The following is a 57,671-nucleotide window of genomic DNA, read 5'->3' as shown; positions in this document are numbered from 1 at the left end:
GGTCGGCGAAGCACAGCTGATCGTGAACTGGGAAGCATACCCGGAGGATGTCGCACAGCTCATCCACGCACACCCGACGCAGAACGAAGCACTCGGCGAGGCAGCCATGGCTCTGGCCGGCAAGCCTCTGCACGGTTAGTCACAATTGCTTCACGGGGCACGTATTCCACCGAGGAATTCGTGCCCCGTGCACTAAGCTCGGAGGCACTGACCTCCCACGGGAAAAGCGGGAAACCGCGGATCTCTCGCACATAGAAATTTAGTTTTAGGAGAACGGGAACAAGATGTCCGAAACCGTGAACTTGCCCGCCCTGGGTGAAAGCGTCACCGAAGGCACCGTTACGCGCTGGCTCAAGCAGGTCGGAGACCGCGTCGAGGTCGACGAGCCGTTGCTGGAAGTTTCAACCGACAAGGTTGACACCGAAATCCCTTCGCCCGTAGCTGGCGTCATCGAGGAAATCCTCGTCCCCGAGGACGAGACCGCCGAGGTCGGTGCCGCACTGGTTCGCATTGGCGATGGCTCTGGCTCAGCCTCCGAGGCACCTGCCAAAGAGGCGCCTGCCAAAGAGGCGCCTGCCAAAGAGGCGCCTGCCAAGGAAGAAGCTCCAGCGGAGGTCGAGGCTCCGGCCCCTGAATCCGCGCCGTCGGCTTCATCCGCAGCTGCACCGTCATCAGGTACCGAGATCACTCTCCCGGCCCTGGGCGAATCAGTCACCGAAGGCACTGTCACCCGCTGGCTCAAGGCCGTAGGCGAAGAAGTTGCCGTTGACGAGCCGCTGCTCGAGGTTTCCACCGACAAGGTCGACACCGAGGTGCCGTCCCCCGTTGCCGGCACCTTGCTGGAAATACGCGTTCCGGAAGACGAAACAGCCGAAGTCGGAGCAGTTTTGGCTGTTATTGGTTCAGCTGACGCCAAGGCACCCGAGGCACCCACGAAGGCAGCTGAGGAGCCCGCCAAGGCACCCGAGACACCCGCCAAGGCACCCGAGGCACCTGCGAAGGCACCCGAGGCACCTGCGAAGGCACCCGAAGCACCAGCCAAGGCACCTGAGTCACCGGCGGCAGCCCCGTCGGCCCCCTCCGTTCCGGCAGCAGAAAAAACCGCTCCGGCTCCAGCAGCAGGGAACGACGGATATGTCACCCCGCTGGTTCGCCGCTTAGCCAACCAGAGCAACGTCGACCTGTCCACCGTGACCGGTACCGGTGTTGGCGGTCGAATCCGCAAGCAGGACGTCGTCGATGCAGCTGCCGCAGCCAAGAGCACCCCGGCCGCCACACCCGCAGCGCCTTCGGCCGCACCAGCTGCCAAGGCCGCCGCCCCGGTGGTTGCCGCTTCCTCGCTTCGTGGCACCACAGAGAAGGCACCGCGCATCCGTCAGGTCATCGCCCGCCGCATGCGCGAGTCGCTGGAAATCTCCACCCAGCTGACCCAGGTGCACGAGGTCGACATGACCCGAATCTTCAAGCTGCGNAGTTGCCGAGGCGCTGAAGCAGCACCCGAAGCTTAACGCCGAGTACGACGAGTCCAAGCAGGAAATCACCTACCACAACGCCGAGCACCTGGCGATTGCGGTGGACACCGACAAGGGCCTGCTGGTTCCGGTCATCAACGACGCTGGCGACCTGAACCTTGCCGGCCTGGCCGGGAAGATCGCTGATGTCGCATCGCGTACCCGCAACAACAAGATCGGTCCGGACGAGCTGTCCGGCGGAACGTTCTCGATCACGAACATCGGTTCGGTCGGAGCGCTCTTTGACACCCCGATCATCAACCAGCCTCAGGTTGCCATCCTGGGCATCGGCGCCATCGTCAAGCGCGCAGTCGTCGTAGCCGACGCAGACGGCGATGACACCATCGCCATCCGTCACATGATGTATCTGTCGCTGACCTACGACCACCGATTGGTCGACGGCGCGGACGCTGGACGCTTCCTGCAGACGCTGAAGGTCCGCCTTGGAGAAGGCGCCTTCGAAGCCGACCTGGGTCTCTAGGAACCAGTAGCAAAAGGGGCGGTCACTGCTTTTAGCGGTGACCGCCCCTTTGTTATGTCCTCGGCCACCTTTGATCAACCAAATGCCAAGTGACGGGCACTTTCGATTATGGTTGAAGCATGACTTTCTTGCATGCGTTCCTCGTTTTCCTGCACGTTTTAGGCGCAGCGGCTATCTTCGGTGGATGGCTCGCCAACTTCAAGACCCCCACCGTGAACATCTGGCAGTGGTACGGTGCCATCGCCCAGCTGGTCACTGGCCTGCTATTGGTCGGCTTAGCCGAAATGGGCGACGGCGAGGTCAACAACATCAAGATCGGCGTCAAGCTTCTGCTGGCCATCGGAGTGTTTGTTGCGGCACTTTTAGGCCGCAAAAAGATCAAGAAAGGCCTGGAGGTTCCCAAGGGATTGGCCCACGGTACCGGTGGCACTGCCTTGATTGCCATCGCTGTTGCGGTTCTCTGGGTCTAATTCCCGGACGCATGTTCTCCGGCAGTTTCGGGTAATCGATGCGGTGGTCCACCAGTAGTCCTGGTGGACCACCGCATCTGGGTTTAACGTTATCTTCTTCGGTTCCTCCACTCGGCGTCCTAGGATGGGCAGTGAAGGCACCCGCCTTCATCCCGTTGCATGTTCAAGGAGTTGTCACCATGGCAGTAACACGAAACGCAAGCACCGTTTGGTCCGGAGACCTACCGTCCGGAAACGGCGAAACCACTTTCGAAACATCGGGGATCGGTACATTCCCCGTCACGTGGCGCGCAAGGGCCGAAGCAGCAGAGGGCAAGACTAGCCCGGAGGAATTGATCGCGGCAGCGCACTCCGCGTGTTTTTCGATGGCACTGAGCAACGTCTTGAAGGAAGCCGGTCACGTGGCTGAAAAGCTGGAGACCACGGCCGAAGTGGACTTCGATACCAGCGACGGCCCCAAGATCACTGAAATCAGGCTCCTCCTGAAGGCAACCGTCCCGGGGCTCGAGAATGAGGAATTCCAGAAGCATGCCCAGACCGCGAAGGAAGGATGCCCCGTGTCCGTTGCCTTGGCAGCGGTTCCATCCATCACCTTGGATGCCCGCCTGAGCTAAGTGTGCACCGCCGGTGTGTCCCACAACGGCATTGGGCGCACCGGCCGCCGCGGGACCTCAACGCGCTGCTGTCACTTCCCAGATCCGCCATTGGCCATCGTCGAATCGCAAGAGCATTCTGACATGTTGACTAGCGGACTCCTTGACGTTCACCACGGTCTTTCCCTCGGCATCGACGTATCGATAGCCGCTTTGGGTGCTGTCCGCTTCGAGTGCCGTCCGGATTTTCCCGTTACTTGGCATCACCTCCACGCCGCTGAGTTTCGTGGCCAGGCCTTCGAGGTGCAAGCCGAAGCGCTTCATCTTCTCCATGAAGTTTTCGTCTACAGCCAGGGCCGGCGAACCCGACGCATGGATGAGTTTCAGTTCGTCCGGATTTCCGCTCATCAAGCCGTCGTCGCGTAAAGCAACCAAACCGTCTGCTATGTGCGCGAGCTCCCTCTGTGATGGGCTGGTGACGGCTTGTGACGGTTTCGATTCTCCGCTCTGCTCCGTGGTTGCTGCGGCTTCTTGGCTTCCTTGCGTTTGCGCTGTGGCCGGTTCGTTGGTGGATCCACTCAGTGCCGCTGCCACTGCTGCTGTCCCAACCAGCAGCACCCCGGCAACCAGTCCTACCACTAGGCGCATGTTCCCCCACTTGAGGCCACGTATCCGGTGTTGCCTGGCTTCCCGTGGCTCTTCGGCCCGCTCTTGCGAATCCGTGTGTGTGCTTCCCCCTTCCTCGCAAGCAAGCCGGAGCCGTCGAGGGGCAGGTTTCTCCTGGGCCTTGATCTGGGCACGCCGTTGCTTCAATAGCTCTTTGTCCGCCGCAGTGGGATTCCCCCGACGTCGATATCCACCCCGGGACCGGCCCGCAGGAGTTGATTGCTGGGTGGTGAGCATGTGCTTGAGCGCATGATGTTCAATGGCCTCGCTGAGCTCCACAGGCACAGGCTCACCGGCGACGAAGATTCGTTGCCCGAACTGTTCGGCGCTCGGACGGTTCCCCGGATCGAGGTCCAGTGCCTGCTCAAGCAGCCTGGCGAATTCGTCGTTGACGTCCGGCACCATGGAGCCCAATGGCACCCTGTTGGCTGTGGCGTTGGGCGCACGTCCGGTGAGCAGATACCAGGTACATGCGGCCAAGGCATAGACATCCCTAGCGGGTTCCAGCGCCTCGGCCCCGGTGCCATGGCTGGTTTCCGGCGCGCAGAATCCTTGAGTGCCGTAGTTTCCCGGCAGTTGCCCCACCCTGCGGTGCATACCAAAGTCGCCGAGCTTTGGTTTTCCCACGGCAGTGAACAAGATGTTTCTCGGGCTCAGGTCACCGTGCGTCAATCCTTGGGCGTGCAGGAACGCCAAGGCTCCGGCAATCGGTGCGACCACCGTGATGGTCTCCCCCACGCTCAAGGGGCCTCGCCCAGCCACAATCTGTGCTGCCGAGCCGGCCGGGCAGTACTCCATCAGTATTCCCGGGCCCATCGAGGTTTCGAGCCGTCTGATCTCTTCAACTAGAAACTCGTGTCGGACCTGTAGTGATTCCGCTGCGCCGGTTTCCAGATCCGTGGTGTTCCCGAGAATCTTCACAACCAGCTCTTCATGTGTGGAAATATCTTCCACGACCCAGACGGAGCTGCCCGAGCCATCGTCGAGATGCCGTACTGCCCGGTATCCCTTTATCTGCGGGAACGGCAGCGGTTCTTCATATGATTCCATAAGTAATTTCTACGCTGAATAGAAGCTACGCGTTTAAGTTATCCACAAGCAACACTCCGCTACCCAATTCGGGCACCGCAAGACGACGGCGTACTGTTATCGCCATGACCATCAAATTCGAGCACATCGGCCGCGCCCCCAAGCTGGTCGATTACCGCATCGCATGGGAAATGCAGCGCCGCGTCCACGACGAAGTAGCCAAGGGAGTGACGGGTCCAACCGTCTTCCTGCTGGAGCACGCCGCTGTATACACCGCCGGGCGCACAACCGAGCCCGAGGACCTGCCTGTTGACGGCACCCCGGTGATCGATGTCGACCGCGGTGGGAAATTGACGTGGCATGGTCCTGGTCAACTCGTCGGGTACCCGATCGCACGCTTGCTTGATATGAAAGGCATCCGCGAGTATGTCGCGACCCTCGAGGAAGCACTGATCAATGTTGCATTGGGTTATGACATCCCCGCGATCCGGATCAAGGGTCGCAGTGGAGTGTGGGTTGCCGGAACCGAAGGAAGACAGGACCGCAAACTTGCCGCGATCGGTATCCGTGTCGACCACGGCGTAACCATGCATGGTTTCGCCTTGAACTGCTCCAACGACCTTGGACCATATTCGAGAATCATCCCCTGTGGAATCACCGACGCTGGAGTCACAAGCCTCAGCGAAGAAACCGGAATCACCGTCACTCCTACTGATGTTCTCAGCCGTGTCGAGCAAGAGCTCGATGCCCTGCTCAGCCCGATTGTGTCGATGACATCTACCATCCCCGAAGGAGTCCATTCATGAGTGCTGCCCCCGAAGGTCGCCGTTTGCTGCGTATCGAACAGCGAAATTCCACCACACCGGTCGAGCGCAAGCCGTCCTGGCTCAAGGCGAAGGTCGATATCGGCCCGGAGTATGTAAATCTCAAGAAGCTGGTCAAGTCCGAAGGCCTGAACACTGTCTGTGAGGAAGCAGGCTGCCCGAACATCTTCGAGTGCTGGGAGGACAAGGAAGCGACCTTCCTCATTGGCGGTTCGGAATGCACGCGCCGTTGCGACTTCTGCCAAATCGACACGGGCAAGCCGCAAGCCCTCGACCGCGCGGAGCCCTTCAAGGTCGCCATGAGCGTGAAGAAGATGGAACTGCGCTACGCAACCGTCACCGGTGTGGCCCGTGACGATCTCGAGGACGAGGGCACCTGGCTCTATGCAGAGACCGTGCGCCGCATCCACCAGTTGAACCCGGGCACCGGCGTCGAGTTGCTGATCCCGGACTTTTCCGGCAAATCGGAGTACCTTGACGAGATCTGCGCCTCGGCCCCGGAAGTCTATGCACACAATCTCGAAACCGTGCCCCGGCTCTTCAAGTCGATCCGCCCGGCATTTCGCTACGAGCGTTCCCTCGATGTCATTTCGCAGGGCCGCTCCAATGGCATGATCACCAAATCAAACCTGATCCTGGGCATGGGAGAAACCCGCGAGGAAATCACCGAGGCCATCAAGGACCTTGTTGAGGCCGGTTGCGACCTGTTGACCATGAACCAGTACCTGCGTCCGACCGAGCGCCACCTTCCGGTGGATCGTTGGGTCAAGCCGCAAGAATTCGTTGACCTGCAGCAGGAAGCCGAAGAGCTGGGAATCATCGGGGTCATGAGTGGTCCCTTGGTACGTTCTTCCTACCGTGCCGGACGCTTGTGGGCCGGCGCCATGCGCAAGAAGGGACTTCCGATTCCCGAAGCGCTTGCACACATTGCCAGCTCCGGCGATACGCGGCAGGAGGCTTCCTCGTTGGTGGGTGCCTAGACGGTGCCAAATCACGTAGAATTGAATCACTATGGCCAAAAACACCGATAATGCCTCGTCCGAGGCCGCAAGTTCTAAGCGCAGACTATTTTCGCGCAAGCCGAAGGCCGAAAAGGCCAACAAGGAACCGGGCCGGCTGAAACAGCTGGGCGAAGTTTTCCAGATGACTCGCAAGAACGACCCCATGGTCGTTTGGCTGATGCTTCTGGCTTTCCTTGGCATCCTTGTTGTGGGCCTCATCATTGGCCTGTTGATCAACAACTGGATCACTACGGTGCTGATCGCGATTCCTCTGGGATTGCTGGCGGCAACCCTGATCCTTTCCCGTCGTGCCGAGAAGGCTGCCTTCAAGCAGCTTGAAGGACGCCCCGGGGCCGCAGGCGCCGCCATGAGCGTGTTGCGCCGTGGCTGGATCCTGAAGGACGAACCGGTAGCGGTGAACCCACGCACCAAGGACCTTGTGTTCCTGGGCATCGGTCGCGCAGGCGTCGTTCTTGTGACTGAAGGCCCCAACAACCGTGTTCGCACGCTGGTTGATGCCGAGCGAAAACGAATGGGCAGGATTCTTCCCAACGTCCCGATCCACGTCATCAACGCAGGCAACGACGAGGGCCAGACACCGCTTGCCTCGGTCGGCAAGAAGATGAAGAGACTTCCGAAGTCGATCACCAAGTTGGAGATCAGTGTCGTGGACAAGCGCTTGAGCACCTTGGGCAGCGCACGGCTCCCGATTCCCAAGGGCATCGACCCAAACAAGGCGCGCCCGGATCGCAAGTCCATGCGCGGACGCTAAAGCCAGAGAAACCAGGCAAGAAGCAGGGTGGGTGTTGGAACCGTTTGGTTCCAACACCCACCCTGCTTTTTATCTTCGAAGTTTGACCAGGTTTCTGTCGTCGGTTGACCCAACCATCGAGTATCGTCTTTCTCCCTGGCCCGAAAGCCTAGACACGTACGAGGATCGTCTTGCCAAACCTGTCGTGGTATCCGCGTTGGTCCGAGTCGCTGAACAACACGGGAACAAGAAGGCACAACAGCACGGTGCGCATGATTCCGGTCAACGGTTTCACCGCGCTGCCGTCGAGACCCTGGACCTGCATGCCGAAAACTCGGTGGCCGATGGAGTGCCCTGTGATCCCCACGAACAGCATTTGCGTTGCGGCGAAGATCACGAGATTGGCCGTGGGCTCGGACTTGAAGAAGAAGAATGAGATCAGCATCGCGATTCCCCAGTCCAGCAACAGGGCCAAGACACGCCGGCCGATCCGGGCCACGGATCCGGGCCCATGTTCCGGGCGCCCCAAACGCTTGCCGGGCCACTCTTGGTTGCTTAGCTGCGGCGGGCCCTCGAGCCACGAGCCGAAATCTTCTCTATCCACCACTCCAGACTACCGGGGTTGGCAGGTGGTGAACCTGTCCTCGCACCCGTTCCATTCCCGGCGCAAGGTACTTCAGCCCATAAGGATGAAAATTGTGTGACTTATCTTACGCTGATTCGATGATATTCGCCGCCCGCGTAACGTAACTGAAACATTTGAGACACAGAAGAGTAATCGCTTGGGGCTAGGGTTGATGACACAGGAAAAAACGTTTGTAACCGTTTCCTTGCACGGCACCAAGGCCGGCATTGCAGAATCCCCACACAGGAGTCCCTGAGCATGTTCAAGAGTCCAGAAGAAGTCATCGCGTACATTGCTGAAGAAGAGGTCAAATTCGTTGACATCCGTTTCACCGACCTTCCCGGCATCCAACAGCACTTCAACGTCCCGGCGCGCACCGTAGACACGGATTTCTTCATCACCGGGCAGCTCTTCGACGCGTCCTCGATCCACGGCTTCTCCGGCATCGCGGATTCCGACATGCAGCTTATCCCCGATGTCACCTCCGGTTTCCTGGACCCGTTCCGTCTAGAAAAGACGTTGGCCTTCAACTTCTCCATCGTCAACGCACGTACCGGCGAGCCGTACCACCGCGACCCTCGCGGCGTGGCGGAGCGCGCGGAAGCATACTTGGGTTCCACGGGTATCGCAGACACCGCGTTCTTTGCCTCCGAGGCAGAGTTCTTCATCTTCGACAACGTGCAGTACGAATCCAAGCCCCAGGGCTCCTTCTACAAGGTCGATTCGATCGAAGCGCCCTGGAACACGGGCAAGAAGGAAGAGGGGGGCAACCAGGGATATAAGACCCCTTTCAAGGGCGGCTACTTCCCGGTCGCTCCAACCGACAAGCAAGCCGATTTGCGTGACGCCATCTGCCTCGAACTCGAAGCCGCGGGCCTCGAGGTCGAACGCAGCCACCACGAGGTTGGCGCGGCCGGCCAGGCCGAGATCAACTACAAGTTCAACACGCTGACCCATTCCGCCGATGATCTGCTGAAGTTCAAGTACATCGTGAAGAACGTCGCGGACGCCTGGGGCAAATCGGCAACCTTCATGCCCAAGCCGGTCTTCGGCGACAACGGTTCGGGCATGCACTGCCACCAGTCGTTGTGGGCAAACGGCACACCGTTGTTCTACGACGAGAAGGGCTATGCCGGCCTCTCAGACGTCGCCCGCTGGTACATCGGCGGCCTGCTCAAGCACGCATCCGCGGTTCTGGCCTTCACCAACCCGACGGTGAACTCATACCGCCGATTGGTCAAGGGCTACGAGGCCCCGATCAACATGGTCTATTCGCAGGGCAACCGTTCGGCTGCCATCCGCATCCCGGTCACCGGTTCGAACCCGAAGGCCAAGCGCCTCGAGTTCCGTGCCCCGGACGGCGCTTCCAACCCGTACTTGGCTTACGCCGCCCAGCTCATGGCAGGCCTCGACGGCATCAAGAACCGCATCGAACCAGCGGACCCGATCGACAAAGACCTCTACGAGCTCCCAGCCGAGGAGGCCAAGGATATTCAGAAGGCCCCGGCTTCACTTGACGAGGCATTGCTGGCCTTGGAGGCCGACTTCGATTTCCTGCTCGAGGGCGACGTGTTCACCGAGGACCTGATCCAGACCTGGATCCACTACAAGCGCGAGTACGAGATCAAGCCGCTGTCTCTGCGCCCGAACCCCTACGAGTTCGAGCTCTACTACGGCTGCTAGCAAACTCCAAGGGCGCGGACACCCGCCGCTCGCTGAAGGTCCGCACGTAGGCATCGTAACGTTGATCCCCGATGGTACGTGCGGACTTTCCTGTGTCCGCCCATAGGCGTTGAGCACTCACGGGGCAGCGATCACGGGCACGAATCTATGAACCCATCCCCACGACGTCCCGCGCAACGAACATACAAGCCTTGGTCCTCCATGCATGGCAGGATCCCGCACGCACCCCCTGCCGAAAGCACGATGCCCTGTCTCCGGATCCAGGACCCCACCGGCGTCCTTGCACCGAACCCGCATCCGCAACCTGCTGGACGAACACATCACAGGTGGACTTCTCCAGACGTTTTGGCGCTTCGGGTGGCGGTGCCAGGCAAGCAGGCAATGCAAGCGCTCCGCCATGACGGACATCGCCTTCTTCATCGTTCTTCTCGGCACCGTGTAGGGCCCGCACCCAATTGCGCGGGGCGCGGACAACGGATCTCTCTGCTTAATTGTTTTCGGGCGTCTCCCGGGGTCCCGCTCGAACGTCCGGCACGACGGATAGGATCGCGGGCCAATATCGAACCGATCATGGGCACGGTTCGCTTGTGGATGTGCTGAATCCGCCTATCCTGCCAGCGTGCTGAGCAGGAAAGCGCAGTCTTCGGTGGCCACCACGTTGTGCACGGCATCGGGAAGCACGAACAATCCGCCGTGCTCGATGGTCTTTGATTCGCCTTCCCAATTGACCACGATGGCCCCGCGCAGCACCTGGAGGGTGGCCGATGCGGGCTTGGAATGGTCGTTCATCTTGCAGCCCTTCAACAATGTGATCAAGGTATGGCGCAGGCGGCCGTCCTTGAGCACGGCAACGGCGCTACGGCCGTTCTCCGCAGCGGAGGCCTTCTGCCATTCCTTGGTGACCAATTCATCGAGTTCAGCGCTGGTGACGTGCATGGTGGTTCTCCTGCCCTTCAAAGACAACAACAAGGCCCTAGCTCGGGCCGGTTCCAACCAGCCTAGGCGTTTCAGTCCTCGAATCCGTAGAAGTAGCGCTCAAAGACCTGCCGGGCCCGCCGGGTGGCCTTGAGGTAGTCGTCCTCCATCACCGAGGCCTCCCCCGGCGCGTATCCGCACCAACGAGCCACGGCCTCCATGTCACGCCAGGATTTTGGCAGGACGTCACTGACCCGTCCGGTGCAAATTAGTCCACCACTCCTGATCTTGGTTGCCAGCGACCAAGCATCGTCGAGCAGCTTCACTTCCTCGGACGGAATGATTCCGGCCGCAGCGATGGCCGCCAACGCCGGACGGGTGGAGGTCGTGCGCAGGTCGGGGTGGTTCTTGGCATGCACCAGCTGCATCATCTGCACCAACCATTCGACATCGCTTAGCGAGCCACGGCCGAGCTTGAGGTGGCGTTCCGGCTCCGCCCCGCGGGGCAGCCGCTCCGCTTCCACACGCGCCTTGATCCGGCGGATCTCCAGGAGCTGATCCTCGCTCATCACCCTTTCGTAGCGTAATGGCCGCACCATCTCCATGAAGTCCTTGGCCAGTTCCGGTGCTCCTGCCATCGGGGCCGCGCGCAACAGCGCCTGGAACTCCCAGATCTGTGCCCAACGACTGTAGTACTCCTCAAAGGCAGCCAGCGAACGCACCAGGGACCCGCTTTTGCCTTCGGGGCGCAACGCCGTGTCAATTTCCAGCCGTGGTTCGGCCTGGATGGCAGGGACCATGGGTTTGCCAAGCAGCGAACCCAGCGCAGCGGCGATGCGCAGCGCCTGCTCCTGCACAGCTTGGGGATCCGCCCCCTCGAAGGCCCGCTGCACGAACATCACGTCGGCGTCGGAGCAGTAGCCGATTTCAGCCCCGCCCTGCCGGCCCATCGCCACGACCAGGAACTCACCCACCTGTGCCGTGGAGGCAAACTCGTTTCGCTGCGCCACTTCCAGGGCTCCGCGCACCGCAGCCCTGTCGTTGTCGCTCAGCGCCCGGCCCACCGCATCCTGGTCAATCACCCCAGCACCGTCGGCAAGGGCGGTACGCAAGATCTCACGGCGCCTGATCACCCTGATCAGCCGAATCGCCTGGTCCGGCCCCAGATTGCGTTGCAACTTCGAGGAAACCTCTCCCCACAGGGCCTCGTAGCCCGGAGGCTGGAGCAGCTTGTTGGATCCAAGCCACGCCGTGGACTCCGGGGAGACTTCCAGGAGGTCGGTGATGAAGCGGGAATTGGAGAGGATCTTGCACAGACGCTCGGCTGCCGCGTTGGAATCCCGCAGCATGCCCAGGTACCAGTGCGATTCTCCTAGGGATTCACTCAGCCGCCGGAAACCAAGCAACCCTGCATCCGGGTCCACGCCTTCGGCGATCCAACCCAGCAGCACCGGGAGCAGCTGACGTTGCAAGGCGGCGCGACGTCGCATGCCCCCGGTCAGCGCCTCGATGTGACGCATTGCGGCCTTCGGGTCCACGTAGCCTAAAGCGCGCAGCCGCGACTGGGCAGCTTCGGGCGAGAGCCTCACCTCGTCAGCCGACAGGTTGGCTGCGTTGGACAGCAGCGGACGGTAGAAGATTCGCTCGTGGAGCTGGCGCACCAGCTTCTTGGTTTCACCCCATCGCTGCATCAGTCCCGCAGCGGTGGTCAGCTTGACCCCCGAGGTGGAGCGCACCGATCGGGCCAACACCCGCTGGTCGGCTTCCTTGTGGGGCATCTGGTGTGTGCGACGCAGGTTCACCAGTTGGATTCGGTGCTCGAGCACGCGAAGGAACCGGTAGGAACGGTCAAACTTCTCAGCGTCATCGCGCCCGATGTATCCGGCCATGCTCAGCGCCACGATGGCGCCCGTGGTGGAACGAACACGCAAGGTCTCGTCTATGCGGCCATGGACCAGCTGGAGCAATTGCACGGTGAATTCAACATCCCGCAAGCCGCCGGGCCCCAGCTTGAGCTGGTGCGACAATTCGGCGGGCTTGATGTTTTCGGTGACCCTTCGGCGCATGCGCTGGACCGAATCAACGAATCCCTCTCGTTCGGAGGAGAACCAGACCAAGGGGGCAACCATGGCTTCGTAGGCAGCACCCAGCTCGGCATCCCCTGCGATGGCCCGAGCCTTGAGCAAAGCCTGGAACTCCCAGGATGCGGCCCAACGATCGTAGTAGGCCGCGTGGGATTCCAAGGTCCGGCTCAGTGCGCCGTCCTTGCCCTCAGGTCGCAGGTTGGCATCGACCTCCCACAGCCCAGGCTCGGTTCCCATGGTGTCAATGGCCCGGGAAATACCCGAAGCCAGCTCCCGGGCCAGGGCATGGGCCAGGTCCGTGTCGAGCCGTTCACTGGAGTGCACGTAAATGACATCGACGTCCGAGACGTAGTTCAGTTCATGTGCGCCGCACTTGCCCATGCCGATCACCGCCAAGCGGAGGTCGGCGATGTCGTCGGCTTCGAAACGCTGGGCTGCCTCGGCCCGGCTGATGGCCAGAGCGCCTTCAATGGCGGCTGCTGCGAGGTCCGCCAGTTCCCTGCCGACAGCAGGCATGGCCTCCAGTGCATCGGTGGCACCAAGGTCCCTGTGCACCAGCGAAAGAGTCGCCTTGCGATAGGCGACTCGCAAGGCGCGGTAGCCGTCCTCCCCGCTCACCTTGGCCACCGGGGGGATCCCGGAAGCGGGATCGGCACCCACCGCACGCAACAATTCAGCGCGCAGCTCCTGTCCGTCGCGTCCCTGCATGCTTTCGGGCGCCGGGTTCCGGAAGACCTCCAGGGATTCGGGCACGCGGATCAGGAAGTTCGTCATGGCGTCGGAGGCGCCCAACACCCGCAGGAGCCCCGGGGCGGTGCGCGAACTGGCCACTAGTTCCAGAACCGCCGGGGCATGCGGGATCAGCCGCAGAAGCGACAGCAGCGCCATGTCCGGATCCGCCGCATGGGCCAAGTGCCCCACGAGAGCGGTCGTGTCGACACCCACAAGATCCTTGTCGGCAAGGAACCGCTTGGCCCGCTCCAGGTCATCGAAACCAGCAAAGATCAACTGCCGTGTGGAAATCTGCAACGGATTTGCCTCCTCTCTGCCTAGAGGATCCCCAGGTAGCGACGCAGCTCGAACGGGCTCACGTTCTGCCGGTAGGCTTCCCACTCGTCGCGCTTGTTGCGCAGGAAGGAGTTGTAGACCTGTTCGCCGAGGATCTCGGCCACCAGTTCTGATTCCTCCATGGCCCGGATGGCATCATGCAGCGAGCCCGGCAGCGGGTCGTGTCCGCTGGCGCGCCGCTCGGCGGTGCTCAATCCCCAGACGTCCTCTTCGGCTTGTGGCTCGAGCTCGTATCCTTCCTGGATGCCCTTCAGCCCGGCTCCCAACAGGCAGGCATATGCAAGGTAGGGGTTCGTGGCCGAGTCGATCCCGCGGTATTCGACGCGCGCGCTTTGTCCCTTGCCCGGCTTGTACAAGGGAACGCGGACCAGCGCCGAACGGTTGTTGTGGCCCCAGGACCGGTGACTCGGTGCTTCTCCCCCGCCCCACAAGCGCTTGTAGGAGTTCACGAACTGGTTGGTCACCGCGGTGAATTCCGATGCGTGGTGCAGTATCCCGGCAATGAACTGCCGGGCCGTGTCCGAAAGCTGGAATTCGCGTCCGGCCTCGAAGAAGGCGTTGGTGTCCCCCTCGAAAAGCGAGAAATGGGTATGCATGCCGCTGCCGGGTTCATCGGAGAATGGCTTGGGCATGAACGTGGCGTAGAGCCCCAGCTGGATCGCCACTTCCTTGATGACCGTGCGGAACGTCATGACGTTGTCGGCCGTTTGCAGCGCATCGGCGTAGCGCAGGTCGATCTCGTTTTGTCCCGGACCGCTCTCATGGTGGCTGAATTCCACGGAGATGCCCACCGCCTCGAGCATCGTCACCGCCTTGCGCCTGAAATCCTGGGCAACACCGCCGGTGACATGGTCGAAGTACCCACCTCTGTCAGCCGGGACCGGGTAACCGTCGGCACCGAGTTCGGAGGAGCGCAACAAATAGAATTCGATTTCCGGGTGGGTGTAGCAGGTGAAGCCCATCTCGGAGGCCACAGCCAGCTGGCGCTTGAGCACGTGGCGCGGATCCGCTGCGGAAGGAAGCCCGTCGGGAGTCTGGATATCGCAGAACATCCGCGAGGTCGGCTCGACTTCCCCGCGCCACGGCAGGATCTGGAACGTCGAGGGATCGGGCTGCAGCAGCATGTCCGATTCATAGATGCGCGACAGGCCCTCGATGGAGGAACCGTCAAACCCCAAGCCTTCATCGAAGGCGCCCTCGACCTCGGCCGGGGCCAACGCAACGGATTTCATGGAACCCACCACGTCGGTAAACCACAGGCGCACGAATCGCACGTCCCGTTCTTCGATGGTTCTCAGGACGAATTCCTGCTGGCGATCCACGGCGGGTTCCTTCCACAAGCTTTCCTTGGCGGCGAATCCCGCCCCCACTGACTCACTTTATACGTTATCGCGCCAATGACACGGAACGGCGACTTCGCCATTTGTGCACTAGTCTCGTGCCCATGAGTGCTCATCCTTCCACACCAGCAAATCCTCCCGCCCAAGGCGTCTCACCGGTGGCCCGCGTTCGGCTCCACCACCTGCAGGCGGCCAAGAACGAGGGCAGAAAATTTGCCATGCTCACCGCCTACGACACCATGATGGCGGGGATCTTCGATTCCTGCGGCATCGAGGTGCTTCTGGTGGGCGATTCAGCGGCGAACACCGTTATGGGTTATTCCTCCACGTTGCCGATCACCATGGAGGAAATGGTGGTCTTCGCCAAGTCCGTGACCTCCGGGGCCAGGCGGGCCCTGGTGGTCTGCGACCTTCCCTTTGGCTCCTATGAGGTGTCCCCCGAGCAAGCCGTGGCCTCGGCGGTAAAGCTCATGAAGGAAGGCGGGGTGCATGCAGTGAAGTTGGAGGGCGGGCAATACTTCGTGCCACATGTACGCGCCTTGGTCGCAGCCGGGGTCCCGGTCATGGCCCACATCGGTTTCACCCCGCAATCCGAACACGCACTGGGCGGGTACCGGGTCCAGGGCCGCGGGGAAGCCGGACAAGGGCTCGTCGCCGATGCGCGGGCGCTGGAAGCCGCAGGAGCGTTTGCCGTGCTGATGGAAATGGTTCCTACGGAAGCCGCGCTCCTCGTCGATGAGTCACTGAGCGTTCCCACCGTGGGAATCGGGGCCGGTGGCGCCACCACCGGACAGGTTTTGGTGTGGCAGGACATGCTTGGGTTGGGCAGCGGAAAAAGCGCCCGCTTCGTGAAGAAGTATGCCGACCTGCGCACGGTGGTGGCCGGCGCCGTTTCCGCGTACCACTCAGAGGTCCTGGATGGATCCTTCCCGGCCACCGAACACGGATTCGGGCAATAGCAGCAGGCCTACGCCCACGAACCGCCCTGGTCCGCCTCTTCCTCGTCTTCTTTGTCCCACTGCTCGTTGCGTTCACGTACCTTGGTCATGGCAAGTTCCGCCTCGGCCCGCGACCCGTATGGGCCCAACAGCTTCGACCAGTCGGCTTGCGGTCCTGACTCAACTTGACCTGTAGCGGTGTTGAACCAGTATTCGCCCTCGCCGGGCAATGCTCCACTCATCGGGACCAACCCACCTTTCGTTTATGCACGTTGACTCGTTGTGCACCCCACCCTACAACCCAACGTGAGTGCTAAGACCCCAAGCGGTGCCTGACCTCGTGGCCTACGCACCCCCGGACACCGCTAGAATGGACATCATGCCTTTAGCTTCAACTGCACCCATTGGTTCCCTGGCCCCGGGGACCCCCACGCCGCACCGAACTGTTCCCGCATCGATTCCCCGCCCCGAATACGTCGGACGCCCCGGACCACGCAAGTCAGATGCCCCGGAGGTCCGCTCCCCCGAGATCATCGAGAAAATGCGCGTTGCCTCCAAGATCGCGGCGCAGGCACTTTCCGAGGTGGGCAAGGCCGTCGTGCCGGGGGTGAGGACCGATGAACTGGACCGGGTCGGCCACGAGTTCCTGCTGGATAACAAGGCCTACCCTTCAACCCTTGGATACCGCGGCTTCACCAAATCCCTGTGCGCCTCGATCAACGAAGTCATCTGCCACGGCATCCCGGACACCACGGTGGTGCATGACGGGGACATCGTGAACATCGACATCACCGCGTTCATCGGCGGTGTCCACGGCGACACCAATGCCACGTTCCTGGCAGGCGACGTGGACCAGGAGTCCCGCCTGCTTGTTGAACGCACGGAGGAATCGCTGCGCCGGGCCATCCGCTCGGTCATGCCCGGCCGCCAGATCAACGTCATCGGCCGCACCATCTCCTCCTACGCAAAACGATTCGGATATGGCGTGGTGCGGGACTTCACCGGCCACGGCGTGGCAGAATCCTTCCATACGGGACTGATCATCCCGCACTACGATGCAGCACCGGCCTACAGCCAGCTCATCGAGGAAGGCATGACCTTCACCATCGAACCGATGCTCACACTGGGCACCATCGAGTGGGACATGTGGGAGGACGGCTGGACCGCCACCACCAAGGACCGCAAGAGGACCGCACAGTTTGAACACACCTTGCTCGTCAACGAGGACGGCGCAGAAATCCTCACCCTGCCCTAGCGAAAATCGCCCCGTGGCCTAGCCGCCGTTCGAGAAGGAAACCCAACCGCATGTCATCCAGCCCAAACATCCCAGCCCGCAGCGCCATTGGCGTTGACATCGGAGGTACCGGCATCAAGGGCGGCATCGTCGACCTGACGACCGGAAAGCTGATAGGCGATCGCTTCCGCATCGACACCCCCAAACCGGCCACTCCCGAAGCGGTGGCCGAGGTCGTCGCCAAGATCGTCGCCGAGCTCAACAAGCGCGAGGATGCCCCCGAGTCCGACACCCCGGTGGGCGTCACCTTCCCGGCGATCATCCACCGCGGAGTTGCCCGCTCGGCATCGAACGTGGACAAGACCTGGATCGGCACGGACGTCGATGCCTTGTTCACCAAGCAGCTGGGACGCCCCGTGCTGGTGATGAACGATGCCGACGCCGCAGGCCTCGCCGAGGTGCACTTCGGCGCGGGAAAGGATGTCGACGGAACGGTACTGGTCATCACGTTGGGCACCGGCATCGGTTCGGCATTGATCCATGACGGTGTATTGGTCCCGAACCTTGAACTTGGCCATCTGGAGATCGACTCGGCCGTCGCCGAGTCCCGCGCTTCCGCCTCTGCCCGCCAGCGCGAAGAGCTCTCCTGGGATGAGTACGCAGTGCGCTTGCAGCGGTTCTTCTCCCATGTGGAGTTCCTCTTCTCCCCCACACTGTTCATCATCGGCGGCGGCATTTCCAAGCGCGCCGACGACTACCTGCCCAAGCTTTCGATCGAGACCCCGATCACCGTGGCGAAGTCCAAGAACAATGCGGGAATCGTCGGGGCAGCCCTGCAATCGGCAGTGTCCTGACCACAGGCAAAAACCGATGGCGGGCCTCCCTGCTTGCTGCTTCATGTTGGATGAAGCCTGCAGCGGGATGCCCGCCATTTGCGGTTGTTGGCAAAGCGTTTGCGGGTTCCGTTATTAGCGTGCGCCCAACGGCCGTTGGTTGCCCACCGGCCTGGTTTCGCGTTCGGCCCGCAGCTTCGCGATGGCCAGTTCGAAGTCCTCGAGAGACGTGAAGTCCTGGTAGACGCTGGCAAAACGCAGGTAGGCGACCTCGTCCAATCGCTGGAGCGGGGCAAGGATCGAGAGGCCGACTTCGCGGGCGTTGATCTCCGCGGCACCGGTTGAACGAACGGCTTCCTCTACTTCCTGGGCCAACAGTGCCAAGTCATCGTCGGTGACCGGCCTGCCCTGGCAGGCCTTGCGCACACCGTTGATGACCTTGGCGCGGCTGAACGGTTCGGCAACGCCCGAGCGCTTGAGCACGTTCAGGCTGGTGGTCTCCGCAGTGCTGAAGCGGCGTCCGCATTCGGCACATTGGCGACGGCGGCGAATCGTGGTGCCGTCATCGGTGAGTCTGCTGTCCACGACACGCGAATCGTTGTGCCGGCAGTAGGGACAGTGCATGGCACCCCTTCCTCGGGTCGGTTCTCAAAGCACGTCCGTGCCAGGGATCAGTTTATGGCCATGGAGGACCTAATCACAACATTGCAACCACCACATGTAGTGGTCAGCGCCGCAATTTGGTACTAGGCAAACGGTGGCCTCCACCCGCTAAGGGAAACGGACGGCCACTGCGTCACCGTGCGCCGGCAGGTCCTCGGCGTTGGCCAGCGCAATCACGTGCGGTGCCACGGCGCAGAGTGCTGCGCGGTCGTAGTCGATGACCTGTATGGCCTTGAGAAAGGTATTGACGTTCAGGCCGGAAGCGAAGGCCGCGGTGCCGCTGGTCGGCAGGACGTGGTTGGAACCTGCGCAGTAGTCTCCGAGGCTCACCGGGGAGTTCGGGCCCACGAACACGGCGCCTGCAGCAGTGATCGCCGAAGCGTCGGCACCTGCGTTGGCCGTGTGGATTTCCAGGTGCTCTGCGGCATACACATTGCACACGGCGATTCCCGCCGCAGTGTCCTGCACCAGGATGATGGCCGATTGGTTGCCGCCCAAGGCGGTACGAACCCGCTCCGAGTGCTTAGTTCTGGCGCATTGCTCTTCGAGCGCCGCGCGCACTGCGTCCGCGAGCTCGGGGGAATCGGTGACCAGTACCGCGGCCGCGTTAGGGTCGTGTTCCGCCTGGGAAATCATGTCCGCTGCAACGAAGTCAGGGTTTGCGGTGGAGTCCGCGAGGATCGCGATCTCCGTCGGTCCCGCTTCAGCGTCGATTCCGACCACGCCCTTGACCAGGCGTTTGGCAGTAGCCACGAAGAGGTTTCCGGGACCGGTGACCACGTCAACCGGCTCGATGGCCAGTGCCGGGTCCATGGTCCCTGTTGCGGGAACCCCGTAGGCGAAGGCGGCGATGGCCTGGGCCCCGCCGATTGCGTGGACTTCCTCGACGCCCAACAGGCGGGCCGCGGCAAGGATCGTGGGGTGCGGCAGTCCACCGAATTCCTTTTGCGGTGGCGAGGCAATCGCTAGCGAAACGACTCCGGCAGCCAGCGCGGGGACCGCATTCATGATTACGGAGCTGGGGTACACGGCCAATCCGCCGGGCACGTAGAGCCCCACCCTGCGCACCGGAACCCAGCGCTGGGTCACCGTGGCACCGGTTCCATACCGAACCCGCGTTTCACCCGGTACCTGGGCCGCGGCAAAGGCTTGTGCGCGGGTGATGGACTCCTCCAGGCCTGCCCGGACCCTTGGGTCCAGTTCCTCCAGCGCGCGCTCCATCTCATGTACCGGAACCCGGGTGTGGGATTGCTGCACGCCGTCGAATTTTTCGGCCAGCTCCGACAGTGCGGCGAACCCTTCGGTGCGTACGCGATGGATGATTGATTCGACGACTTCCGCGGCAGTGGCAAAGTTCAGTTCGGGACGCGGGAGCACTGCCTTGAGACTCGCGTGGTCGAGTGCTGCACCTCGCAGGTCGAGGTCCTGGAGTGCGGAAAAGGTCTGGGGGCGTACGTTGCTGGTCACCGCCCCAGTTTATCGCGGGCACGCAAACCATCCGGACGCTTCTGCCACATACGCGGTGTGCGACGTAATGCACCAGTCCAGTTGCACCATTCCACATGGCAAAAACGATCACCGGTGGGCGGCACGGGATGCGGGAGGAAATCGAAAGAGTCGTGCTGAAACCGTCTGGCCAGCCAATAAGCCGGGTCCAATACTTCTGGATAAAAGCCGGGCCGTGGAACCCCGGAATCCGGGTTTGCCCTCAATGGGCACTGGCTCCCATTGGCGCAATCACATGGCCATTGCCTGTCTGAGGGTTGCCTCCATCAATTCGTCGGTACGGCCTTGGGCATCTGAGTCCCGGATTCCCAACGTTGAGACCAACACCGCCAGCTTCTCGATCTCCGACACGTAATTGGCAACGAGGCGCTGTGATAGCGGGCGGGCTGCCAGGTCGTCGGCCATCCTCCACGCCACTGCCAGGGCACGTTCAAAGATTCGCTGATCCGCTTCTGCATTGGTCGACGCCAAGCCTGGCCCTAGAACGGCAACGGTGTTGAGCCGGGACTCGTCCAAGCCCAAGGTCAAGGCATCCAGGTCCTTGCGCACCCTGCGCAAGGCGGAGGAGTTGCGCCCGAATCGGCCAAGTTTCATCGATACCGCCCCGCCATAGATGAAGATCTGGACCAGGACGACCAGGGCCAACGCGATGGATGAGGCAAGGAGCCAGAACAGCAGTCTCCCATTGATATCCGGTGCAATGAATCCGTTGCCTTGCAACCCCCGGGACAGGTCGTCAATGGCGTCGGTGATCGCGTATTCGCCGTACTTCGCTACTTGGTAGCTTCCGTAGGTCCATGTGGTGCTGACCAATCTCAGGTTTTCCCCCAGGGATACTTCGCCGGTGATAAGGCTCGGGATCGTCACCACACCGCTGTCGAACTGCCAGACCGGAATGATGGCATGCCCAGCCAGCAGCTCTCCGGTGGACTGGTCGACGAGGTGGGGAAACTCGCCCTTGAGCCTCCATAGGGCGCTGGGCAAGGCAGTGGGGTCCTGCTCCTGGAGGACTTCTTGCGAGAAGCTGTCCCTTTCCCTCGGCAATCCAAGGTATTCCTCAGCGCTGCGCACGGCTACCGTGACATCCACGTCCTGGCTGAACCGATCTTTCACCTGGGTGCGGATCGCGGATTCATCGAGGGCTTGGGTGTCTCCGTCAAAGCTCAACGAGTGCAGGGGCTGATCTCCATGAAGACTCCATGCCGGTCGCGCAGTGAGCTGTTCGCTGACTGCACCACTGACCATTAAGGAGGAGACTGCGATCATGACACCGATGAAGACCCACCCGCCGCGGCGGATGCGAAGAGGTGCCCACCCTTTCCAACGATGCTGGGCTGCCGGAGTTTGCCCGGATTCCTTGGAACCTGGCACCGGGCCAAATAGCGCCCTGGCCGATGCGTTGGCGTCGTCCAGGATCTGGAGGACCTGCTTCGAACCGGAGGAGGGCAAACCCAGCCCCGCGCGGAGCGATGCCAAGTCCTCGCGTCCCCGCGATGTTCCCCGGACCCGTCCCTTTCGGCTTCGGCGCAGGGCGTTGCAGATCTCGGTGGCGCTGCGCCGCAACTCGCGTTCGGATTGTTCCCATTCGGCCACGACGGCTGCCGTGTCCTGTTTCTTGGCCACCGTGCCAAGCAAGGCACCCAAGGCATTCTCCAGTCTGTGGATGCTTCCCTCCGGCACCGCATCCAGCGGGGCTGCATGCAACCTGGCGAGCAGTTCCCGTGTGGCGAAGGTGACCGGGCCGGCCAACCTGTCCAGTACCCGTTGGCTTCCGGCAAGCCGTCCGAGCACCGAACCGGCCCCGAGAAGGGCCTCGGCCTTTGCCACCAGCCGTTTCGCCTGGAGTTCGAAGCGCGAAACGAGCGCGGCGGTTTCCTTCCTCAGGGAGGTCTTGGGATTGTAGACGGCATTGATCACCGCATCCTCGGTGCGTGCCAAATCCAACGAAGCACTGTTGATCAAGTTCCAGGTGGCAGTGAAGCCAATCGTTCTTTTTGACTCCGCGGTGGCACGGTAGGTCACCTCAAGCGCCTCGAGTTCCAACACCACACCCGCCAGTTGGCGTTGCGCACCGGTCAGGCGACGATAGAGCGATTCGCGGCGGTTGCGCCTGGAGAGCGAGAAAGCGAAGGAGAGAATGGTCAGCAGCAAACCAAGCGTGGTACCGGCCAACCAAAACAGTTGTGCCCGGACCGGTCCGTTGTCCAGTACCTGTGCCGCCCGTGTGGCGGCTGCAGCGACCGCCTTCGGACCGTGTCCCAGGCCCAGATTGTCGGTGTAGGCCCGGTGGACGGCAAAGCTGTTCTTGCGGTTCTTCTCGCTGCTGGGGTGGGCAGGGTAGATTCCGGCCCCGTCGAACCGCTCTTCACGCTCGATGTTTTGGGTGTCCTGGACAATGTCAGTGCTCAAGATGACGTCGGCCCCAGGGTCGACTTGGCCGTAGAGCTCGTCATAGCTCAGCAGTCGGTCGGTCACCAGGATCCGCAGTGGTTTCCATGCTTTGATGGGTTCGGTGATGACCGCGTCAACCGTTGCCTGTGAAATATTCCAGGGGTTCTGGCCCTCCACGACGACCTCGACAGCTGACGTCGGTGCCGCGGTGACCGCCTTGTAACCCAGGCCGGCAAAGACGATGGTGACCAGCCCCAGGATGATCGCCAGCCAGGGCAGGCCGAAACGGGGTTTTTTGCGGGCAAGGATCATCTGGGGAGTCATGGGCTCGTTAATTCGGGAGTGGGAAGCAACCCCATGATTCTAACGCTTTTTGACTAACTTCGGTCGTGGGATTGGGGGCTGCTCACCCGTTGGTGTGGCCCCGGCCCAAGGCCCTCGGATCGGTTTCAAGCCGATCCGAACCATAGCTTCAATCACCGGCTCCTGCCTCCGGACCGATCCCTTGGGCATCACCTCTACTGCCGGCAAGTGCGGGGTCGGACATCTGTCCCACGGATGCCCGATCCAGCCAACAGGCATTCCCACCAACCGAATACACTTTGGGCTTGGGGGCTTAGCCGTCGAGGCAGGTGGATCCCAAAAGCACTTTCAAGTCACCGAAGAGCGCCGAATTCGGGTTGACCCGGTATTCCATGCCGAGGCGCATCAGCGAGACACCGCGGGTGCTGTTGAGTTTCACCCGGACCTCCGTGGTTCCCTGGTGTACACGCAAGACATCACCCAGTGCGGAGATCACTTCCTCCGTGGCCTTGTGGTTAGCCATGGAAATGACCACCGGACCGCCTTCACCGTCCTCGCTGATTTCCGGAACGGTGAGTTCCTGGGCGTTGAGGGTGATCGAGCCGTCGTCGCGACGCTGGACCCTGCCCTTAACCACGACGATGAGGTCCTCGGCTAGCACATTGGCGATCGGGGCGTAGGCGTTGCCGAAAAACATGGTTTCCATGGATCCGGAAAGGTCTTCGATCTCGCATCTGGCGTACGGGTTGCCGCTCTTCTTCGCGATCCTGCGTTGCAAGGAGGTGATCATCCCGCAGATGGTCACGGTGTGTCCATCCTGCGGACCGTCCTCGGAAAGCACCTGGGTGACGGTGAGGTCCGCGTTCTGCTCGAGCAACCCGCCCAGGCCCTTGAGCGGGTGATCCGAGACGTAAAGCCCCAGCATGTCGCGTTCGAAGGCGAGCTTGTCCTTCTTCTCCCAATCCGGCATGTCAGGCACCGCGACGGTCATGCCCGCGGCCGCCGTGGGGTCGTCGAACGCGCTGAAGAGGTCGAACTGGTTCGCCGCCTCGTTGCGCTTGACGGCGATGACCGAGTCGACGGCTTCTTCGTGGACCGCCACCAGTGCCCTGCGGGCATGGCCCATGGTATCGAAGGCGCCGGCCTTGATTAGGGATTCGATGGTGCGCTTGTTGCAGACAACCGCCGGCACCTTTTGCAGGAAGTCGGCGAAGTTTTCGAAGTTGCCCTTTTCCTTGCGGGATTCCACCATGGCGTTGACCACGTTGGTTCCCACGTTACGGATGGCTCCCATGCCGAAGCGGATGTCGGTTCCCACCGGGGTGAAGTTCAGTGCCGATTCGTTCACATCCGGTGGCAGCACTGTGATGCCCATGTGGCGGCATTCATTGAGATACATGGCGAGCTTGTCCTTGTCATCCGCCACGGAGGTGAGCAGCGCTGCCATGTATTCGGCCGGATAGTGCGCCTTGAGGTACGCGGTCCAAAAGGAGATGACCCCGTAGGCGGCAGAGTGCGCCTTGTTGAAGGCGTAGTCGGAGAACGGCAGCAGGATGTCCCATAGGGTCTGCACCGCTTCCATGGTGTAGCCGTTGTCGATCATGCCCTGGGAGAAGCCAGCGAACTGCTTGTCCAGCTCGGATTTCTTCTTCTTGCCCATCGCACGGCGCAGGATATCAGCCTGGCCCAGCGAGTAGCCGGCCAGTTTTTGCGCGATCGCCATGACCTGCTCCTGGTACACGATCAGCCCGTAGGTCCCACCAAGGATCTGCTCGAGCGGTTCCTCAAGTGAAGGGTGGATAGGGGTGACGTCCTGGAGCTTGTTCTTGCGCAGCGCATAGTTGTTGTGTGCGTTGGCGCCCATGGGGCCCGGGCGATAGAGCGCCAGCACGGCGGAGATGTCTTCAAAGTTATCCGGGCGCATGAGCTTGAGCAGCGAGCGCATGGGCCCGCCATCAAGTTGGAACACGCCCAGGGTGTCGCCGCGGGCCATCAACTCGTAGGCCGCTTGGTCTTCAAGCGGCAGCGTTTCCAGGTTCAGGTCGACGTCCTGGTTGTACTTCATGTTTTCCAGCGCGTCAGAGATGATGGTGAGGTTGCGCAACCCCAGGAAGTCCATCTTGATCAACCCGAGCCCCTCACAGGTCGGGTAGTCGAATTGGGTGATGACCTGCCCGTCCTGGAAACGCCGCATGATCGGGATGACATCGATGATCGGGTCCGAGCTCATGATCACCCCGGCCGCGTGCACGCCCCATTGGCGTTTGAGCCCCTCGATCCCCTTGGCGGTCTCGAAGACACGTGCCGCCTCGGGGTCGGTGGCCACCAGCTGGCGGAAGTCCCCTGCTTCGGAGTACCTCTTGGACTTGGGGTCCTCGATGTCGTTGAGCGGGATGTCCTTGGCCATCACGGCCGGCGGAAGCGCCTTGGTCAGCTGCTCGCCCATGGAGAACGGGTAGCCCAGCACGCGCGAAGAGTCCTTCAGCGCCTGCTTGGTCTTGATCGATCCGTAGGTCACGATCATCGACACGCGCTCGTCACCATATTTGTCAGTGACGTACCTGATCACTTCCGAGCGGCGACGATCATCGAAGTCGACGTCGAAGTCGGGCATGGAGACACGTTCGGGGTTCAGGAAACGCTCGAAGATCAGCCCATGCAGCAGCGGGTCCAGGTCGGTGATTCGCATGGCGTAGGCCACCATGGATCCTGCACCTGAACCACGGCCCGGTCCCACCCGGATGCCGTTGTCCTTGGACCAGTTGATGAAGTCGGCAACGACCAGGAAGTATCCCGGGAAGCCCATCTTGATGATGACGTCGAGTTCATAGTCGGCCTGGCGCCGGACGTCGTCCGGGATCCCGTTGGGGTAGCGGTAGTGCAGCCCGGTGTCGACTTCCTTGATCATCCAGCTGGTCTCGTCCTCCCCCGGAGGGCAGGGGAAGCGTGGCATGTAGTTGGCGCTGGTGTCGAAGGAGACCTCGGCACGTTCGGCGATCAGCAAGGTGTTGTCACAGGCCTCGGGCATTTCCCGGAAGAGATGGCGCATTTCGGCGGGGCTCTTGAGGTAGTAGCCGGAGCCCGAGAACGCGAAGCGCGAGCCTCCTTGGTCATAGGTCGGCTCATCCAACGTGGAACCGGAGTTGATGGCCAGAAGTGCCTCGTGGGCCTTGGCATCGTGTTCGTGGGTGTAGTGCAGGTCGTTGGTGGCCAGCAGCGGGATATCAAGTTCCTTGGCAAGCCGCCTGAGGTCCTGGATCACGCGGCGTTCGATGTCCAGGCCGTGGTCCATGATTTCACAGAAGTAGTTTTCCTTCCCAAAGAGATCCTGGAACTCAGCGGCCGCGGCCTTGGCCTCGTTGTACTGGCCCAAGCGCAGCTTGGTCTGGATCTCACCGGAGGGGCAGCCAGTGGTGGCGATGATCCCCTCGTGGTAAGTATTGAGCAAGTCGCGGTCCAGGCGCGGGTATTTGCCGAAAACGGAGTCCAGGGAGGCGATGGAGGAGGCCTTGAAAAGGTTCTTCATGCCGGTGTTGTTGTAGCTGAGCAACGTCATGTGCGTGTAGAGACCACCGCCGGAGACGTCGTCGCGCTTCTGGCTTTCCTCGGTCCGCCATTTCACACGCGTCTTGTCGTTGCGGGCGGTGCCCGGAGTCACGTAGGCCTCGATGCCGATGATCGGCTTGACCCCGGCCTGGGTCGCCTTGTTCCAGAAGTCGAAGGCCCCGAAGAGATACCCGTGGTCGGTGGTGGCCAGGGCGGTCATGCCCAGCCGGTTGGTCTCTTCAAAGAGTTCTGTCAGTCGAGCAGCACCGTCGAGCATAGAGTATTCGGTGTGCGTGTGAAGGTGTACGAATCCATCGCGATTAGAGCTAGCCACCGATCCAGTCTAGGCCTTCGGGTCAAGCGGTGCCCACCACCTCGGAGCGATGTGAACATCGGTACCCGGCGGCGCTGCGCAGGCTTGGCAAAAGGTACTAGAAGTCGCCCTCGCGCAGCATTTCCAGCGCGCTGCTCAGGTCCAACGGGTATTCACTGGTGTACTCGACCCATTCCCCGGTCACCGGGTGGAAGAAGCCCAGCCGTTGGGCGTGAAGCCATTGCCTGGTCAGCCCCAGTGCGGAAGCAAGTTTCGGGTCCGCCCCATAGGTCTGGTCCCCTGCGCAGGGGTGGCGAAGTGCGGAGAAGTGCACACGGATCTGGTGGGTGCGTCCCGTCTCCAGTGTGACTTCCACCAGCGAGGCCCGGCCAAAGGCCTCCAGCACCTTGTAGTGGGTCACCGATGGGCGGCCGTCCTCGATGACGGCGAATTTCCAGTCATGGCCCGGGTGCCGGCCCAACGGTGCATCGATGGTGCCCTCGAGCGGGTCCGGCAGGCCCTGGACCACCGCGTGGTAGATCTTCTTCGGGGTACGTTCCTTGAAGGCCCGCTTCAGCGCCGTGTAGGCGCGTTCGGACTTCGCCACGACCATCAGGCCGCTGGTACCCACGTCCAGGCGGTGGACGATGCCTTGGCGCTCTGCGGAGCCCGAGGTTGAAATCCGGAACCCTTCGGCGGCAAGTGCCCCAACCACCGTGGGACCGACCCACCCCGGCGAGGGGTGTGCTGCGACGCCTACGGGCTTGTCAATGACGACGTAGTCATCTTCGTCAGCAATGATCTTGAGGTCTTCCACGAGTTCTACCCTGATTTCTAGTGGGTCCGGACGAACCGGCATAAAGGCTTCGATGATTTCTCCGGAAGAAACCTTGCGTGACTTTCCCAACGCCTTGCCGGCGGTCGTCACGTTGCCTTCGGTGCAAAGCGTTGCGGCCAGTGCCCGGGAAATGCCCAGCCGCTGGGCCAGAAATACATCAACACGCGTTCCGGATTCGTCCTGGGTGACAGGCAGGGATTCAGTGCGTTCGCTGTTCACTGCTCGCCCTGTGGTTCGCTCGGGTCCTGGCGTCCGGATTTCTTCTTGGCCGGGGACTTGCTGCCGTCCAGTTCGCGACCCGTGAATAGCAGCAGGCAAATCCCGATCATCGCGCAGACGATGAACATGTCCGCGACGTTGAAGATCGCGAAGTTCGGCAGGGCGATGAAGTCAACCACGTGGCCGTGGCCGAAGGACGGCGGGCGGAAAAGCCTGTCGGTGAGGTTGCCGGCAACCCCGCCCATCAGTGCGCCCAATGCCAGCGCCCAGGGCCAGACCCTGACCTTGTGTACCAAGAAGACCGCGACGTAGATAAGCACTGCTGCTTGGATGATGGTGAATATCCAGGTGACGCTTTCCCCCATGGAGAATGCGGCACCGGAGTTCTTGATGAAGTACCAGCGCAGCAACGGCGCGAAGACATCTATGACTTGGCCTTCGTGCATGGTGGATTCGACAATGCGCTTGGTGAATTGGTCAAGGATCAGCGCCACCACCGCCAGGGTGCTGGTGGCCAGCACCAGGTGCCTACGGGTTGCGCGTGCTGCCGGGGTCTTCCCGGCAGCACGCGGCGCCGGTGGTACAGAGCTGTTTTCCATCATGTCCTTTAACGCATTGTTGGCGGTCGGAAAACCGACCGCCAACAATCTTAAGCCATCATTTTGCCAGGCGAGTGATTCAGCAGATTAGCCGTTGTCCTTGGCTTCTGCGGTGTCCAGGGAGCCCTTGGCTTCCAGGTCACGCAGCTGGCCTTCGATGTAGGTCTTCAGGCGTGCACGGTAGTCGCGCTCAAAGCCGCGAAGCTGCTCCACCTTGCGCTCCAGAACGGTTTTCTGCTGTTCCAGGGCTGAAAGGGTCTTGCGGCTCTTCTCCTCGGCCTCGGTCACGAGGCTGGTGGCCTCGAGCTGGGCTTCGGCGATGATCTTGTCGCGCTGTTCAACGCCCGCGGAAACGTACTCGTCGTGCAGGCGCTGGGCCATCGCGAGAACGCCGGCTGCCGATTCCGTTGCCGAGGCCGGGGCAGCTGCTGCTGCCGGGGCTGCCGGTGCGGCTGCCTTGGGTGCTTCCGCGACCTTGGGTGCTTCGGCTGCCTTGGGCTCGTCCTTCTTGACCTCGGGCGCCTTGACGTCCTTGGGCTTCTCGGTCTCTGCCGCCTTGGCCGCTGGTGCAGCTGCCACGGGAGCCGGTATGACCTGCTCACCTTCGCTGCCGCCCGCGTCCGACAGGCGGCGACGCAGTTCGTCGTTCTCCTGCGTCAGACGACGTAGCTCGACAACGATCTCGTCTAGGAAATCGTCAACCTCATCCTGATCGTAGCCTTCACGAAACTTCGTGGGCTGGAATCGCTTGTTGACTACATCTTCTGGCGTGAGAGCCATCTGGTCACCTCAATACTTGGTTCTTTCCTCGAATCCGCTGATGTGCGGTCCGAGTACACTTACCGTTTGCTGGCGCGCAACCCGATGCAGCCGTTGCGCCTACTGTGACAACACTATAACGACTGAACCGGTAAAGGCTAAAGGCAACGGTGGGTCTTTGCGAGATTCCCGTGCCTTGAGCCAAGTCGCGGCCTACTGCATGCCTTTTTCAAGGACTTTCGCTACATCACGGACATGCCCAGGTTGTTCACAACAATCTTAAGGACAATCACCGCGAGGAACAATATGATGAACGCCAAATCCAGGCGTATTCCCCCGAAATCGAGGGGTTTTATGCGTGACCGCAGCCAGCGCATCGGCGGATCCGTGGTCTTGGCGATCATTGACACCGCAACCAATGCCATGCCTCGCGGACGCCAAGAGCGCGCAAACGACTCAGTGATATCGAGCACTATGCGCAAGAGCAGCATGATCTGCAGCACCGTCAGCACCACGTACAGAAGTGCGAATATAAGCTCCACTATGCTTTCGAACCCTCGAACTTAGCTCTGGTTGAAGAACGTGGCCTGGTCTTCGGACTGTGTCTTGTCCTCGCCCAGGACCTCGACGCTCGAAGGTGACAGGAGGAACACCTTGTTGGTGACGCGCTCGATGCTGCCATGCAGGGCAAAGACCAGCCCGGCGGAGAAGTCAACCAGGCGTTTGGCGTCACCTTCGCCCATGTCCGTGACGTTCATGATGACGGGGATGCCATCACGGAAGTTCTCGCCAATGATTTTTGCGTCATTGTAGGAACGTGGATGAACGGTGGTGATCTGACGCAATGAAGAGTCCTCGTCCCGTGCTGAAGGTGCGCGCTTGATGGGTGTTACCGGAGCCCGGTATTCGTTGTCGATGACAGGACGTGCTGCCACTGGTGCTACCGGGGCAGGCTTTGCGGCGACCGGATCTTCACGGACGGGCTCGACAACTCGCACGTCTTCACGCGCTACGATGTCTTGCTTATCGGCCTCGAAGTTCTCGTCGCCTTCGGCGAGTCCCAGGTAGATCATTGTCTTGCGCAGTGCGCCAGCCATGGTCTTCTCCTTTTGATGGTGCGCGGTCGGTGGTCTACCGCACCGCAAGTCTCTCCGCTAACTCGACGCTACAGCACCATTTGGCGGTGCCGGAGGACATCGGCGCGTTTGCGGCGGTGTGTCGCCCGTGGGGCAAGGTTGCGCCGGTGCAAACACCATTCAGGCGTTGCCCGGGGTCTTCCAGATGAGCCCGGCCAAGCGGCCGGTGTCAGGGTTCCTGCGATAGGAGAAGTATTCATCCTGCTCCAAGGTGCAGGTCCCAGATTCGGTGACCGTCACGCCGAAGTCCCGGAGTTCCCGGGCTGCGGCTCCCGGCAGATCGAGTCCCGTGGTCCCCTGGCGGGTTTTCGATACGATGCCCGGGCGTTGTTGCCCGGCCTCCTGGGCCATGCCCCGCGGAACTTCGTAGCACCGCGCGCAGATCGCTGGACCGATCCATGCTTCCAGGGCGTTGGCCCCGGCAGCACGCATGCGTTCGACGGTGGAAGCCAGGATCCCGTCGAGCAGGCCGCGCCGCCCGGCATGGGCAACGGCACTGGTCGTCCCGTTTGCCCCGGTCCCTGCAAGGACGACCGGGACGCAGTCCGCGACCATGACGGCCAGCGGCTGCCCGGCATCGGCCGAGACCAGGGCGTCGCAGGTAGGGACCGATACCTCCGATGTCCCGTCGGGGGCATCGAGCACGGTGGCCGAGTGGACTTGGTTCATGTACCTGAACCGCTTCTGCCCCAGGCCCAGGTCCCGTTCCAGATCGCGACGCCGCAGCAGCACGGCTTCTCGATCATCCGGAACGTGGATGGCAAGGTTTCCTTCGGCAACCGACGTGAAAGCAATATGCACGCCGGGAGCCAGCATCGATTCGTATCGCAGCATGGTTGGCCTTGAAGGATCCCTTTCCGGTTTTCCCTGGTTTATTTGAGGAAGTCCGGAACATCCAGGTCGTCGTTCGCGGCCGAAAGGTCGGGCTCAACGATGGCGGGAAGTTCCTCGAAGCCCGGCTCCGCGGTGGCCAGTGCCGCATGGGCCTCTTGCCGTGGAGCGGCGGCGGGGGTCGCCGGGGCAACAGCGGGTGCCGCGGGCGCCGAAGACGATACCGAGCGCGGCACCTGTACCGGCGCCGGTGCGGCACTGGTTGCATCGACCTGGTCGAAGCCGGCAGCGATCACCGTAACCCGCGCCTCGTCGCCCAGGGCGTCGTCGATGACGGCGCCGAAGATGATGTTGGCTTCTGGGTGGGCGACTTCCTGGACGAGGCGTGCCGCCTCGTTGATCTCGAACAAGCCGAGGTCCGAGCCGCCCTGAATGGATAGCAGCACCCCGTGTGCACCGTCGATGGAGGCCTCGAGCAACGGCGAGGCGATGGCCAGCTCGGCGGCCTTGACCGCACGGTCCTCGCCACGTGCCGAACCGATGCCCATCAGCGCGGAACCCGCGCCCTGCATCACCGACTTCACATCGGCGAAGTCGAGGTTGATCAGGCCGGGGGTGGTGATCAGGTCGGTGATGCCTTGGACGCCGGAGAGCAGCACCTGGTCGGCCTGGCGGAATGCATCCAGGACCGAGACGTTGCGGTCGGAAATCGAGAGCAGGCGGTCGTTCGGGATGACGATAAGGGTGTCGACCTCGTCGCGCAGCGCCTCGATGCCGTTGTCGGCGCTGGTGGCGCGGCGACGGCCTTCGAAGGTGAACGGGCGCGTGACAACCCCAATGGTCAGCGCGCCGAGTCCGCGGGCAATGCGGGCGATGACCGGTGCGCCACCGGTACCGGTACCGCCGCCTTCACCTGCTGTCACGAAGACCATGTCGGCCCCGCGAAGCACTTCCTCGATCTCTTCGGCATGGTCTTCCGCTGCCTGGCGTCCAACGTCGGGGTTGGCACCGGCACCGAGTCCGCGGGTGAGTTCGCGTCCCACATCGAGCTTGACGTCGGCATCGCTCATGAGCAGTGCCTGCGCATCGGTATTGATTGCAATAAATTCGACGCCTCGCAGGCCAACTTCGATCATGCGGTTGACGGCGTTGACGCCACCACCGCCGATGCCGACGACCTTGATGACGGCGAGGTAGTTCTGTGGAGCTGCCACGTCCTGTTTCCCTTGTTCGATGTGCTGCTGACCGAGGAAGCTCAACCGGACCAACGTTAACCCTCAACTCGAAGGTTATAGTTATGTCAAGCAACCGCTGTTAAAACGTTATGTTTCGTAGTTCGTAGAAGCAACGACCAAGGCAGCGTGTTGCCCCTTAGTCGTTGATTTTTTCCGTAATTCTTCTATTGGCGGAGCATTAGCGGGCCACCGGGTGTCGCGGACTGGAAATGTCGTACACCTTGACCGGTGCCTCCTTGTCCTTTGGTGCCCCCAGAAGTGCGGCCAGGACCTCGGATTTGAGTGCCGACTGCTCGTCGTTTCCCCAAATCACCAGTGTTCCGTCCTCGAGCTTGAGCTCGACAAAGTCCTTGCTGGTGGCCGTTGCATGATCCACGCTCGCCAACAGCTTATCCGGTAGTTCCGAGAGAACGCGGGTGAGCATGGAAAAGACCTGGGGATCCTTGGTCACCGCCGAGGAGCGGATCGTGGGAAGCACCGGCTTGTCCTTCTTCCCCAGTTTCGCCAGAACCCGGCCGTCCGGGCCCACCAGAGAACGCTTCTTGTCCTCGAGCAGCACCGCCACAGGGACGAATTCAACGATCTGGACTTCGAGCGTGTTGCCCTCCCCCGTTTGCACGATGGCGTCCTTCACCACCGGCTCCCCGGCCAGCAGTTCCATCACCTTCCCCGTTCCGACCCGTGAGAGCGGGACACCGAGCAACGGTTCCAGGGAAGTCTCGATCTTCTTGTCGCTGATTAGGGTGTTGCCCGAGACGGCGATCGACTTGATCGCCAGGATCGGTGAAAACGTCAACACCAGCACCAACGCGATGACCATGGCGGCAACGACGCCTCCACCGATGAGCCACCGTTTCCTGGTGCGGGTGCCCTTGCCTTGGGGCAGGTCCAACACGTTGGATTCCGGGCTTCCCCCTGATTTACCTGGAACCATCAGCTGCCTTGGCGTTCTTCCAGGACCCCAAGGATCCTCTCGGCCTGCTCTGTGACGTCGCCGGCACCGATCGTCATGATGACGTCTCCCGCCTTGGCGCCATCGGCCAGCACTCCCGCGGCCTCGTCCCGGCCCACCAGCCCGCCTGCGGTGGTCAGCCCGCGGGTTACCAGTTCACTGGTCACCCCGGGGATCGGTGATTCACGTGCGGGATAGATTTCCAGCACGTGCACGGAATCGGCCTCGGACAGCGCCGCGGCGAAGCCTGCGTGGAGCTCCTGGGTCCTGGAGAACAGGTGGGGCTGGAACAAGACATGCACTGATCCCTCCCCGGCCACCGCGCGTGCTGCGTGCAGGGCGGCTTGGACCTCGGTGGGGTGGTGGGCGTAATCGTCATAGACCCTTACCCCAGCGGCTTCGCCGCGGAAGTCGAAGCGCCGTGCGGCACCGGTGAAGGCGCCCAGGCCGGCGGTTGCTACCTCCGGCTCCAGCCCGCAGTCCAGGCCCACGGCGAAACCCGCGGCGGCATTGAGCAGGTTGTGGTTCCCCGGCAGGGCGATCTCCAGCTCGGCTTCCTCTCCGCTGCCCCATTCCAGGGAGCAGGCGAAGCGGTTCCCGCGCGGGTGCGGGTCGGTCAGCCGGCGGTCCGCGTCATCGGCGAACCCGTAGGTCTGAACGCGCAGGTCCGGGCGCTCGCGGCGCATCCGCACCGCCAGCGCCTGCGAGCCGGCGTCATCGCCGCAGCAGATCAGCAGGCCTGATTCGGGCAGCAACGAGGCAAACTCGTAAAATGCCTGGTGCACCGCCTCGACGCTGCCGTAGTGGTCCAGGTGGTCTGCCTCGATGTTGGTGATCACCGTGACGTCCGGACGGTAGTTCAGGAAGGACGCGTCGGATTCGTCGGCCTCGGCGACAAAGACCCGGCCCTGGCCGTATTCGGCGTTCACGCCAAGGGAGACGATGTTCGCCCCGACGGCGAAGGTCGGGGAGATCCCGGCAGCGCGCAGCATGTAGGCAATCAACGAGGTCGTGGTGGTCTTGCCGTGGGTTCCAGCCACGGCGATGACCCGGTGACCCTCCATGGTCGAGGCAAGGCCCTCGGAACGGTGCAGGATGCGCAGGCCGCGGGACACGGCTTCGTCGTACTCCGGGTTCCCGGCCTTGATGATCGATGAGATCACCACGGTCTCGGCATCGCCGAGGTTTTCCGCCGCATAGCCCACCGCGATCCGCGCCCCGGCTGCACGGAGGTCATCGAGTACCGGCAGTTCCTTGGCGTCGGTTCCCGAGACGGCCAGACCGCGGGCCAGCATGAGCCGTGCCACCGCGGAAACCCCGACGCCGCCGATGCCCAAAAGGTGGACGTTGCCCAGGTCTTGAAGTGAGTGTAGTTCCTGCATGTGACTTAGCTCCCCGTGTTCGTGGTCTGTGGCGGTGTGGCCCCGCGCAGCGAATGGCGGATCATCTCCGCCATGGCTGCCGCAGCATCGGCCTTGCCCTGTGTCTTGGCCGCGTGCCCCATCGCGGTCAGTGCCTCGGCGTCCTTCAGCAGCGGGAGCAGCGTTTCGGTGAGGTACTCAGCGGTGAAGAAGGCATCCTCCACCAGCATCGCTCCCCCGGCAGCCACAAGGTCCGCTGCGTTCAGCCGCTGTTCCCCGTTGCCGATGGGCAGTGGCACCAGCACCGAGGGGGTTCCGGCCACTGCCAGCTCGCAGACCGTCCCGGCTCCGGAACGGGCCACCATCAAGTCCGCCGCCGCGTAGGCCTGGTTCATGGAATCCACGTACTCGACCTGCCGGTACCCCGGCGCGGCAAGCGGGTTTCCGTTGGCATCGAGCACCGCCTTGCCCCGGCCGGTGATGTGCAGCACCTGGACACCGGCCCCGGCGAGCTTTTCGAATCCGGCGGCGATGGTGGCGTTGATCGATGCGGCCCCGGAGGACCCTCCCGTGACCACCAATGCTGGTGCGTCCTCGGTGAACCCCAGGGCCTCGCGTGCCTGCCCGCGCTGGGCCGCGCGGTCCATGTTTGCCACGAATCCTCGCATCGGCATGCCCACCACCTTGGCGCCGCGCAGCCCGGTGGTGCTGAAGGCAGCACCGACGCCGGTGGCAAACCGTGCGCCGACCTTGTTCGCCAGCCCGGCCCGGGCGTTGGCCTCGTGGACAAAGATCGGCAGTTTGCGCTTCCTGGCCGCCAAGTAGACAGGGGTGCAGACGTATCCCCCGACCCCGAGCACCGCCTGGGCACCGGTGCCATCAAGGATGGCCCCGGCTGCCTTGAGCGCGGCGCTGAAGCGGAAGGGCAGCTTGAGCAGGTCCATCGAGGGCCGGCGAGGCATCGGCACCTTGGCAATGGTGGCTAGCTCGTAGCCGGCTTCGGGAACCAGTCGGGCTTCCAGGCCGTCGGGTGTTCCCACCACGGTGATCCGGATCTCCGGTTCCACCTGGCGCAGGGCATCCGCGATGGCGATCATGGGGCTGATGTGCCCGGCAGTGCCACCGCCGGCGACAACCACTCGAAGTGCGTCATTCATGGGGATTGGTGTACCACTTTCGGCTGGTCGGATGGCTTAGCGGGATTCGGGGGTTCCACGGCGTTTGGCAAGCAGTGCTGCGATCCCCCGTGGCGCTCCGGCCGGTTGCAGGCGAACGCGCTGCTCCCGGGCAAAGCACAGTACCACTCCCACTCCTAGGAAGGTGGCAAGCAGCGCCGAGCCACCGGAGGAGATGAAGGGCAGCGGGACTCCGATGACCGGCAACAGGCCGGTGACCATCCCGATGTTGATGAAGGCCTGGCCGATGATCCACGCGACGATGCCGCTGACTGCCACGCGGCCAAAGATCGTCCCGGTGCGTACCGCGATACGGTACATGGCCACGGCAAGCATCGCGTAGAGCACGACGACGAACAGGGTGCCCAGCAGGCCAAGTTCCTCCCCGAGCACCGCGAAGATGAAGTCATTCTGCGCTTCGGGGATGTGCGACCACTTCTGCCTGGATTGGCCCAGCCCGACGCCCAGCCAGCCACCGGAGGCCAAGGCATAGATGCCTTGTTTCGCCTGGTAGCAAAAATCCTGTTGATCCCCGCACTTGTCAAAGAGCCAGGCCATGATGCGTCCCATGCGGTTCGGTGCCAACAACACCATCGACACGATCCCGACCAGGCCCAAGACCCCCGCAAGGGCGAAGATCTTGGCGTTGGCTCCCCCGACGAACATGACCACTGCCAGGATCAACAGCAGGATCAGTGCCGTTCCCAGGTCCCGGCCCAGTAGAACCAGTCCGACGATCAACAGCCCGAAGGGCACCAACAGCGGGATGACTGCGTGCTTCCACTGGTGCATCAGGTTTGCTTTGCGTTCGACCACCCAGGCGCCCCACAGCGCCAGGGCTACCTTGGCGAACTCCGAGGGCTGGATGGAAAACGGCCCGATGAGGATCCAGTTCTTGTTGCCGTATATTTCCCTGCCGAAGAGCAGCACCGCGATCAGCAGCAACCCCGCGATCCCCAGTGCCGGCCATGCGAGCTTCTTCAGTGTCTTGGGCGGAACCAGTTGCATGCCAAACATGCACGCGACGCCGACCAAGGCCCAGAGCCCCTGCTTTGAAACGTCGCCGAAGGCCGACTTGTTCCGTGCGATCGCCTCGACCGAGGACGAGGAGAGCACCATGATCAAGCCCATGAAGGTCAATGCCAACGTGGCGCCAAGCACCACGTAGTAGTTGATCTGGGCACCACGAAGGGTGGGGTCCTCGATGCGGTCGAACCACTTCGAGACACCGCGCGCTTCGTGGCGCCGTCCGCGCGTAGGGCCCGAGGCGCCGGACTCGGCGCCAGCGCCGCGTGGGGTCCGGGATCTGCCGCTCACGGTTGCTCCTTATTCCTTGCTGTCTTCCCCCATGAGCGCACGAACCGCTGCAATGAATGCATTGCCGCGTTGTGCGTATGAGGAGAACTGGTCCATCGAGGCAGCTGCCGGTGCCATGAGCACCGTGTCCCCGGCTTGGGCAACATCGGCTGCCTTGTTCACCGCGCGGGCCATGACAACCGTGCCGGTGGCTGTATCCACTTCAGTTTCACCCACCGAAGCCATGATCACCGGCACTTGCGGTGCGTGTCGCCCCAGGGCTTCACGCAGCGCTGCGCTGTCCAGTCCGATGACGATTACGGCCTTGAGCCGTTTGGCGTTCGCCGCCACCAACTCGTCATAGGACACGCCCTTGGATAGGCCCCCAGCGATCCATATGACCGAGGAGAACGCGCCAAGCGACGCATTTGCCGCATGCGGGTTGGTGGCCTTGGAATCGTTGATCCACAAGATGTCCTCGCGCCGGGCCACAGCCTGGATGCGGTGGTCCCCGGAGTCGAAATCGGAGAGTCCCGCCGCAACCGCGGCGGGTTCGACCCCGTAGGCGCGGGCCAGGGCCGCGGCGGCCGCGGCGTTGGCGGCCGTGTGCCTGGGCACGACCTCGCCGATTTGATCCAGGGCAACCAGCTCTACCGCCGAGTTCCTTCGGTCCTCGATGAACGCCCGGTCAACCAGCAGATCCTCAACGACCCCGACCATCGAGGGGGACGGGACACCGGTGGTGAAGCCGATGGCCCTGCAACCCTCGATCACGTCGGCCGCTTCGACCATCGCCTCCACCACGGGCTCCTGTGCGTTGTAGATGGCTGCGACCTTGGTGCGCTCGTAGATCTTGGCCTTGTCGGCCTTGTAGTTCTCAAATCCGCCGTGCCAGTCGACGTGGTCCTCGGCGATGTTCAGCACCACCGAGGCCAGCGGGGAGATGCTGTGCGTGAAGTGCAGCTGGAAGGAGGAAAGCTCGACGGCGATGACATCGAAACCCTCGGGGTCCCTCACGGCATCCAGGATCGGGGTGCCCACGTTGCCGGCGGCGATCGCCCGAAGGCCCGCTGCAAGGAAGATCGACTCGGTCATCCCCACGGTGGTGGTCTTGCCGTTGGTCCCGGTGATCACCACCCATTCGGCGAGTTTGCGGCCCTCTTTTTCGCGGACCCGCCAAGCAAGTTCAATATCTCCCCAGATCTCGATGCCGGCTTCCGCCGCGGCGGCCAGCATCGGCTGGCGCGGGTTCCAGCCCGGTGAGGCAATGAGCAGTTGCGGAGCAAGCCCGTCAATGAGCGGCAATGTATCGGTGTGGTCGGCACCCAGGAGTACATCGGCTGCCCCGACGATCTTCAGGGTGTCGGCACGGGAACGGTTCACTTCACTGTCCGCGCCGTCGATGAGCACGACCTTGGCACCGAGTTCGATCAACGTATCGGCTGCGGAAAAGCCCGAAAGCCCCAGGCCGGCCACCACGACGCGAAGGCCCGCCCAGTCGGATTCCCAGCGGGTGAGGTGGTCAAGATTCGTGTGTGTCACAGTCCAACAACCCATTCGGAGTAGAAGATCCCCAGGCCGCCGGCCACGAAGAGGCCACCAAGGATCCAGAAGCGGACCACGACGTTCTCCTCGGCCCAGCCGGAGAGCTCGAAGTGGTGCTGTAGCGGTGCCATCTTGAAGACGCGCTTGCCGCCGGAGAGCTTGAAGAACCCGACCTGGATGATCACCGAGAGCGTGATCATCACGAACAGCCCGGCCAGCACGACAAGCAGGATCTCGGTGCGCGAGAGGATCGCGAACGCGGCAACGGCTCCGCCGATGGCCAGCGAGCCGGTGTCTCCCATGAAGATCTTGGCCGGCTTGGCGTTCCACCAGAGGAATCCGATCAATGCCCCGGAGAGGATGGCACCGAGCAATGCCAGGTCCATCGGGTCCCGGACCGTATAGCAGACGTTGGCTGCCACGTCAGTGCCGCATGCCTGGTTCTGCTGCCAGATCCCGATCAGCGTGTAGGCGCCGAACACCATGATGGCCGCGCCGGTGGCCAGCCCGTCCAAGCCGTCGGTGAGGTTCACCCCGTTGGTGGTCGCGGTGACTATGAGGTTTGACCAGATCACAAAGAGCACCAGGCCCACCATGGGCCCGGCGAAGGCCAGGTCGAAGTTGGTGTCGCGCAGGAAGGAGATCGCCGTCGAGGCGGGGGTCAGGCCGTTGTCGTTGGGGAAGTTCAGTGCCAGCACGGCAAAGGCGATTCCCACACCCGCCTGCAGCACGATCTTTTGATAGGCCCGCAGGCCCAGGGAACGTTTCTTGGCGATCTTGATGAAGTCGTCCAGGAAGCCGACAAGGCCCATTCCGGCGAAGAGCAGCAACAGCAGCACCCCGCTGGCGGTCACTCCCGCGGAGGGGCGGCCCATCATGTCCAGCACGCCATGGGTGACGAAGTAGCTCAGGATGACCGCGGTGATGATCACGACCCCGCCCATAGTGGGGGTGCCCGATTTCGTGGCGTGGCTGGTGGGCCCGTCGTCGCGGACAACCTGGCCGTATTGCCGGTGGGTGAGCAGGCGGATGAACAATGGCATGGCGACCATTGTGAAGACCAAGGCGATGCCGGATCCGATGATTAACGCAATCACTGTGCGCTTACCTCCTTTGCGGCGGGTGCCCCGCTGATGGTTCCGGCAATTTGGTCGCCCAAGAGCCGAAGGCCCGAGCCGTTGGAGGACTTGAACAACACAATGTCCCCCGGAAGCAGGTGTTCTTTCAGGATGCGTGCCGCGGCTTTGGAATCCTCGGCGTAGTACGCCTCGTCCCCCCAGCTGCCTTCGAGCACCGCTGAATTGTATGCCGCCTTCGCGCCGCGACCGACGACCAGGAGCTTCTTGATGTTCATGCGGACCGCGGCGCGGCCCAGCAGGTCATGTTCGTGGATGGAGTCCGCGCCGAGCTCAAGCATTTCGCCCAGCACGGCCCAGGTGCGCCGGGCTCCCCCGTTGGCCTGGGGCATGCCAAGTTCGGCCAGGGTGACGAGGGCGGCACGCATTGAATCCGGGTTCGCGTTGTAGGCGTCGTTGATGATGCTCACGCCGTCGGGGCGCTCGATCCGTTCCATTCGCCAGCGGCTGGAGGGGCCCAAGCCCTGTAGCACCGAAGCAATACGTGCCGGGGCAAGCCCAAGGTATTCGGCCACCGTCGCGGCGGCCAGGAGGTTAGCCACGTGGTGGCGGCCGATGAGCCCTGAGCGCACGGGATGCAGTGATCCGTCGGAGGCAACCAGCGTGAACACCGGGTGCCCGGATTCGTCGACGTCCAGGTCCCGGGCCCACACCCCGGCGCGGTCCTCGGACATACGCTGGACACCGAAGTACCGAACGGGGGCATTGCTGCGCGTGTTCATGGCGCGGACCAGGGTGTCGTCCCCGTTGAGCACCGCAAGCCCGGTGGGCGCGAGCGCCTCGACCATTTCGCCCTTGGCCTTGGCGATGTTCTCGATGCCGCCGAATTCCCCGGCGTGGGCCGAGCCCACACCCAGGACGACCCCGACCTCGGGGTGGACCATGTCGGTGAGATAGGTGATGTGACCGATGCCGGTGGCACCCATCTCAACGACGAGGTACTTGGTTTGCTCCGTTGCGCGGAAAACCGTCAGCGGGACGCCGACCTCCCCGTTGTAGGAACCCACCGGGGCGATGGTCGGGCCGAGTTCGGCCAGCAGCGCCGCAAGCAGGTCCTTGGTGGTGGTCTTGCCTGCTGATCCGGTGATGCCGATGACACGCAGGCCGTTGGAGGCCTTGAGCCGGCCGACGATTGCCGCGGCGATCTGTCCCATGGCATCAACCGCGTCAGGGACGATGATCGCCGGGTGGACGGTACCGTCCTGGGCATGGGTTACGCGCTCAGCAAGCGCCAGCACGGCCCCTTGCTTAATGGCGGCATCGATGAAGTGGTGCCCGTCGGAGGCTTCGCCGGGTTTGGCAACGAAGAGCCAACCGGTTTGGCAGGCACGCGAGTCGGTGTCGACACCGCGGACCAAGGTGTCGGCGCCCACCGTTGCAGTGGGTCGCCCGCCGGTGATTTCGGCGATTTCAGCAGGAAGTAGATCAATCATGGCTACTAGGACTTTACCCTTTGTTCTCGGGGTTGACGGAATCACGGGACGCGTCCAAGGGCCGGAAGCCGTTCTCCAGCAGTGCCCGGCGGAGCTCTTCGCGGTCGTCAAGTTCGATGTTGACCCCCATGACTTCCTGGAAGACTTCGTGTCCGCGTCCGGCCACCAGAATCGTGTCGTTCTCCCGCGCCATTGCTACTGCCGCGGTGATTGCGGAGCCCCGAGGATGGATCTGCAGGACCTGGGTGTCCAACCCGTTGACACGGATTTCCTCGCTTGCTCCGGCAGCCACCGCCTCGCGGATCGGGGCTGGGTCTTCGGAGTGCGGATCGTCATCAGTGACAATGACCACGTCAGCGTGTTTGGCAGCCACGGCACCCATGATCGGGCGTTTGGTGGCGTCCCGTTCACCGGTGGCACCGAAAACAACGATGACCCTCGAACCGGGGGTGCTCGAGCGCACCGAGGACAGTGCCCGGGCCAGCGCGTCGGGGTTGTGTGCGAAGTCGACGATGGCGGCAGGGGATTCGGCAATGACCTGCATGCGACCCGGGACTTGGACGGTCAGCGGGTTGGCGGCATCCAGTGCTGCCTGCATCTTGGTGACCTCGACCCCGGAGGCCAAGACCATCAACACGGCCAGTGCCGAGTTGGAGACATTGAAGTCCCCAGGCAGCCCGGTGAACAGGTCAAGGACCTGGCCCTGGGCTCCGCGCAGTTCAAAACGGTGGCCGAGCCCGGCGGCAACGACGTTGCCCACGGTCCAGTCAGCGTTGGGGTTGGTGGCGTCGGTGGACAGCGTCCAGACCTCGGCGGTGGCCTTGGCAGCCATATCCCGGCCCCATTGGTCATCGACGGTGATTACGGCGCGGTCGCTGCGCTCCAAGTCGAAGAGCGCGGCCTTGGTGGTGAAGTACTCTTCCATGGAGCCGTGCAGGTCAAGGTGGTCCTGGGTGAGGTTGGTGAAGCCGGCAACGGCGAAGCGCAGCCCGTCGACCCTACGGTAGGACAGGGAGTGCGAGGAAACTTCCATGGTTGCGGCGTCGACCCCGAGTTCCGCCATCTTGGCCATCAGCCCGTGCAGTTGCGGCGCTTCGGGGGTTGTCAGGATGCTGGGGATCGGCTGGTCCCCGGCGGCGATCTCGATGGTTCCCACCAGGCCGGTTTCCCTCCCCAGTGCACGCAGCACGGCCCGGATCATGTAGCTGGTGGTGGTCTTGCCGTTCGTCCCGGTCAGTCCAAAGAGTTCCGGGCATGTCTCGTCGGTCCCGTAGACAAGGGCGGAAAGTTCTCCGATGACCTCACGCACGTCGTCGGCCAGCAGCACGGGCAGTCCAAGTGCGGAGGAGGTCGCTTCGCCCTCGAGGTCCGTAAGGATCCCCGCGGCGCCCGCTTTTGCGGCCGCCTGGGCGAATTGCGCCCCGTGGAAGCGGGCGCCCGGCGCGGCAATATACAGGTCCCCGGGGAGCACCGCCCGGGAGTCCATGCAGATCCCGGTGACAGTTTGCCCGTCGTCTCCGATGATGGTTGCCCCGCGTCCGGTCTCGTGCAAGTACTCGAGCATGGCCCGCAGCGTGGTGGTCCGCTTGCTTGCAGGACGAAGCAGGGCTTCGGCGGCGCGGGGTGTCAGGGCTTCAGGCATTACCACGATTTCTTTTGTTCGGATCCGATGAACACGTCATAGTCCTTGGGCTTTGAATTGCTCGGCGGAACGTTGTAGGCGTTCAGTGTCTTGCTCATGACTTCGCTAAAGGTGTCTCCCACCGACCACGACTTCCAGTCGCCCTTGGGCCGGTACATGGTCACGACAACAGAGATCTGCGGGTCATCCAAGGGGGCGACCCCGGCGAACGAGCTGGTGTAGCCGTCGTATCCGCCGGAGGGGCCTGCTGCCTGGCCGGTGCCGGACTTCCCGCCGACGCGGTATCCGGATACTGCCATCTTAGTGCCGGTGCCCTCCAGAACCACAGTCTCCATCATCCGCAGCATCTCCTTGGAGGTCTTCTTGGAGACGACCCGCTCGGTCTTGGGCGCCGGCGGCTTTTCGATGCTGCCGTCGGGGTTGATGTAGGAGTCAATCAGCGTAGGGTCGATGCGCACCCCGCCGTTGGCGATCGCCTGGGTGATCTGTGCGGTGTGCAACGCTGTCTGTGTGTAGGCCTGACCGAACATCGTCGCATACTGCTGGCGACGCTCCCAGGTCTCCGGCGGCGCCAGGATTCCTTGGCTGGCTCCGCTGAGCCCGATGTCAATAGCCTTGCCCAGACCCAGCTTCCGCATGTATTTGTAGCGGGTTTCGTTGCTCATCTTGTTGCCAACCATGACCGTGCCGGTGTTGTAGGAGCGGGCGAAGATCCCTGCCACCGTCATGTCGTAGGTCGGATGCTTGAGCGAGTCGTTGATAATTTCCTTGTTGATCGTGTAGGCATGGGGCACCTTGAAGGCATCAGTCGGCTTGACCACGCCTTCCTCGAGAGCTGCGGCGAACGTGGGGACCTTCCCGGTGGAGCCCGGTTCGAAGGCGTCGGTGATCGATGCCGAGGTGCGGAATCGCGCCTCGGTGGCGCTGGGATCGTTGGGATCAAGCTGGTTCGAATCGCCAATGGCGATCAACCGCCCGGTCTTTACCTCTTCGACCACCACCGAAACCCACTCGGCGTTGAACTGCTTTTGCTTCTTCAACGCCTCTTCCTGGGCAATAAACTGGATGTCCCCGTCGGTGGTGAGCTTGATGTCCTGTCCGTCGATGGCAGGGACCTCGGTCATCTCGGCCACGGGAATCCTCACCCCGTCGGCTCCGATCTCAAAGGTGCGCTTGCCCGCGGTCCCCCTCAGGCGCTTGTCCTGGCTTAGTTCCAGGCCTTCTGCACCCTGGTGGGACTGCTGGTCCTTGGAGTTCATCACGAACCCCAGCAACGGGCCGGCCACCACCCCGTTGGGGTAGAGACGCTCGCTGCGCAGCTGCCCGGTCAGGGTGGGGATACGCAATTCCATCACTGCGTTGCGGACCTCGGGGGTCACACCCTTGGCGACAATGGAGTAGGCGTTTTTATTCGCTCCCGGGTCGCCCACGACGGCGGTGCGCACGGTGTTGACGTCCTGGTCCAAAATCCCGGCCAGTTCCTCAACGGCACTTTCGATGCTGACCGTTTCGCGGGTGGCTCCACCGGTGGGCTTCTTGCGAACGATCGGTTTGTCCGCTTCGACCTTGCGCTGGTCGATGACCAGGTCGTAGCGATCCACGCTGGTGGCCAGGATAGTGCCACGCGTATCAAGGATCTGCCCGCGCTTGGGCTGGGTCTCCTGGACCCGGGTGCGGTTGTCGACCGCAACGGCAGCCACGGCCTTGGCGTTCAGGGATTGGACGAACAGCAGGCGGCCGCCGGTGAGCATCAAAAGCACCAGGGAAATCGCTACGACCATTCGCAGGCGCAGCTTGATCGTTCCGGCGGTGGTTGGGGATTCTTTTGACATACGGTCCTCAGCTCATGCCGGGTAGGCGTGGTCGTGCGTGCGTGCTTGCTTGCTTGCTTGCTTGCGTTCGGCCAAAGCGGCCACTGGCTCAGGTTACTACTGTCCAGGGGCCTTCAAGCTCGGTGCGGGGATGGTTCCGCCATTGAGCTCGGTCTTGGCAAAGGAAGGCCGCGATCCATCTGTAGTCGCAGGCTTCTGGGCCACTTGGCTCTTCGGGTCTGGAACCTTTTCGGCCTTGGGCGCGACGGCCTTTTGCCCGGTTGCCTTCTCAACACCCTTGGACGGTTCCTTGGCGGCAACCGGGCGCTCAGGGCTGGCAGGGGCTTTCAGGGTCCCGCTCTTGGCCTCGTTTTCCTTGCTCGGCTTCTCAGCCGCGGTCGGCGTGCCGGAAATCTTTCCGGATTCCAGGTCAATGGCAGCAGGTGCTCCGGGTTTGACCATGCCCAATTCGGCAGCCTTCTTGGCAATCACCTGCGGGGCGCCCAGGTACAGGGCTTCCTGTCGCAGCGCCTCGTTTTCCTGCGACAGCGCACGTTCCTGCCCACGCAGTTCCACTGCCTTGTACTGGCCGTTGGCAATGGACACATTGATCAGCAGTACCGCGATCACCGAGGCGATGATCATGATGAAGATGGAGACGAGGAACGGCACCTTGCGCCTGGCTTCGAGACCGGGCACCACAGAAAGCGTGGTGCGACTCCTTACCGTCGATTCTTCCGGGCGCGAGGCAGATATCGGGGCCGGCGCAGCGCTGAGGGCGTTGGCGCCCTGGATAGCGGTTCGCTGCGTGACGCGAGTATGTACGCGGTTAGGTATCCGGTCGCTCATGCTCAGCCCCTCTTCATGATGCGTTCGACGGCTCGCAGCTTCGCCGAGGCCGCCCGTGGATTTTGCGCTATCTCTTGGTCCGTCGGTTTCTCGGTACCTCGTGTGAGGACCTTGTATTGGGCCTTGTGTTCCTCAAGCTCGACGGGGAACCCCACCGGGGCGGAGGACTTGGACCCGGCGGCAAAGTGCCGTTTGGTGATCTTGTCCTCCAACGAGTGGTAACTCATCACCACGACGCGTCCGCCTACATGCAAGGCCCCCATGGCGGCGGGAATGGCCCGCTCAAGCACGTCGAGTTCCTCGTTGACTTCGATGCGAAGCGCCTGGAAGGTTCGTTTGGCTGGGTGCCCCCCGGTGCGGGCGGCCGCGCCGGGAACGACGGAGCGGATCGCTGTGACAAGTTCTTCGGTGGTACTCAATGGCTTGGTCTTGCGCGCTTCGACGATCGAGGAGGCGATACGTCCGGCGAACTTTTCCTCACCCCAGGAACGGATTATCCGCACGAGTTCGGTTTCGCTGTACTCGTTGACGATATCGGCTGCAGTAGGACCGCGAGAAGTGTCCATGCGCATGTCCAACGGAGCATCGTAGGAGTAGGCGAAGCCGCGTTCGCGTTCATCGAGCTGCAAGGAAGAAACCCCGAGGTCGAAAAGGACGCCGTCGATTCCGTCAAAACCGAGGTCGGCGACAACGTCGGCGATTTCGTCATAGATCGCGTGGACCAGGTCTGTGCGGTTGGCATATGGCTTCAGCCGCTCGCCAGCGAGGGCCAACGCCTGCTCGTCGCGGTCAAGACCAATGAGGTGGATGTCGGGAAAACGCTGAAGCAGTGCTTCGGCATGACCCCCCATTCCCAGCGTGCAGTCAACAACAACGGCGTGCCCACGTGCTACGAGGCCGGCTTCAATGCCAGGAGCCAAAAGCCCGACGCAACGATCGAGCAGTACCGGAACATGACGTTCCGAGGCGGAACGCCCTGCTGCTCCGTCAATATTCACTGCTCCCCCTTTCACGTGGTCATTTGTGCCTCATATATTGGCTGAGATCAGATCCCCCTCCGACCCGATACTGCCCAGCCTGGCTCCGGGGAAGTGGAGCCAGGTTGCACATGCACGGGCGGCTGGAGATCTCATCCAAGCCACTGTCCGGATTTCTTGCCATCGTGAAATGGCTAGGAACCCGGAAGTACTTCGTCATCCGTTTCGGAGAACGCGTTCTCCTGTTCGTCGAGGTAGGCATTCCACGCCGTGGAATCCCAGATTTCGACCCGGTTTCCCGTGCCGATCACCGAGACTTCCCGACCCAACCCCGCATATTCGCGAAGCATGGAAGGAATGGTGACTCGACCCTGCTTATCCGGCAATTCATCTGAAGCACCGGAGAGGAAAACACGTGCATAGTCCCGTGCCTGGCGTGATGAGATCGGAGCCTGGCTCATTTGCTCATGCTGTTTCTCAAATTCACGTTGGCTAAAGACGTAGATGCAGCGTTCCTGGCCACGGGTCAGGACCAGCCCATTGGCTAGTTCCTCACGATATTTGGCCGGGAGGATCAATCGCCCCTTCTCATCCAAACGCGGCGTATACGTTCCAAGGAACACACAGACCGCCTTTCGGATCGAAAGAGGCAACTTGCCCCATTCCCCTCTATTTCGCTCCACTTTACTCCACAAGCCTCCACTGTCAACGACCATTTTCAGTTTCTGAGGGCAAAAGAGAACGAAAACTGTTGATTTTCCGCGGTAAAACGGCCTGGGTGTGAAGTGGAGGGAAAACGGATTCAGACCAAACTCCCAGAAAGCGACAAGCGCCGCGGGCGAACATGGCGCGCTGGAAGAACACCGGATTTTCGGGGATCCCGGGCGATGGCCATGGATAGGACCCCGCGGACGGGGCGCCGCGGGTGGCGAGTGGAGGGAAAAGGAGGCCACTAAACCAGGTGATACAAAGGACGGAATAAAAATTGCGTCGATTGGTCTTACTCGGCGAGTCGCGGCCTTCGGCGCCAGGCGCAGCTCTACGCGCCCTCCGCGTAGGACTTGCTGACCCATAGACCCGGCAGACCTGAAGTCATTGCCACCGCCGGCCTTTCCCGGTCAGAACCCTGGCCCTTAAACGGGTCAAGACCCCGCACAGTGCGGGGCCTTGTTGACTTTGGAAAGATGCGAAACGCTAAATTTCGTTCGAAGAGGTCAAGGTGTTGGCTTAGGAGGAACCGTGCTCGTCACGCTTTCGTTGCTCCCACTTGTTTTCCAGGTCGTTCATGAATCCGGACTTCTGCTGGCTGCTAGATGCGCCGGGCATTCCGGTTTTCCTGCTGCCGCCCCTGCGCGAAAGGGCCAGATACACCCCGCCAAACATGACGATGAATCCCAAGACGCCGACGAGAATCACTTGGCTCGAAACACCAAAGATCAACACACCGATCCCCACGATACCGATCAACACGCCCAATGCGAGGTTACGCGTTGAATAATTCCCCGCTGTCGACGCAGACTTCATCGTCGAGGCGAAGCGATGATCCTCATGTAGCTGCTTTTCCAGCTGCTCCAGAAGACGTTGCTCATGCTCGGAAAGTGGCATCGTCTCTTCACCTTTCACTTCACGGTCCCGGCTCTCGCCTTTACCTACTTGAACGTAATACACCTTGGCAATGTTCCCGGCCGATGCGACTAGCTAACTACTACTTCCAGAATAGTCCTGAATCTCGCTAATAAGGTAGTCAGGATTCAACTCACAGCGGACTCACGGGACATCCCCTAAGATGGTCCTGGTGTTTCCTCACGCTTTTGACCGTGCTCAAGCAGTGAAGCAGGCTTAAGCGCCCCGGCGGGAAACCGGGAACGGATCATATCCATGGCTTCCTCGGTCTGGCGCCAGTTGTCATCCCGGGGATCAATGCTCAATTGCATGCCACCTCCGGCATCGCTCAGCTTCTCCGCACGGATGCCCACAAGCCTGACGGCCTGGGGCCGGCTCCCGAGTTTCGCGAGCAAGGCCTCCGCCGCCGAGACCAGGTCCCCGGCGGAATTGCTCGGCACCGGAAGCGTCCGGCTGCGGGAAAGCGTCGAAAAATCGCTGTACCGAAGCTTCAATGCAACCACCCCGGCGATCTTGTCGCTCTGGCGCAGCCGGGTGGCAACCCGGTGGCCAAGATGCAGTATTTCACGACGCAACATCGCGTCATCCCAGATATCTATGGCGAAGGTCTCTTCGGCGCCGATCGACTTTTCCTCGCGTTCGGTTTCCACCGGCCGGTCATCACGCCCCCACGCCAGGTCAAAGAGGTGGTTCCCCGTGGCACCCAACCGCCGGCTGAGGGTGTTCTGCGGCGTATGGGCCAATTGCGCCACAGTGGTAATTCCCATTTCGCGCAACACCAGGGCCGTCTTGGCCCCTACTCCCCAGAGCGCGTCAACAGGCAGGGTGTGCAGATACGACAGCGTTTGTTCCGGGCGGATCACCAGCATGCCATCGGGTTTGGCACGCGTGGAGGCCACCTTGGCCACGAACTTCGAGGCCGCTACACCCACGCTTGCCGGCAATGCCAGCTCCGAACGCAGTCGCTCGCGAATCATCTGCCCGATGGCTTCCGGTGGACCCAGCCGGCGGATGCTCCCGGTCACATCCAGGAAGGCCTCGTCCACACTCACCTGCTCGACCAGCGGAGTGAATTCGCTGAAGATCGCCATGATCCTGGCGGAGTAGGCCACATACAGGGAATGGGTTGGTTCGATCACCACTGCGCGCGGCGCCAACCTGACCGCCATAGCCATGGGCATCGCGGATTTCACCCCCAAAGCTCGGCAATCATAGGACGCCGAAAGCACGACGGAGCGTTCCCCCGGGTTTCCGACGATCACCTGGCGATCGGCCAGTTCGGGACGGGAAAGCAACTCGACGGATACGAAAAACGCATCCATGTCAACATGCAATATCGCTCGTGCGTTGCCTTGGACCATGGGTTGAAGTCTATCCAATGAGCCAGGCAATCCAGCTGGTGCCGACGTCACGGCTAGAGTTAAGGCCAAGACAACTGTGTACGACCCGATGGATGGAACTCATGACATTTTTTGCTGCGGACACCTCCGACCCCGAAAAGGCACGGGAACTTTCCGCAGACTTTTCGGCACGGCTCGAGGCCTTGCTTTCGACTTTTCTTGCCGAACAACATGCAGTCATCTCGGATATCGCCCCGGCCGCCGCCGAGATCGTCACCGCCATTGATGAATTGACCCGCGGAGGGAAGCGCCTGCGGCCCCTCTTCGCATTCTGGGGCTACTTGGGCGCCGGTGGGGATCCCCGCGCGATGGACATCGTTCAGGCCGGCGCCGCCCTTGAACTCTTCCAGGCCGCCGCGCTGATCCACGACGACCTCATCGACCGTTCCGACACTCGTCGTGGCCAGCCCAGCATGCACCGGAGATTCGAGTCCCTGCACCGCGCATCGGGCTGGCACCGGGATGCATCCAGGTTTGGCGAAGCCGCCTCGATCCTTGCCGGAGACCTATGCCTCTCGCTCAGCGAGCAGCTCTTTGCCACCATCCCCACGCCGGTGCCCGAGGCACGGATGATTTTTGACCGGATGCGGGCCCAGGTGATGGCAGGGCAGTACCTTGACGTCCTTGAGGAATCAGCAGGCCCGGCATATGGCCCCGCCGAGGCCGTCAAACGTGCCCGGACCATCGTTCGATACAAGTCGGCTAAGTACTCCGTGGAGAATCCGACGCTGCTCGGTGGGGCGTTGGCCGGGGCGCCGCAAGGCCTGTTGGAGGAATATTCCGGTTTCGCGCTGCCTCTGGGCGAAGCCTTTCAGCTGCGTGATGATGTCTTGGGCGTCTTCGGTGATCCTGCGGTTACCGGGAAGCCTGCCGGCGACGACCTGCGCGAGGGAAAGCGCACCGAGATCATCGCCCACGCGCTGACCTTGGCGTCTTCGGCGGACCAGGAGTTCATCCAAACTCGTCTCGGCGCCGATGACCTGCAGGAAGACGAGGTCGTGCGGATGCGGGACCTGCTGGAATCCTGCGGCGCTCTGGAGGCCACGGAGGCCTCCATCGCAGAGCTCTCCGAACAGGGACTGGGCGCCTTGGATGAGCTTGATGTGACCTCGTTTGCGCGCCAGGGGCTGAGGACCCTGGGGCTGGCGGCAATCCGACGCACTTCCTGAGGCCTTCGGCCGGGAACACGAAAGCGACGGGCCCCATCCGGCAATCCGGATGAGGCCCGTCGCTTTGTCATGGCTCGAGGCCGGGCCTTGCGGGAGTCACGTTTTTTACCAGCTCAGCGCCTGGGCGCGGCGGCGGATTTCGGTCTTGCGACCGGCGCGCAGTGCGTCCATGGGGGTACCGTTCAGAGATTCATCGGGAGTAAAGAGCCACACGAGCAGTTCGTCGTCCTCGTAGCCCGAGTCCTGCAGCACCGAGATGGTGCCCTTGAGGCTATCGACAACGGCACCGTCCAGGATAAACGCCGCGGGTACGGACCTGATGTTTCGCGCTCCGATGCGCACCGCGATGATGGCACGTTCATCGATCAAGCTGTGGACCCTTTTGATGGAAACGTCCAGCGCTTCGGCAAGGTCGGGCAGGGGCAGCCACTCGGCTACTAGGTTCTCAAGGTTGCTCACCATTCCAGCGTGCCACATCATGGGGTGGTTCTGGAGCCATACGGGTGATTTCTTCGTGGGATTTTTCACAAATCTGACGTGGTGGTGTAAATTCACATTGGTCACACCTGCACCATGAGTCACACAATGCACAGGAGCTACACTCCTGTGTATTCGTTTGCGACCGAACGATTCGTCCTTGTCCCAACCCAAAGGATCGCTCCATGTCACTTCCCCACCACAAGCGCGTCAGAGCCATGGGCGGCGCCGTAGCCACGGCAGCAATCCCTGCAGTGGTCCTTGGCTCCCTCGCGCTACCTGCCCAGGCTGCTCCGCTGCCCACCCGTGAGGCGCTCGCGCCCAAGGCGGCAACCCCGGCCATGCTCAAGGCAGCCGAAGCACGAATCAGTGCCCACCTGGTGGCATCCCACGTTCCGGGTACCGTGACCCCGCATTCCAAGAAGAGCGGAACCGTCACCGTCAAGAAGAACGACACACTCTCACATATCTCCGTACGCACCGGAGTCTCGGTTTCGGTACTCAAGAAGGCCAACGGGCTCACCTCCGACATGATCAAGCCCGGCCAGGTGTTGCGCCTGAGTGCCAGCAGCTCTCCAAAGGCGACGGGCAGCAAGGCCCCCTCGGCCTCGAAGTCCGCAAGGGGCTACAAGGTCCTCCAGGACGATGTCATGGGCGCGATCGCCCACAAGCTCGGCGTAAGTCTCAATGAGGTCCGCAAGGCTGCGGGCAACCCGGCCAAGGACACGATCTACGTCGGCCAGGTGCTCCGCTTCGGCTCGGCCGGATCCCCTGCCCCCTCGAAGTCCGCGCCGAAGTCCAATTCCTCCTCGCAGGGCACCTACACCGTGAAGCCGGGCGACACTCCCTCGACGATCGCCATCCGTCACAACATGTCGGTCTCCTCCTTCATGCAGCTGAACAACCTGACCAACGGCGATATCATCAGGCCCGGCGACAAGCTGAAGCTCAGCGGATCAACGGGTAGCCCCGGAACGCAGAAGCGGCCCCCGGCGCCAACGGCACCCCCAGCACCGAAGAAGCAGTCCGGCAACGCCAGCTACACGGTGGTTTCCGGGGATACCCTGGGACATATCGCGCTCAAGACCGGCACCCCGCAGAACACCATCCTGCGACTGAACCCCGGACTGACGTACGCATCCGTGTTGAAGATCGGCCAGAAACTGAAGGTCGGCGGATCGGCGGGGAACTCCGCTCCGCGCTCGTCGGACGTGAACCCGACGAACTCCAAGCCGCTGGTCAAGGACAACTTCCTGGGACGCACCTACGATTCGGGCGTGGTCCGCTCGGCAAACGAAAACAAGCGCGAGCTGCTCTCGCGCAACCTTCCCTCGCGTGCGTCCATGAAGTCGATGGTCGCCAACACCGCGCGCCAGATGGGCGTCGATCCCTCGTTGGCCCTGGCACATTCGTTCCAGGAATCCAGCTTTAACATGAATGCCGTGTCCCCGGCAAACGCCGTGGGCGTCATGCAGGTCATCCCCTCGGCCGGCCAGTGGGCCGAGGGCTTGGTGGGACGCAAGCTCGACCTGTTGAAGCCACAAGACAACGTCACCGCCGGGATCGCCATCATCCGGGCTCACCAAGGCAGTGCACCGTCGGTTGAGATGGGCATCGCCTACTACTACCAGGGTGCAACGGGCGTCAAGCGCAACGGGATGTATGCAGACACGAAGAACTACGTAGCCAGCATCCTGGCACACCAGAAGAAGTTCGGCTAGCACCACCGCGCCGCAGCAAAAGGGTGGGCCACGGATCCGCAAGGAATCCGCGGCCCACCCTTTTGCGGCCTTTTGGTAGCTAGCGCTTGGCCGCGGCCGGCAGTTCGATCACAACCCGGGTGCCCGGCCCCTTGCGGTCCTCCCAATGGATGTTGCCGCTGAGCTCGCTGGTGACCAAGGTGCGAACGATCTGCAACCCCAAGCCCTCGGTTCGCGGACCCTCGGGCAGCCCCACCCCGTCATCGGTGACCGAGACCCGCAAGATGTCCTCCCCCGCGGCGTTGCGGTTCCTCGCCGCGGCAAGGACCACCGTGCCGTCGCGGTTAGCCAGTCCGTGCTCAACGGCATTGGTGACCAGTTCGTTGATGACCAGCGAAAGCGGGGTCGCCAGTTCGGCCGGCAGATGGCCGAACGCACCTGACTTCTCGGTGGTGACCCTCTGGCCCGGCGAGGCGATTTCCACGATCAGCCGGAACTGCCTGTCGATGAGCTCGTCGAAGTCCACGTTCTCGCTCAAGCCTTGTGACAGGGTCTCGTGAACCGCTGCGATCGTGGCAACACGGCGCATGGCCTGGTCTAGGCCCTGTCGGCCCTCATCGGACTTCATCCGGCGCGACTGCATGCGCAGCAGCGCCGCCACGGTCTGCAGGTTGTTCTTCACCCGGTGGTGGATTTCGCGGATCGTCGCGTCCTTGGAGACCAGCTCCTTCTCGCGGCGGCGCAACTCGCTTACGTCGCGGCACAGCACCAACGCACCGTAGCGGCCCTTGGCGTTGCGCAGCGGTATCGCGCGCAGCGACAGGGTGACGCCCATCGACTCGATCTCGGTGCGCCAGGGCATCTTGCCCGAGACCACCAGCGGCAGGGCCTCGTCGGTCAGCCGGCGGTCCTTGACCAAGGACATCGTCGTCTCGGAGAGCGACTTGCCTTCCAGGGTCTCCGCGACCCCCAGCCGGCGGTATGCCGAGACGGCGTTGGGGCTGGCGTACTGCACCACGGCGTCATCATCCAGCCGGATGAATCCGTCGCCCACGCGCGGGGCGCCGCGCCGTGATCCGGTGGGGGTGGCGAAGTCGGGCCACAGCCCCCGGGTGCACATGCGCAGCAAATCCTCGGCACATTGCTTGTAGGTCAGTTCCAGCCTCGAGGGCATGCGTGAACCGGCGAGGTCGAAGTGCACCGAGAGCACCGCAAGGGTGCGCCCGTTGCGCACCAGCGGCACGGCCTCGATGAGCATCGAGTGCTCCCCCGGCGTGGGTGTTGCGGCATCTGAACGAACGATGTCCTGGGACCGCCAGGCCGCCTCGACCAAGTGCTTGAGGTCCTTGCGGATCCTCTCGCCCACGAAGTCGGTGTGGAACACGGTGTGCGAGGTGGAGGGACGCACATGGGCCAACGCCTTGTACGTCCCCTCCGGGACCGGAAACCACAACACCAGATCGGCAAACGCCAGATCGGCAATGAGTTGCCAGTCCCCCACCAGCAGGTGGATCCAATCTTCATCCCCAGGACCAAAGTCAGCGTTTTGGCGAAGTTGGTCGTTGAAGATGGCCAAGGGATTACCTCCGTACGATGGACCGCAACAGCCGCAGAGCCACCGAGAGGGACGCCATGTCATCGCGTTCCAGCCGATTCACTTCCGCGAACATGTTCTGTGCACGATCAAGGTTAGCCGCGTTTGCCTCCATCCACAGCTCCACACGCACATTGGGATCCGATTCGTTCTCGGTGCCTGCAACCACGTCGCGGGTGAAGTCGATGATCGTGGAGTACAGGTCATCGCGCAACGCGGCGCGGGCCAGTGCCTTCCACCGGTCATCACGCGGCAGCGCGGTGATCCGCTCGAGCAAAGCGTCGACGTCGAAGTTGGCGTAGAGCACGTAGTAGACCTCGGCCAACTCCGCTGGATCGACCCCGGTGCGGGTTGCCTCCGCGGCGATGTCCAGCAGGGCGAAGGACTCGAACTGCTCGGACCAACGCGTAGCCAGCCCATCACTCAGGCCCCATGCCATGCCGTCGGCCTTCCACCGGGCCACTCGTTCTGCATCGACGCCGCGCAGCAGCGGACCGATCTTCGGGCGCAGCGACTGCACGGTCGGACCGAATGCGGCCACGGCGCCATCCAGCGAATCCTCGCGATCCACGTGGTGGATGTACCAGCGGGTGGCACGGTCCAGCAGCCGGCGCATGTCTAGGTGCAGGCGGCACCAGTGCGTTGAGTCGAAGGAAGCGGGCAACGCGTTGATCGCATCGATCTGCTCGTCGAGCTTGTAGATCTCGCGCAGCGCAACGAACGCCTTGGCGACCTGGGCCGCGGAGGCCCCGGTCTCCTCCATCACGCGGAATGCATAGGTGGTTCCGCCGATGTTGACCATGTCGTTGGCCACGACTGTCGCAATGATCTCGCGGCGCAGCGAATGGGAATCCAGTTCCTCACCGAAGCGCTCGGAGAGCTGGCGCGGGAAGTAGTTTCGCAGCGTTTGGGCAAAGTGTGGGTCATCGGGCAGGTCGCTGGTGGCCAGCTCGGTTGACAACTGGATCTTTGCATAGGCAACCACCACGGCAAGTTCCGGCCCGGTTAGTGAAGCCCCAGTGGCCAGGCGCGCCTCGAGTTCCACGGTTGATGGCAGGAACTCGATCTCACGGTCAAGGTCTGCGTGCTCCACCAGCCAATCCATCAGCCGTTCAAAGGCAGGGGTCCAGGAAGCAAGTTCCTGCCTGTCGGTGAGCAGCAGCACGTTCTGGTCAAAGTTGGTCTGCAATACCAGCCTCGAGACCTCCTCGGTCATCGAATGCAGGAATCCGGCCCGTTCCTCGACCGACAGCTTCCCGGCCTTGACCATCCGGTCAACGAAGATCTTGATGTTGACCTCGTGGTCCGAGCAATCCACGCCGGCGGAGTTGTCGATGGCGTCGGTGTTCAGGATGACCCCGTTCAGCGCCGCCTCGATGCGCCCGCGCTGGGTCATGCCCAGGTTGCCGCCCTCGCCGATGACGCGGGCACGGATCTGTGCGCCGTTGACGCGGATCGCGTCGTTGGCGCGGTCCCCGACCTCGGCAGGGGATTCGTCGGCCGCCTTGACATAAGTGCCGATGCCTCCGTTGTAGAGCAGATCAACGGGGGCACCCAGGATGGCCTTGAGCAGGTCGTTGGGAGCCATCGAGCTCACCGTGGCCTCCAGTCCAAGGACCTCGCGTACCTCGGGGGAAACCGGTATCGACTTCATCGACCGGGAGAACACCCCTCCGCCGGTGGAGATCAGCTCCTTGTTGTAGTCGGCCCATGAGGAACGCGGAAGCTCGAACAGGCGCTGGCGCTCCTGGAATGCTGCCTCCGGTTCCGGGCTCGGGTCCAGGAAGATGTCCCGGTGATCGAAGGCGGCAACCAGCTTGATGCTGCGGGTGCGCAACATGCCGTTGCCAAAGACGTCACCGGACATGTCACCCACGCCGGCCGCGGTGAATTCTTCGCTCTGGGTGTCGATGCCCAGCTCCATGAAGTGGCGCTTGACCGATTCCCACGCACCGCGCGCGGTGATGCCCATGGCCTTGTGGTCGTATCCCACCGAGCCGCCGGAGGCGAAGGCGTCGCCGAGCCAGTGGCCGCGTTCGAGGGAAATCTCATTGGCGATATCGGAGAACGAGGCTGTTCCCTTGTCGGCGGCGACCACCAGGTAGGTATCGTCCCCGTCCAGGCGCACAACGTTTTCCGGGGGCACCACGCGTTCGCCGGATTCATCGGCGACGAGGTTGTCGGTAATTTCCAGCAGTGAGCGGATGAAGATGCGGTAGGCGGCCTTGCCTTCCTCCATCCATGCGCCGCGGTCGATCGCGGGGTTGGGCAGGGCCTTGGCGAAGAAGCCGCCCTTGGCTCCGCTGGGCACGATCACTGCGTTCTTGACCATTTGCGCCTTGACCAGGCCCAGCACCTCGGTGCGGAAGTCCTCTCGGCGGTCGGACCAGCGCAGCCCGCCACGGGCAACCTCGCCGAAGCGAAGGTGCACGCCTTCGACGCGTGGTGAACAGACCCAGATCTCGTACTTGGGGCGCGGGAAGGGCGCGTCGGTGATCTGGCCGGGCAACAGCTTGAATGCCAGTGCTGCCGGGTCCAGGTAGTAGTTGGTGCGCAACGTTGCCTCGATGAGGTTCACGAAGCGGCGCAGAAGCTTGTCGGCATCCAGCGTCGGGACCTTGTCCAGCGCCACGTTGAGGACCTCGTGGGCGGTTTCGACCGCGGCCGCCGATTCCTCGGTGCCCAGTGCCGGATTGAAGGTTCCCTCGAAGAGGGCGATGAGCCCGTGGGTGACATCCGGATTGGCCACCAGGGTGTCGTTCATGAAGGTGTAGGAGTTCGAGGCCCCCAGCTGGTGCAGGTAGCGGCAGTAGGCGCGCAACAGGCCAACTTGCCTCCAGGTCACCGACTCAAGGAGCACCAGCCGGTTCAGGTTATCCGACTCCGAAACGCCCCGCACCACAGCGGAGTAGGCATCCGCCAGCAGCTCCTCGGAATCCACCGGGTCAATGCCCTCGGGGAACTTCAGGCCCAGATCGTAGAGGTAGCGGGGGTCCGAGCCAGCCGGGGTGATGGCGAAGGGCCGTTCCTCGATGACGTCCAGGCCTAGGTTCTGCAGCACCGGAAGGATCTTGGACAGCGAGAGCGGAACCTTGAGGTAAAGCTTCATCCGGGCGTTGACCTCGGAATCCTCGTCCTCTTCGGGC

The 57,671-nt window shown here is 62.4% G+C and carries 46 protein-coding genes and 1 pseudogene (2 of these 47 cut by a window edge); 13 read left to right on the top strand and 34 right to left on the bottom strand.

Annotated features, from left to right (window positions below):
• The 4 genes and pseudogenes from lpdA to ABEA12_RS09760 all read left to right on the top strand — a co-directional run.
• Positions 1–139: the end of a dihydrolipoyl dehydrogenase gene (lpdA, locus tag ABEA12_RS09775; RefSeq protein WP_210101156.1), read on the top strand. It extends 1,241 nt beyond the left edge of the window; 139 of the gene's 1,380 nt are visible here — the last part of the coding sequence; its start codon lies beyond the left edge, outside the window; its stop codon occupies positions 137–139.
• A 145-nt stretch (positions 140–284) separates the two neighbouring features.
• Positions 285–1,992, top strand: a pseudogene (gene sucB, locus ABEA12_RS09770) (2-oxoglutarate dehydrogenase, E2 component, dihydrolipoamide succinyltransferase).
• Positions 1,993–2,111: 119 nt separating this feature from the next.
• Positions 2,112–2,462 (top strand): hypothetical protein, encoded by a 351-nt coding sequence (locus ABEA12_RS09765; protein ID WP_210101158.1) that lies wholly within the window; start codon positions 2,112–2,114, stop codon positions 2,460–2,462.
• A gap of 179 nt (positions 2,463–2,641) precedes the next feature.
• The gene (locus tag ABEA12_RS09760) at positions 2,642–3,076 is read left to right on the top strand and encodes an OsmC family peroxiredoxin (protein WP_210101159.1); all 435 of its coding nucleotides are present in this window, start codon (positions 2,642–2,644) and stop codon (positions 3,074–3,076) included.
• Between the two features lie 57 nt (positions 3,077–3,133).
• On the opposite strand, the gene ABEA12_RS09755 is transcribed toward ABEA12_RS09760, so the two are convergent.
• Positions 3,134–4,771 (bottom strand): serine/threonine protein kinase, encoded by a 1,638-nt coding sequence (locus tag ABEA12_RS09755; RefSeq protein ID WP_210101160.1) that lies wholly within the window; start codon positions 4,769–4,771, stop codon positions 3,134–3,136.
• Positions 4,772–4,875: 104 nt separating this feature from the next.
• Here ABEA12_RS09755 and lipB point away from each other — a divergent pair, with 104 nt between their 5' ends.
• From lipB to ABEA12_RS09740, 3 genes are read left to right on the top strand one after another with little or no spacing between them, the layout of a single operon-like run.
• Positions 4,876–5,556, top strand: a complete 681-nt coding sequence (lipB, locus tag ABEA12_RS09750; protein ID WP_210101161.1) for a lipoyl(octanoyl) transferase LipB — start codon at positions 4,876–4,878, stop codon at positions 5,554–5,556.
• Positions 5,553–6,554, top strand: a complete 1,002-nt coding sequence (gene lipA / locus ABEA12_RS09745; RefSeq protein WP_210101162.1) for a lipoyl synthase — start codon at positions 5,553–5,555, stop codon at positions 6,552–6,554. The genes lipB and lipA overlap by 4 nt, the downstream gene beginning before the upstream one ends.
• A 31-nt stretch (positions 6,555–6,585) precedes the next feature.
• The gene (locus ABEA12_RS09740) at positions 6,586–7,347 is read left to right on the top strand and encodes a DUF4191 domain-containing protein (RefSeq protein ID WP_210101163.1); all 762 of its coding nucleotides are present in this window, start codon (positions 6,586–6,588) and stop codon (positions 7,345–7,347) included.
• A gap of 148 nt (positions 7,348–7,495) precedes the next feature.
• On the opposite strand, the gene ABEA12_RS09735 is transcribed toward ABEA12_RS09740, so the two are convergent.
• The gene (locus ABEA12_RS09735; protein WP_425571767.1) at positions 7,496–7,930 is read right to left on the bottom strand and encodes an RDD family protein; all 435 of its coding nucleotides are present in this window, start codon (positions 7,928–7,930) and stop codon (positions 7,496–7,498) included.
• Between the two features lie 279 nt (positions 7,931–8,209).
• On the opposite strand from ABEA12_RS09735, the gene glnA (ABEA12_RS09730) reads away from it, so the two are divergent.
• The gene (gene glnA / locus ABEA12_RS09730; protein WP_210101165.1) at positions 8,210–9,634 is read left to right on the top strand and encodes a type I glutamate--ammonia ligase; all 1,425 of its coding nucleotides are present in this window, start codon (positions 8,210–8,212) and stop codon (positions 9,632–9,634) included.
• A gap of 606 nt (positions 9,635–10,240) precedes the next feature.
• On the opposite strand, the gene ABEA12_RS09725 is transcribed toward glnA (ABEA12_RS09730), so the two are convergent.
• From ABEA12_RS09725 to glnA (ABEA12_RS09715), 3 genes are all read right to left on the bottom strand, one after another.
• Positions 10,241–10,570, bottom strand: coding sequence for a cupin domain-containing protein (locus ABEA12_RS09725; protein WP_210101166.1), 330 nt, complete (start codon positions 10,568–10,570; stop codon positions 10,241–10,243).
• Between the two features lie 71 nt (positions 10,571–10,641).
• On the bottom strand, positions 10,642–13,662 hold the full coding sequence (locus tag ABEA12_RS09720) for a bifunctional [glutamine synthetase] adenylyltransferase/[glutamine synthetase]-adenylyl-L-tyrosine phosphorylase (protein WP_210101167.1): 3,021 nt from the start codon (positions 13,660–13,662) through the stop codon (positions 10,642–10,644).
• 20 nt (positions 13,663–13,682) lie between these two features.
• Complete coding sequence (gene glnA, locus ABEA12_RS09715; protein ID WP_210101168.1) at positions 13,683–15,023, bottom strand: type I glutamate--ammonia ligase; 1,341 nt, start codon at positions 15,021–15,023, stop codon at positions 13,683–13,685.
• 122 nt (positions 15,024–15,145) lie between these two features.
• On the opposite strand from glnA (ABEA12_RS09715), the gene panB reads away from it, so the two are divergent.
• Positions 15,146–16,000 carry a 3-methyl-2-oxobutanoate hydroxymethyltransferase gene (panB, locus tag ABEA12_RS09710; RefSeq protein WP_210101169.1) on the top strand — a complete coding sequence of 285 codons (855 nt, stop codon included), beginning with the start codon at positions 15,146–15,148 and terminating at the stop codon, positions 15,998–16,000.
• 8 nt (positions 16,001–16,008) lie between these two features.
• On the opposite strand, the gene ABEA12_RS09705 is transcribed toward panB, so the two are convergent.
• Positions 16,009–16,221 (bottom strand): SPOR domain-containing protein, encoded by a 213-nt coding sequence (locus ABEA12_RS09705; RefSeq protein WP_210101170.1) that lies wholly within the window; start codon positions 16,219–16,221, stop codon positions 16,009–16,011.
• Between the two features lie 137 nt (positions 16,222–16,358).
• Between ABEA12_RS09705 and map the strand changes: the two genes are divergently transcribed.
• Positions 16,359–17,234 carry a type I methionyl aminopeptidase gene (gene map, locus ABEA12_RS09700; RefSeq protein ID WP_210101171.1) on the top strand — a complete coding sequence of 292 codons (876 nt, stop codon included), beginning with the start codon at positions 16,359–16,361 and terminating at the stop codon, positions 17,232–17,234.
• Between the two features lie 50 nt (positions 17,235–17,284).
• Positions 17,285–18,067, top strand: a complete 783-nt coding sequence (gene ppgK, locus ABEA12_RS09695) for a polyphosphate--glucose phosphotransferase (RefSeq protein ID WP_210101172.1) — start codon at positions 17,285–17,287, stop codon at positions 18,065–18,067.
• A 114-nt stretch (positions 18,068–18,181) separates the two neighbouring features.
• On the opposite strand, the gene nrdR is transcribed toward ppgK, so the two are convergent.
• The 25 genes from nrdR to dinB form a co-directional block, all read right to left on the bottom strand.
• Positions 18,182–18,670, bottom strand: a complete 489-nt coding sequence (gene nrdR, locus ABEA12_RS09690; protein ID WP_210101173.1) for a transcriptional regulator NrdR — start codon at positions 18,668–18,670, stop codon at positions 18,182–18,184.
• Between the two features lie 147 nt (positions 18,671–18,817).
• Positions 18,818–20,176: a histidinol dehydrogenase gene (gene hisD / locus ABEA12_RS09685; RefSeq protein ID WP_210101174.1), complete on the bottom strand. Its 1,359-nt coding sequence runs from the start codon at positions 20,174–20,176 to the stop codon at positions 18,818–18,820.
• A 270-nt stretch (positions 20,177–20,446) separates the two neighbouring features.
• Positions 20,447–22,930 (bottom strand): hypothetical protein, encoded by a 2,484-nt coding sequence (locus ABEA12_RS09680; protein WP_210101175.1) that lies wholly within the window; start codon positions 22,928–22,930, stop codon positions 20,447–20,449.
• 292 nt (positions 22,931–23,222) lie between these two features.
• On the bottom strand, positions 23,223–26,789 hold the full coding sequence (dnaE, locus tag ABEA12_RS09675; RefSeq protein WP_210101176.1) for a DNA polymerase III subunit alpha: 3,567 nt from the start codon (positions 26,787–26,789) through the stop codon (positions 23,223–23,225).
• A 97-nt stretch (positions 26,790–26,886) separates the two neighbouring features.
• Entirely contained in the window at positions 26,887–27,825 is a 939-nt protein-coding gene (locus tag ABEA12_RS09670) for an RluA family pseudouridine synthase (RefSeq protein WP_210101177.1), read from the bottom strand.
• Entirely contained in the window at positions 27,822–28,424 is a 603-nt protein-coding gene (gene lspA / locus ABEA12_RS09665) for a signal peptidase II (protein WP_210102587.1), read from the bottom strand. The genes ABEA12_RS09670 and lspA overlap by 4 nt, the downstream gene beginning before the upstream one ends.
• A gap of 87 nt (positions 28,425–28,511) precedes the next feature.
• The gene (locus ABEA12_RS09660; RefSeq protein ID WP_210101178.1) at positions 28,512–29,204 is read right to left on the bottom strand and encodes a DivIVA domain-containing protein; all 693 of its coding nucleotides are present in this window, start codon (positions 29,202–29,204) and stop codon (positions 28,512–28,514) included.
• Between the two features lie 221 nt (positions 29,205–29,425).
• Positions 29,426–29,725: a YggT family protein gene (locus ABEA12_RS09655; RefSeq protein WP_210101179.1), complete on the bottom strand. Its 300-nt coding sequence runs from the start codon at positions 29,723–29,725 to the stop codon at positions 29,426–29,428.
• Positions 29,726–29,746: 21 nt separating this feature from the next.
• Positions 29,747–30,280 (bottom strand): cell division protein SepF, encoded by a 534-nt coding sequence (locus tag ABEA12_RS09650; protein WP_210101180.1) that lies wholly within the window; start codon positions 30,278–30,280, stop codon positions 29,747–29,749.
• Between the two features lie 159 nt (positions 30,281–30,439).
• Complete coding sequence (locus ABEA12_RS09645) at positions 30,440–31,153, bottom strand: purine nucleoside phosphorylase YfiH/LACC1 family protein (RefSeq protein ID WP_210101181.1); 714 nt, start codon at positions 31,151–31,153, stop codon at positions 30,440–30,442.
• Between the two features lie 38 nt (positions 31,154–31,191).
• Positions 31,192–32,364, bottom strand: a complete 1,173-nt coding sequence (ftsZ, locus tag ABEA12_RS09640) for a cell division protein FtsZ (RefSeq protein ID WP_210101182.1) — start codon at positions 32,362–32,364, stop codon at positions 31,192–31,194.
• Positions 32,365–32,563: 199 nt separating this feature from the next.
• The gene (locus tag ABEA12_RS09635; RefSeq protein WP_210101183.1) at positions 32,564–33,319 is read right to left on the bottom strand and encodes a cell division protein FtsQ/DivIB; all 756 of its coding nucleotides are present in this window, start codon (positions 33,317–33,319) and stop codon (positions 32,564–32,566) included.
• On the bottom strand, positions 33,319–34,719 hold the full coding sequence (gene murC, locus ABEA12_RS09630; protein ID WP_210101184.1) for a UDP-N-acetylmuramate--L-alanine ligase: 1,401 nt from the start codon (positions 34,717–34,719) through the stop codon (positions 33,319–33,321). The genes ABEA12_RS09635 and murC overlap by 1 nt, the downstream gene beginning before the upstream one ends.
• A 5-nt stretch (positions 34,720–34,724) precedes the next feature.
• Complete coding sequence (murG, locus tag ABEA12_RS09625) at positions 34,725–35,855, bottom strand: undecaprenyldiphospho-muramoylpentapeptide beta-N-acetylglucosaminyltransferase (protein WP_210101185.1); 1,131 nt, start codon at positions 35,853–35,855, stop codon at positions 34,725–34,727.
• Between the two features lie 36 nt (positions 35,856–35,891).
• Complete coding sequence (gene ftsW, locus ABEA12_RS09620) at positions 35,892–37,190, bottom strand: putative lipid II flippase FtsW (protein WP_210101186.1); 1,299 nt, start codon at positions 37,188–37,190, stop codon at positions 35,892–35,894.
• Between the two features lie 9 nt (positions 37,191–37,199).
• The gene (murD, locus tag ABEA12_RS09615) at positions 37,200–38,726 is read right to left on the bottom strand and encodes a UDP-N-acetylmuramoyl-L-alanine--D-glutamate ligase (RefSeq protein ID WP_210101187.1); all 1,527 of its coding nucleotides are present in this window, start codon (positions 38,724–38,726) and stop codon (positions 37,200–37,202) included.
• Positions 38,708–39,811, bottom strand: a complete 1,104-nt coding sequence (gene mraY, locus ABEA12_RS09610) for a phospho-N-acetylmuramoyl-pentapeptide-transferase (RefSeq protein WP_210101188.1) — start codon at positions 39,809–39,811, stop codon at positions 38,708–38,710. Before mraY ends, murD begins: the two co-directional genes overlap by 19 nt.
• On the bottom strand, positions 39,808–41,283 hold the full coding sequence (locus ABEA12_RS09605; protein WP_210101189.1) for a UDP-N-acetylmuramoyl-tripeptide--D-alanyl-D-alanine ligase: 1,476 nt from the start codon (positions 41,281–41,283) through the stop codon (positions 39,808–39,810). The genes mraY and ABEA12_RS09605 overlap by 4 nt, the downstream gene beginning before the upstream one ends.
• Positions 41,284–41,296: 13 nt before the next feature.
• Positions 41,297–42,925: a UDP-N-acetylmuramoyl-L-alanyl-D-glutamate--2,6-diaminopimelate ligase gene (locus ABEA12_RS09600; protein ID WP_210101190.1), complete on the bottom strand. Its 1,629-nt coding sequence runs from the start codon at positions 42,923–42,925 to the stop codon at positions 41,297–41,299.
• Positions 42,925–44,757 (bottom strand): peptidoglycan D,D-transpeptidase FtsI family protein, encoded by a 1,833-nt coding sequence (locus tag ABEA12_RS09595; RefSeq protein ID WP_210101191.1) that lies wholly within the window; start codon positions 44,755–44,757, stop codon positions 42,925–42,927. Before ABEA12_RS09595 ends, ABEA12_RS09600 begins: the two co-directional genes overlap by 1 nt.
• Before the next feature lie 96 nt (positions 44,758–44,853).
• Positions 44,854–45,585 (bottom strand): cell division protein FtsL, encoded by a 732-nt coding sequence (gene ftsL / locus ABEA12_RS09590; RefSeq protein WP_210101192.1) that lies wholly within the window; start codon positions 45,583–45,585, stop codon positions 44,854–44,856.
• A gap of 2 nt (positions 45,586–45,587) precedes the next feature.
• Positions 45,588–46,583 (bottom strand): 16S rRNA (cytosine(1402)-N(4))-methyltransferase RsmH, encoded by a 996-nt coding sequence (gene rsmH / locus ABEA12_RS09585; RefSeq protein ID WP_425571766.1) that lies wholly within the window; start codon positions 46,581–46,583, stop codon positions 45,588–45,590.
• 173 nt (positions 46,584–46,756) lie between these two features.
• On the bottom strand, positions 46,757–47,185 hold the full coding sequence (gene mraZ / locus ABEA12_RS09580) for a division/cell wall cluster transcriptional repressor MraZ (protein ID WP_210102589.1): 429 nt from the start codon (positions 47,183–47,185) through the stop codon (positions 46,757–46,759).
• Positions 47,186–47,789: 604 nt separating this feature from the next.
• Complete coding sequence (locus ABEA12_RS09575) at positions 47,790–48,167, bottom strand: DUF3040 domain-containing protein (RefSeq protein WP_210102590.1); 378 nt, start codon at positions 48,165–48,167, stop codon at positions 47,790–47,792.
• 176 nt (positions 48,168–48,343) lie between these two features.
• Entirely contained in the window at positions 48,344–49,546 is a 1,203-nt protein-coding gene (gene dinB, locus ABEA12_RS09570; RefSeq protein ID WP_210101193.1) for a DNA polymerase IV, read from the bottom strand.
• Between the two features lie 101 nt (positions 49,547–49,647).
• On the opposite strand from dinB, the gene ABEA12_RS09565 reads away from it, so the two are divergent.
• Complete coding sequence (locus tag ABEA12_RS09565) at positions 49,648–50,754, top strand: polyprenyl synthetase family protein (protein WP_210101194.1); 1,107 nt, start codon at positions 49,648–49,650, stop codon at positions 50,752–50,754.
• Between the two features lie 105 nt (positions 50,755–50,859).
• On the opposite strand, the gene ABEA12_RS09560 is transcribed toward ABEA12_RS09565, so the two are convergent.
• Positions 50,860–51,216 (bottom strand): Rv2175c family DNA-binding protein, encoded by a 357-nt coding sequence (locus ABEA12_RS09560; protein WP_210101195.1) that lies wholly within the window; start codon positions 51,214–51,216, stop codon positions 50,860–50,862.
• Positions 51,217–51,416: 200 nt separating this feature from the next.
• Here ABEA12_RS09560 and ABEA12_RS09555 point away from each other — a divergent pair, with 200 nt between their 5' ends.
• On the top strand, positions 51,417–52,952 hold the full coding sequence (locus tag ABEA12_RS09555) for a LysM peptidoglycan-binding domain-containing protein (RefSeq protein ID WP_210101196.1): 1,536 nt from the start codon (positions 51,417–51,419) through the stop codon (positions 52,950–52,952).
• A gap of 79 nt (positions 52,953–53,031) precedes the next feature.
• Here ABEA12_RS09555 and ABEA12_RS09550 read toward each other — a convergent pair whose 3' ends face one another.
• Entirely contained in the window at positions 53,032–54,507 is a 1,476-nt protein-coding gene (locus ABEA12_RS09550) for a sensor histidine kinase (protein WP_210101197.1), read from the bottom strand.
• A gap of 4 nt (positions 54,508–54,511) precedes the next feature.
• On the bottom strand, positions 54,512–57,671 hold the 3' portion of the coding sequence (locus tag ABEA12_RS09545) for an NAD-glutamate dehydrogenase (protein ID WP_425571769.1). Its footprint extends 644 nt past the window's final position; 3,160 of the gene's 3,804 nt are visible here — the last part of the coding sequence; its start codon lies off the right edge, out of view; it ends in the stop codon at positions 54,512–54,514.

Origin of the sequence: Paeniglutamicibacter antarcticus (genome assembly GCF_039544305.1) — a bacterium.
Taxonomy (GTDB): domain Bacteria; phylum Actinomycetota; class Actinomycetes; order Actinomycetales; family Micrococcaceae; genus Paeniglutamicibacter; species Paeniglutamicibacter antarcticus_C.
The sequence above is the reverse complement of the archived record's forward strand: the minus strand, read 5'-3'. Positions and strand labels throughout refer to the sequence as shown.

Bases quoted from the DNA above. Each gene is read 5' to 3' on its own strand.
- ABEA12_RS09595 (WP_210101191.1), bottom strand. From the start codon at position 44,757: ATGTCAAAAGAATCCCCAACCACCGCCGGAACGATCAAGCTGCGCCTG.
- ABEA12_RS09605 (WP_210101189.1), bottom strand. From the start codon at position 41,283: ATGATTGATCTACTTCCTGCTGAAATCGCCGAAATCACCGGCGGGCGA.
- ABEA12_RS09575 (WP_210102590.1), bottom strand. From the start codon at position 48,167: ATGCCACTTTCCGAGCATGAGCAACGTCTTCTGGAGCAGCTGGAAAAG.
- ABEA12_RS09645 (WP_210101181.1), bottom strand. From the start codon at position 31,153: ATGCTGCGATACGAATCGATGCTGGCTCCCGGCGTGCATATTGCTTTC.
- lipA (WP_210101162.1), top strand. From the start codon at position 5,553: ATGAGTGCTGCCCCCGAAGGTCGCCGTTTGCTGCGTATCGAACAGCGA.
- ABEA12_RS09725 (WP_210101166.1), bottom strand. From the start codon at position 10,570: ATGCACGTCACCAGCGCTGAACTCGATGAATTGGTCACCAAGGAATGG.
- ppgK (WP_210101172.1), top strand. From the start codon at position 17,285: ATGTCATCCAGCCCAAACATCCCAGCCCGCAGCGCCATTGGCGTTGAC.
- ABEA12_RS09555 (WP_210101196.1), top strand. From the start codon at position 51,417: ATGTCACTTCCCCACCACAAGCGCGTCAGAGCCATGGGCGGCGCCGTA.
- murG (WP_210101185.1), bottom strand. From the start codon at position 35,855: ATGAATGACGCACTTCGAGTGGTTGTCGCCGGCGGTGGCACTGCCGGG.
- nrdR (WP_210101173.1), bottom strand. From the start codon at position 18,670: ATGCACTGTCCCTACTGCCGGCACAACGATTCGCGTGTCGTGGACAGC.
- ABEA12_RS09660 (WP_210101178.1), bottom strand. From the start codon at position 29,204: ATGGCTCTCACGCCAGAAGATGTAGTCAACAAGCGATTCCAGCCCACG.
- lipB (WP_210101161.1), top strand. From the start codon at position 4,876: ATGACCATCAAATTCGAGCACATCGGCCGCGCCCCCAAGCTGGTCGAT.
- map (WP_210101171.1), top strand. From the start codon at position 16,359: ATGCCTTTAGCTTCAACTGCACCCATTGGTTCCCTGGCCCCGGGGACC.
- ABEA12_RS09560 (WP_210101195.1), bottom strand. From the start codon at position 51,216: ATGGTGAGCAACCTTGAGAACCTAGTAGCCGAGTGGCTGCCCCTGCCC.
- ABEA12_RS09565 (WP_210101194.1), top strand. From the start codon at position 49,648: ATGACATTTTTTGCTGCGGACACCTCCGACCCCGAAAAGGCACGGGAA.
- glnA (WP_210101165.1), top strand. From the start codon at position 8,210: ATGTTCAAGAGTCCAGAAGAAGTCATCGCGTACATTGCTGAAGAAGAG.
- ABEA12_RS09740 (WP_210101163.1), top strand. From the start codon at position 6,586: ATGGCCAAAAACACCGATAATGCCTCGTCCGAGGCCGCAAGTTCTAAG.
- murC (WP_210101184.1), bottom strand. From the start codon at position 34,719: ATGCAGGAACTACACTCACTTCAAGACCTGGGCAACGTCCACCTTTTG.
- lspA (WP_210102587.1), bottom strand. From the start codon at position 28,424: ATGGAAAACAGCTCTGTACCACCGGCGCCGCGTGCTGCCGGGAAGACC.
- ABEA12_RS09705 (WP_210101170.1), bottom strand. From the start codon at position 16,221: ATGAGTGGAGCATTGCCCGGCGAGGGCGAATACTGGTTCAACACCGCT.
- ABEA12_RS09600 (WP_210101190.1), bottom strand. From the start codon at position 42,925: ATGCCTGAAGCCCTGACACCCCGCGCCGCCGAAGCCCTGCTTCGTCCT.
- ABEA12_RS09755 (WP_210101160.1), bottom strand. From the start codon at position 4,771: ATGGAATCATATGAAGAACCGCTGCCGTTCCCGCAGATAAAGGGATAC.
- ABEA12_RS09650 (WP_210101180.1), bottom strand. From the start codon at position 30,280: ATGGCTGGCGCACTGCGCAAGACAATGATCTACCTGGGACTCGCCGAA.
- panB (WP_210101169.1), top strand. From the start codon at position 15,146: ATGAGTGCTCATCCTTCCACACCAGCAAATCCTCCCGCCCAAGGCGTC.
- ABEA12_RS09760 (WP_210101159.1), top strand. From the start codon at position 2,642: ATGGCAGTAACACGAAACGCAAGCACCGTTTGGTCCGGAGACCTACCG.
- ftsL (WP_210101192.1), bottom strand. From the start codon at position 45,585: ATGAGCGACCGGATACCTAACCGCGTACATACTCGCGTCACGCAGCGA.
- dinB (WP_210101193.1), bottom strand. From the start codon at position 49,546: ATGGTCCAAGGCAACGCACGAGCGATATTGCATGTTGACATGGATGCG.
- ABEA12_RS09635 (WP_210101183.1), bottom strand. From the start codon at position 33,319: ATGGTTCCAGGTAAATCAGGGGGAAGCCCGGAATCCAACGTGTTGGAC.
- ABEA12_RS09680 (WP_210101175.1), bottom strand. From the start codon at position 22,930: ATGACTCCCCAGATGATCCTTGCCCGCAAAAAACCCCGTTTCGGCCTG.
- ABEA12_RS09765 (WP_210101158.1), top strand. From the start codon at position 2,112: ATGACTTTCTTGCATGCGTTCCTCGTTTTCCTGCACGTTTTAGGCGCA.
- murD (WP_210101187.1), bottom strand. From the start codon at position 38,726: ATGGGTTGTTGGACTGTGACACACACGAATCTTGACCACCTCACCCGC.